This is a genomic window from Spirillospora sp. NPDC047279 (genome assembly GCF_040643285.1).
Lineage (GTDB): Bacteria > Actinomycetota > Actinomycetes > Streptosporangiales > Streptosporangiaceae > Spirillospora.
The window spans coordinates 1-55,759 of the sequence record NZ_JBEYUA010000026.1 but is presented as its reverse complement, the minus strand read 5'-3'; the positions used below and the strand labels follow the sequence as shown (position 1 = coordinate 55,759).

At 69.7% G+C, this 55,759-nt stretch carries 57 protein-coding genes (1 of these 57 cut by a window edge); 28 read left to right on the top strand and 29 right to left on the bottom strand.

The features are described 5' to 3' along the window. A protein-coding gene (locus tag ABZ810_RS43150; protein ID WP_358413165.1) for a TIGR03885 family FMN-dependent LLM class oxidoreductase crosses the window boundary here: on the top strand, positions 1-867 show its 3' portion. It extends 102 nt beyond the left edge of the window; 867 of the gene's 969 nt are visible here — the last part of the coding sequence; the start codon falls outside the window, past its left edge; its stop codon occupies positions 865-867. Continuing rightward, positions 864-2,510, top strand: a complete 1,647-nt coding sequence (locus ABZ810_RS43145) for an alpha-amylase family protein (RefSeq protein ID WP_358413163.1) — start codon at positions 864-866, stop codon at positions 2,508-2,510. Before ABZ810_RS43150 ends, ABZ810_RS43145 begins: the two co-directional genes overlap by 4 nt. Before the next feature lie 25 nt (positions 2,511-2,535). On the opposite strand, the gene ABZ810_RS43140 is transcribed toward ABZ810_RS43145, so the two are convergent. Next, positions 2,536-2,976, bottom strand: coding sequence for a roadblock/LC7 domain-containing protein (locus tag ABZ810_RS43140; RefSeq protein WP_358413161.1), 441 nt, complete (start codon positions 2,974-2,976; stop codon positions 2,536-2,538). 74 nt (positions 2,977-3,050) lie between these two features. Beyond that, positions 3,051-3,416: a hypothetical protein gene (locus ABZ810_RS43135; protein WP_358413159.1), complete on the bottom strand. Its 366-nt coding sequence runs from the start codon at positions 3,414-3,416 to the stop codon at positions 3,051-3,053. 238 nt (positions 3,417-3,654) lie between these two features. Between ABZ810_RS43135 and ABZ810_RS43130 the strand changes: the two genes are divergently transcribed. Both ABZ810_RS43130 and pafA read left to right on the top strand, forming a co-directional pair. After that, positions 3,655-4,380 (top strand): hypothetical protein, encoded by a 726-nt coding sequence (locus ABZ810_RS43130; RefSeq protein ID WP_358413157.1) that lies wholly within the window; start codon positions 3,655-3,657, stop codon positions 4,378-4,380. A 128-nt stretch (positions 4,381-4,508) separates the two neighbouring features. Then, positions 4,509-5,867, top strand: coding sequence for a Pup--protein ligase (pafA, locus tag ABZ810_RS43125; protein WP_358413155.1), 1,359 nt, complete (start codon positions 4,509-4,511; stop codon positions 5,865-5,867). Positions 5,868-6,167: 300 nt separating this feature from the next. Here the strand turns inward: pafA and ABZ810_RS43120 are convergent, their stop codons facing one another. The 7 genes from ABZ810_RS43120 to ABZ810_RS43090 form a co-directional block, all read right to left on the bottom strand. Next, positions 6,168-7,802 (bottom strand): GMC oxidoreductase, encoded by a 1,635-nt coding sequence (locus ABZ810_RS43120; protein WP_358413153.1) that lies wholly within the window; start codon positions 7,800-7,802, stop codon positions 6,168-6,170. A gap of 318 nt (positions 7,803-8,120) precedes the next feature. After that, a complete protein-coding gene (locus ABZ810_RS43115; protein ID WP_358413151.1) occupies positions 8,121-9,182 on the bottom strand; it encodes an LLM class flavin-dependent oxidoreductase in 1,062 nt (353 codons plus the stop codon). Between the two features lie 26 nt (positions 9,183-9,208). Continuing rightward, positions 9,209-10,624 carry an aminobutyraldehyde dehydrogenase gene (locus ABZ810_RS43110; protein WP_358413149.1) on the bottom strand — a complete coding sequence of 472 codons (1,416 nt, stop codon included), beginning with the start codon at positions 10,622-10,624 and terminating at the stop codon, positions 9,209-9,211. After that, on the bottom strand, positions 10,621-12,144 hold the full coding sequence (locus tag ABZ810_RS43105) for an amino acid permease (RefSeq protein WP_358413147.1): 1,524 nt from the start codon (positions 12,142-12,144) through the stop codon (positions 10,621-10,623). The genes ABZ810_RS43110 and ABZ810_RS43105 overlap by 4 nt, the downstream gene beginning before the upstream one ends. Further along, the gene (locus tag ABZ810_RS43100; RefSeq protein ID WP_358413145.1) at positions 12,141-12,410 is read right to left on the bottom strand and encodes a hypothetical protein; all 270 of its coding nucleotides are present in this window, start codon (positions 12,408-12,410) and stop codon (positions 12,141-12,143) included. Before ABZ810_RS43100 ends, ABZ810_RS43105 begins: the two co-directional genes overlap by 4 nt. Next, on the bottom strand, positions 12,407-13,918 hold the full coding sequence (locus ABZ810_RS43095) for an FAD-binding oxidoreductase (RefSeq protein ID WP_358413143.1): 1,512 nt from the start codon (positions 13,916-13,918) through the stop codon (positions 12,407-12,409). The genes ABZ810_RS43100 and ABZ810_RS43095 overlap by 4 nt, the downstream gene beginning before the upstream one ends. Then, a complete protein-coding gene (locus ABZ810_RS43090; protein WP_358413141.1) occupies positions 13,915-15,153 on the bottom strand; it encodes a (Fe-S)-binding protein in 1,239 nt (412 codons plus the stop codon). Before ABZ810_RS43090 ends, ABZ810_RS43095 begins: the two co-directional genes overlap by 4 nt. A 123-nt stretch (positions 15,154-15,276) precedes the next feature. On the opposite strand from ABZ810_RS43090, the gene ABZ810_RS43085 reads away from it, so the two are divergent. The 6 genes from ABZ810_RS43085 to ABZ810_RS43060 all read left to right on the top strand — a co-directional run bounded on the left by ABZ810_RS43085 (position 15,277) and on the right by ABZ810_RS43060 (position 18,751). After that, entirely contained in the window at positions 15,277-16,011 is a 735-nt protein-coding gene (locus ABZ810_RS43085) for an FCD domain-containing protein (RefSeq protein WP_358413139.1), read from the top strand. A 31-nt stretch (positions 16,012-16,042) separates the two neighbouring features. Further along, the gene (locus tag ABZ810_RS43080) at positions 16,043-16,762 is read left to right on the top strand and encodes a cache domain-containing protein (RefSeq protein WP_358413137.1); all 720 of its coding nucleotides are present in this window, start codon (positions 16,043-16,045) and stop codon (positions 16,760-16,762) included. Between the two features lie 53 nt (positions 16,763-16,815). Beyond that, positions 16,816-17,043, top strand: a complete 228-nt coding sequence (locus ABZ810_RS43075; RefSeq protein ID WP_358413135.1) for a hypothetical protein — start codon at positions 16,816-16,818, stop codon at positions 17,041-17,043. Then, complete coding sequence (locus ABZ810_RS43070; protein ID WP_358413133.1) at positions 17,024-17,392, top strand: DUF427 domain-containing protein; 369 nt, start codon at positions 17,024-17,026, stop codon at positions 17,390-17,392. Before ABZ810_RS43075 ends, ABZ810_RS43070 begins: the two co-directional genes overlap by 20 nt. 205 nt (positions 17,393-17,597) lie before the next feature. Beyond that, a complete protein-coding gene (locus ABZ810_RS43065) occupies positions 17,598-18,377 on the top strand; it encodes a hypothetical protein (protein ID WP_358413131.1) in 780 nt (259 codons plus the stop codon). After that, positions 18,374-18,751 carry a GntR family transcriptional regulator gene (locus tag ABZ810_RS43060; protein WP_358413129.1) on the top strand — a complete coding sequence of 126 codons (378 nt, stop codon included), beginning with the start codon at positions 18,374-18,376 and terminating at the stop codon, positions 18,749-18,751. The genes ABZ810_RS43065 and ABZ810_RS43060 overlap by 4 nt, the downstream gene beginning before the upstream one ends. A 9-nt stretch (positions 18,752-18,760) precedes the next feature. On the opposite strand, the gene ABZ810_RS43055 is transcribed toward ABZ810_RS43060, so the two are convergent. From ABZ810_RS43055 to ABZ810_RS43040, 4 genes are read right to left on the bottom strand one after another with little or no spacing between them, the layout of a single operon-like run. Continuing rightward, positions 18,761-18,952, bottom strand: a complete 192-nt coding sequence (locus ABZ810_RS43055; protein WP_358413127.1) for a hypothetical protein — start codon at positions 18,950-18,952, stop codon at positions 18,761-18,763. A 5-nt stretch (positions 18,953-18,957) separates the two neighbouring features. Further along, a complete protein-coding gene (locus ABZ810_RS43050) occupies positions 18,958-20,586 on the bottom strand; it encodes a hypothetical protein (protein WP_358413125.1) in 1,629 nt (542 codons plus the stop codon). Positions 20,587-20,596: 10 nt separating this feature from the next. Continuing rightward, entirely contained in the window at positions 20,597-21,826 is a 1,230-nt protein-coding gene (locus tag ABZ810_RS43045; protein WP_358413123.1) for a cytochrome P450, read from the bottom strand. After that, positions 21,823-23,196, bottom strand: coding sequence for a cytochrome P450 (locus ABZ810_RS43040; protein ID WP_358413121.1), 1,374 nt, complete (start codon positions 23,194-23,196; stop codon positions 21,823-21,825). The genes ABZ810_RS43045 and ABZ810_RS43040 overlap by 4 nt, the downstream gene beginning before the upstream one ends. A gap of 575 nt (positions 23,197-23,771) precedes the next feature. Here ABZ810_RS43040 and ABZ810_RS43035 point away from each other — a divergent pair. Genes ABZ810_RS43035 through ABZ810_RS42995 form a run of 9 tightly spaced genes read left to right on the top strand, consistent with a single transcriptional unit; the run spans position 23,772 to position 32,280 of the window. Then, entirely contained in the window at positions 23,772-24,221 is a 450-nt protein-coding gene (locus tag ABZ810_RS43035) for a PaaI family thioesterase (protein ID WP_358413119.1), read from the top strand. 53 nt (positions 24,222-24,274) lie between these two features. Beyond that, entirely contained in the window at positions 24,275-25,210 is a 936-nt protein-coding gene (locus ABZ810_RS43030; RefSeq protein ID WP_358413117.1) for a crotonase/enoyl-CoA hydratase family protein, read from the top strand. Positions 25,211-25,213: 3 nt separating this feature from the next. Further along, on the top strand, positions 25,214-25,477 hold the full coding sequence (locus ABZ810_RS43025) for an acyl carrier protein (protein ID WP_358413116.1): 264 nt from the start codon (positions 25,214-25,216) through the stop codon (positions 25,475-25,477). Between the two features lie 7 nt (positions 25,478-25,484). After that, positions 25,485-26,471 (top strand): fatty acid desaturase, encoded by a 987-nt coding sequence (locus tag ABZ810_RS43020; protein WP_358413114.1) that lies wholly within the window; start codon positions 25,485-25,487, stop codon positions 26,469-26,471. Between the two features lie 26 nt (positions 26,472-26,497). After that, positions 26,498-28,123: an AMP-binding protein gene (locus tag ABZ810_RS43015; RefSeq protein ID WP_358413112.1), complete on the top strand. Its 1,626-nt coding sequence runs from the start codon at positions 26,498-26,500 to the stop codon at positions 28,121-28,123. Next, positions 28,120-29,127, top strand: a complete 1,008-nt coding sequence (locus tag ABZ810_RS43010) for an SDR family oxidoreductase (RefSeq protein WP_358413110.1) — start codon at positions 28,120-28,122, stop codon at positions 29,125-29,127. Before ABZ810_RS43015 ends, ABZ810_RS43010 begins: the two co-directional genes overlap by 4 nt. Positions 29,128-29,159: 32 nt before the next feature. Then, positions 29,160-30,110, top strand: a complete 951-nt coding sequence (locus tag ABZ810_RS43005) for an SDR family NAD(P)-dependent oxidoreductase (RefSeq protein WP_358413108.1) — start codon at positions 29,160-29,162, stop codon at positions 30,108-30,110. Further along, entirely contained in the window at positions 30,107-30,973 is an 867-nt protein-coding gene (locus ABZ810_RS43000) for a cyclopropane-fatty-acyl-phospholipid synthase family protein (RefSeq protein ID WP_358413106.1), read from the top strand. Before ABZ810_RS43005 ends, ABZ810_RS43000 begins: the two co-directional genes overlap by 4 nt. After that, positions 30,973-32,280 (top strand): FAD-binding oxidoreductase, encoded by a 1,308-nt coding sequence (locus tag ABZ810_RS42995; RefSeq protein ID WP_358413104.1) that lies wholly within the window; start codon positions 30,973-30,975, stop codon positions 32,278-32,280. Before ABZ810_RS43000 ends, ABZ810_RS42995 begins: the two co-directional genes overlap by 1 nt. Positions 32,281-32,363: 83 nt before the next feature. Here ABZ810_RS42995 and ABZ810_RS42990 read toward each other — a convergent pair whose 3' ends face one another. Next, on the bottom strand, positions 32,364-33,236 hold the full coding sequence (locus ABZ810_RS42990; protein ID WP_358413102.1) for an AAA family ATPase: 873 nt from the start codon (positions 33,234-33,236) through the stop codon (positions 32,364-32,366). 507 nt (positions 33,237-33,743) lie between these two features. Between ABZ810_RS42990 and ABZ810_RS42985 the strand changes: the two genes are divergently transcribed. After that, positions 33,744-34,898, top strand: a complete 1,155-nt coding sequence (locus ABZ810_RS42985; protein ID WP_358413100.1) for a helix-turn-helix domain-containing protein — start codon at positions 33,744-33,746, stop codon at positions 34,896-34,898. A 167-nt stretch (positions 34,899-35,065) separates the two neighbouring features. After that, positions 35,066-35,533 (top strand): hypothetical protein, encoded by a 468-nt coding sequence (locus ABZ810_RS42980; protein WP_358413098.1) that lies wholly within the window; start codon positions 35,066-35,068, stop codon positions 35,531-35,533. Positions 35,534-35,632: 99 nt separating this feature from the next. Here ABZ810_RS42980 and ABZ810_RS42975 read toward each other — a convergent pair whose 3' ends face one another. Next, the gene (locus ABZ810_RS42975; protein WP_358413096.1) at positions 35,633-36,280 is read right to left on the bottom strand and encodes a methyltransferase domain-containing protein; all 648 of its coding nucleotides are present in this window, start codon (positions 36,278-36,280) and stop codon (positions 35,633-35,635) included. A gap of 261 nt (positions 36,281-36,541) precedes the next feature. Here ABZ810_RS42975 and ABZ810_RS42970 point away from each other — a divergent pair, with 261 nt between their 5' ends. From ABZ810_RS42970 to ABZ810_RS42955, 4 genes are all read left to right on the top strand, one after another. Further along, positions 36,542-38,716 carry an NB-ARC domain-containing protein gene (locus ABZ810_RS42970; RefSeq protein ID WP_358413094.1) on the top strand — a complete coding sequence of 725 codons (2,175 nt, stop codon included), beginning with the start codon at positions 36,542-36,544 and terminating at the stop codon, positions 38,714-38,716. Between the two features lie 640 nt (positions 38,717-39,356). After that, complete coding sequence (locus ABZ810_RS42965) at positions 39,357-39,890, top strand: PadR family transcriptional regulator (RefSeq protein ID WP_358413092.1); 534 nt, start codon at positions 39,357-39,359, stop codon at positions 39,888-39,890. After that, positions 39,887-40,627, top strand: coding sequence for an ABC transporter ATP-binding protein (locus tag ABZ810_RS42960; RefSeq protein WP_358413090.1), 741 nt, complete (start codon positions 39,887-39,889; stop codon positions 40,625-40,627). Before ABZ810_RS42965 ends, ABZ810_RS42960 begins: the two co-directional genes overlap by 4 nt. A gap of 5 nt (positions 40,628-40,632) precedes the next feature. Beyond that, the gene (locus ABZ810_RS42955; protein ID WP_358413088.1) at positions 40,633-42,420 is read left to right on the top strand and encodes an FtsX-like permease family protein; all 1,788 of its coding nucleotides are present in this window, start codon (positions 40,633-40,635) and stop codon (positions 42,418-42,420) included. Positions 42,421-42,444: 24 nt separating this feature from the next. Here ABZ810_RS42955 and ABZ810_RS42950 read toward each other — a convergent pair whose 3' ends face one another. From ABZ810_RS42950 to ABZ810_RS42935, 4 genes are all read right to left on the bottom strand, one after another. Further along, positions 42,445-42,918 (bottom strand): hemerythrin domain-containing protein, encoded by a 474-nt coding sequence (locus ABZ810_RS42950; protein ID WP_358413086.1) that lies wholly within the window; start codon positions 42,916-42,918, stop codon positions 42,445-42,447. A gap of 171 nt (positions 42,919-43,089) precedes the next feature. Then, positions 43,090-43,755, bottom strand: coding sequence for a DUF3618 domain-containing protein (locus ABZ810_RS42945; RefSeq protein ID WP_358413084.1), 666 nt, complete (start codon positions 43,753-43,755; stop codon positions 43,090-43,092). Further along, positions 43,731-44,171 carry a phage holin family protein gene (locus ABZ810_RS42940; protein ID WP_358413082.1) on the bottom strand — a complete coding sequence of 147 codons (441 nt, stop codon included), beginning with the start codon at positions 44,169-44,171 and terminating at the stop codon, positions 43,731-43,733. The genes ABZ810_RS42945 and ABZ810_RS42940 overlap by 25 nt, the downstream gene beginning before the upstream one ends. A gap of 1 nt (position 44,172) precedes the next feature. Next, positions 44,173-44,901 (bottom strand): hypothetical protein, encoded by a 729-nt coding sequence (locus ABZ810_RS42935; RefSeq protein WP_358413080.1) that lies wholly within the window; start codon positions 44,899-44,901, stop codon positions 44,173-44,175. Positions 44,902-45,292: 391 nt separating this feature from the next. Here ABZ810_RS42935 and ABZ810_RS42930 point away from each other — a divergent pair, with 391 nt between their 5' ends. Together ABZ810_RS42930 and ABZ810_RS42925 are read left to right on the top strand one after the other, a co-directional pair. Further along, entirely contained in the window at positions 45,293-45,979 is a 687-nt protein-coding gene (locus ABZ810_RS42930) for a TVP38/TMEM64 family protein (RefSeq protein WP_358413078.1), read from the top strand. 26 nt (positions 45,980-46,005) lie between these two features. Further along, positions 46,006-46,179, top strand: a complete 174-nt coding sequence (locus tag ABZ810_RS42925; RefSeq protein WP_358413076.1) for a hypothetical protein — start codon at positions 46,006-46,008, stop codon at positions 46,177-46,179. On the opposite strand, the gene ABZ810_RS42920 is transcribed toward ABZ810_RS42925, so the two are convergent. The 9 genes from ABZ810_RS42920 to ABZ810_RS42880 form a co-directional block, all read right to left on the bottom strand. After that, a complete protein-coding gene (locus ABZ810_RS42920; RefSeq protein WP_358413074.1) occupies positions 46,176-46,457 on the bottom strand; it encodes a DUF1905 domain-containing protein in 282 nt (93 codons plus the stop codon). The two genes, ABZ810_RS42925 and ABZ810_RS42920, sit on opposite strands and share 4 nt — an antisense overlap. A 436-nt stretch (positions 46,458-46,893) precedes the next feature. After that, on the bottom strand, positions 46,894-47,484 hold the full coding sequence (locus tag ABZ810_RS42915) for a dihydrofolate reductase family protein (RefSeq protein ID WP_358413072.1): 591 nt from the start codon (positions 47,482-47,484) through the stop codon (positions 46,894-46,896). A 151-nt stretch (positions 47,485-47,635) separates the two neighbouring features. Further along, positions 47,636-48,883, bottom strand: a complete 1,248-nt coding sequence (locus tag ABZ810_RS42910; protein ID WP_358413070.1) for an RNA polymerase sigma factor — start codon at positions 48,881-48,883, stop codon at positions 47,636-47,638. Next, positions 48,880-49,233, bottom strand: coding sequence for a YciI family protein (locus tag ABZ810_RS42905; protein WP_358413068.1), 354 nt, complete (start codon positions 49,231-49,233; stop codon positions 48,880-48,882). Before ABZ810_RS42905 ends, ABZ810_RS42910 begins: the two co-directional genes overlap by 4 nt. Before the next feature lie 20 nt (positions 49,234-49,253). Beyond that, the gene (locus ABZ810_RS42900; protein WP_358413066.1) at positions 49,254-49,676 is read right to left on the bottom strand and encodes a DUF6069 family protein; all 423 of its coding nucleotides are present in this window, start codon (positions 49,674-49,676) and stop codon (positions 49,254-49,256) included. Positions 49,677-49,892: 216 nt separating this feature from the next. After that, positions 49,893-50,717 (bottom strand): DUF899 family protein, encoded by an 825-nt coding sequence (locus ABZ810_RS42895; RefSeq protein WP_358413064.1) that lies wholly within the window; start codon positions 50,715-50,717, stop codon positions 49,893-49,895. Positions 50,718-51,078: 361 nt separating this feature from the next. After that, complete coding sequence (locus ABZ810_RS42890) at positions 51,079-52,140, bottom strand: hypothetical protein (protein WP_358413062.1); 1,062 nt, start codon at positions 52,138-52,140, stop codon at positions 51,079-51,081. A gap of 197 nt (positions 52,141-52,337) precedes the next feature. Further along, complete coding sequence (locus ABZ810_RS42885) at positions 52,338-53,114, bottom strand: hypothetical protein (RefSeq protein ID WP_358413060.1); 777 nt, start codon at positions 53,112-53,114, stop codon at positions 52,338-52,340. Positions 53,115-53,267: 153 nt separating this feature from the next. Further along, complete coding sequence (locus ABZ810_RS42880) at positions 53,268-53,633, bottom strand: VOC family protein (RefSeq protein ID WP_358413059.1); 366 nt, start codon at positions 53,631-53,633, stop codon at positions 53,268-53,270. A gap of 538 nt (positions 53,634-54,171) precedes the next feature. Here ABZ810_RS42880 and ABZ810_RS42875 point away from each other — a divergent pair. After that, the gene (locus ABZ810_RS42875) at positions 54,172-55,353 is read left to right on the top strand and encodes a zinc-dependent alcohol dehydrogenase (protein WP_358413058.1); all 1,182 of its coding nucleotides are present in this window, start codon (positions 54,172-54,174) and stop codon (positions 55,351-55,353) included. A 111-nt stretch (positions 55,354-55,464) separates the two neighbouring features. Here the strand turns inward: ABZ810_RS42875 and ABZ810_RS42870 are convergent. Then, on the bottom strand, positions 55,465-55,759 hold a 295-nt coding region (locus ABZ810_RS42870), incomplete at its 5' end, for a sigma-70 family RNA polymerase sigma factor (RefSeq protein ID WP_358413056.1).

The following is a 55,759-nucleotide window of genomic DNA, read 5'->3' as shown; positions in this document are numbered from 1 at the left end:
TCGTCGGACCACTTCTCGCCGTGGAGCGCCCGGCAGGGGCAGTCGGCCTTCGCCTGGTCGTGGCTCGGCGCCGCGCTGCAAGCCACCGGACTGCCGTTCGGCGTGGTGAACGCGCCGGGGCAGCGCTATCACCCGGCGATCATCGCGCAGGCGATCGGCACGCTCGGGGCGATGTATCCGGGCCGGTTCTGGGCGGCGCTCGGGAGCGGCGAGGCCAGCAACGAGCACATCACCGGCGGCGGCTGGCCGCGCAAGGACGTGCGCATGGCGCGGCTCCTGGAGTGCGTCGAGATCATCCGGGCCCTGCTGGCGGGGGAGGAGGTCAGCCACGACGGCCTCGTGACCGTCGACCGGGCCAGGTTGTGGACGCTGCCGGAGACCGTGCCCAAGCTCGTCGGCGCGGCGGTGAGCGTGGACACCGCCCGCTGGTGCGCCGGCTGGGCGGACGGCCTCATCACGGTGAACGCCCCGCCCGAGACCCTCGCCCGCATCGTGGACGCCTACCGTGGCGACGGCGGCCGGGGCCCCGTCAACCTTCAGGTTCACCTGAGCTGGGCGCCGGACGAGGACGAGGCGTTCCACCTCGCGCACGACCAGTGGCGCAGCAACGTGTTCGCGCCGCCGGTGCCCTGGGACCTGGAGACGGCCGAGCAGTTCGACGAGGTGTCCAGGCACGTGACGCCGCAGCAGGTCGCCCGGGCGGTCAACGTCTCGGCGGACCTCGGCCGGCACGTCGCCTGGCTGCACGAGTACGCCGAGCTCGGCTTCGACGGCGTCTACCTCCACCATGTCGGCCAGGAACTCGACCGCTTCATCGACGCCTTCGGTGCGAAGGTGCTGCCCCAGCTCACGGAGGGATCACGATGAAGCTGACCCTGACGTCCGACGTCTGGTGGAAGAACGCGTTCGTCTACTGCGTGGACGCGGAGACGTTCAAGGACGGCGACGGTGACGGCTGCGGCGACTTCCGCGGGCTCACCCAGCAGATCGACCACCTCGACCGGCTCGGCGTCACGTGCGTCTGGCTGATGCCGTTCTATCCGACGCGGGAACGCGACGACGGCTACGACATCGTCGACTTCTACAGCGTGGATCCGAGGCTCGGCACGCTCGGCGACTTCGTGGAGTTCATGCGGACGGCCCGCGACCGCGGCATCCGGGTGATCGCCGATCTGGTGGTCAACCACACCTCGGTGGAGCACCCCTGGTTCGTCAGCGCGCGGGAGAGCCGCGACTCCCCGTACCGCGACTGGTACGTCTGGGCCGACGAGCCGGACGAGGACGGGCCGCAGGGGGTCACGTTCCCCGACGAGGAGAAGAGCCTCTGGCAGTACGACGAGCGGACGGGCCAGTACTACTTCCACCGCTTCTACAAGCAGCAACCCGACCTCAACATCACCAACCCGGCCGTGCGGGACGAGATCGCGCGGATCGTGGGGTTCTGGATGGAGCTCGGGCTGTCGGGGTTCCGGGTGGACGCGGTGCCGTTCATGCTGGAGACCAAGGGCCAGCCCGACGCGGAGCGCCTGCCCGACCCGCACGACTACCTCGCCGACCTGCGCTCGTTCATGACCCGCCGCAACGGCGAGTCCGTGCTGCTGGGCGAGGTCAACCTCACCTACCCCGAGACGATGCCCTTCTACGGCGAGGGCCGCGACGAGCTGACGATGTGCTTCGACTTCATCGGCATGGAGCGGTTCTACCTCTCCCTGGCCCGGGGCGACACCGGGCCTCTGGAGGGGGCGCTGCGCGAGCGTCCCGCCGCGCCGCGGGACGCGCACTGGGCGACGTTCATCCGCAACCACGACGAGCTGACGCTGGACAAGCTCACCGACGACGAACGCCGGGAGGTCTTCGACGCCTTCGGGCCCGACGAGCAGATGCAGCTGTACGGGCGGGGGCTGCGGCGGCGGCTGCCCACCATGCTCGGCGGCGACATGCGGCGCATCAGGATGGTCTACAGCCTGCTGTTCTCCCTGCCGGGCACACCGGTGCTCTTCTACGGGGAGGAGATCGGTATGGGGGAGGACCTGGACGGAAAGGGCAGGTTCGCCGTCCGCACCCCCATGCAGTGGCGGCCCGGCTCGACGGCGGGATTCTCCACCGCCGACCCGTCCCGCTTCCCGGGCCCGGTCGTCAGCGGCGACTACGGCCCGGACCAGGTCAACGTGGCCGGGCAGCGCGGAGATCCCGGCTCGCTGCTCTCGTGGATCAGCATGCTGGCCGAGCGGTACCGCGAGACCCCGGAGTTCGCCTGGGGCGAGTACTCCGTGCTGGACACCGGGGAGCCCGCCGTGCTCGCCATCGAGTTCCGTACCGACGACGCCCTGCTGGTGACCGTGCACAACTTCGCAGACGGCCCCGCCGAGGTCGACCTCGACGTTCCGGGCCTGGCCGACTCGTCCACGCTGGCCGACCTTCTCGGCGACTGGACGACCGAGCCCGCCTCGAAGGAACGCGTCAAGGTGAGCCTGGACGCCTACGGCTGCCGCTGGCTACGCCGTTCGTGACCGCACGAGGGTGGCGGGGACCCCGTCAGTCGCCGAGCACCTCGCGCAGGCGCACCACGGCGGGGCGTGACTCCAGGTGGAGGCGCGTGATGTCGAGACCCTCGTCCCCGAGGATGACCAGCAACTCGGAACCGGCGATCGCGTAGACCACGATGTGGCCGCTCTGGCAGCGGGTGACCACCTCCCGGAGTTCGCCCATGCCGACCTCCTTGCTGGTGCTCTTGCCCAGGCCCAGCGCCGCGGCGGCGAGAGCGGCGAGGACGTCGGGCCGTACCTCGTCGGTGTCCGATGCGATCAGCATGCCGTCGACGGAGGCGACGGCGCTGTCGGTCAAGCCGGTGACCTTGTCGCGCAGCGAATGGAGTTCCGCGAGCACGGTCTGGACGAGCGTCCCTGAAATGGACACGGGCGACTGCCCCCCGGTGTTGGTGAAGCGCGTGAAGACCACCTCCAGCCGCCGCGGCATGCGGTGACCGGAGGGAACGAACGGAGTGTGCTGTGGCGCGGGCGGCCCGTATCCGGCGCCCGCGAGGCCCCTGCCTAGAGGCTCAGCGAGTGGTCGATGCTGCGGAGGTTGTGGCGCGCGAGGGCGAGGTTGGCCCGGGAGCGGTCCAGCGCGAGGTACAGGAAGAGCCGGCTGCCACCGCGCTCGAGCACGCGGATCAGGTGGTACTGGTTGTCGAGCGTGATCAGGATGTCCTCGATGGAATCCTTGATCCTGAGCGCCTCGAGCGTACGGACCTTGGCCCTGATGACCTCGGTGTTGCCGGCCGAGGCGATTTCAAGGTCGAACTCGTGGCCTCCTCCGATCGATCCGAGCGACATGCCGCTCTCATAGTCGACGAGCGCGGCGCCGATGGCGCCTTCGGTGGCCATGGCCTCCTTGAGCGCGGCTTCGATGTTCACCCATGTCCCCTTCGTCTGAGCTCCACCGGCGGGTCCGGTCGTCTCCTGCCGGTGACGGATGCGTCGGTGTCCACCCCCGGCCACCGTCAGCTCTCCTTGGCCCTGGCAATATACCGGCACAAGATGTGGCAAGTGGGCCAAATCGCCCGTTGTTTCGGGCGTTCCAAGGATCGGGTTCACGCCTGGCAAAATGCGCAAGACGTGATGTGACACCAGTGACACCAGGGGGATCGGCACCGTGACCGCGGCATCAACAGCAGACGGCTCGTTCGAGCAGGCCCCTCCCGAACCGGCCGGGATCCTCGCCTCGGCGCTCGTCCGGCGGGCACTGGAACGTTTCTCCGGGACGCTGCGCGTCGAGGGCGGGCAGGACGGAACGGTCACGATGCGGGACGGCCTCATCATCGCCGCGTCCACTCCCGCCTCACCCGGTCCCGAGTCGCTCCTGCTGCGTTCCGGCCGGATCTCGGACGACCAGTGGACCGAGGCGTTCGCCACCGCCGCGCCCGCCGGCCGGCTGCCCGCCGAACTGGTCGACCGCGAACTCCTGGGCTCCGCGGGATTGCAGGTCATCACCCAGGTGGCGGTCATGGACGCGGTCTTCGCCATGGCGCTCTGCGGAGTGCAGACCTGCACGGCACGACCCGCGGGCGAGGACGACCTGGCGCCGCTCCTGCCCTCCGAGCCGGGCATCGACGTCGACAGGCTCCTGCGGGAGACCAGGCGCCGGCTCGCCACCGCCGCGGAGTGGCGGTCGCTCGGCCTGACCTTCCACACCCGGCCCCAGCCGGTGCACGACGTCGAGGACCCGCCCGTCAACGAGGCCCGCGCCGAAGTGCTGGCCAGGGTCAACGGACGGCGCACCGTCCGCGACATCGCCTTCGTCCTCGGCCGCGGCATCTTCTCGGTGATGAACGACCTGGCCGTCCTCGCCCAAGGCGGCCTCGTGGACCTCCATCGATGACCCCGCGGCTCAGGGCGCCCGCACGTGTTCGGACGCGTCGGAAGCCGCTCGTTCACCGCCGGTGCGCGGCGGTTGGACGGAGGCTTCAGGGACTGCCATGTGGGCTCACGGCCGCATAGGCTCACGGTGTGGACAGGCGCATTTTCGGGCTTGAGAACGAGTACGGCGTCACCTGTACCTTCCGGGGGCAGCGGCGGTTGTCACCCGAGGAGGTGGCTCGTTACCTGTTCCGCCGGGTGGTGTCGTGGGGCCGTAGCAGCAATGTGTTCTTGGCCAACGGCGCGCGGCTGTACCTGGACGTGGGAAGCCACCCCGAGTACGCCACGCCCGAGTGTGACAGCGTCATCGATCTGGTGACGCACGACAAGGCGGGGGAGCGGATTCTGGAGGGTCTTCTCGTGGACGCCGAGCGGCGGCTGCGCGAGGAGGGCATCGCAGGTGACATCTACCTGTTCAAGAACAACACCGACTCGGCCGGCAACTCCTACGGCTGTCACGAGAACTACTGCGTCGGCCGGCAGGGGGAGTTCGGCCGGCTGGCGGACGCGCTGATCCCGTACCTGGTGACCCGTCAGATCATCTGCGGGGCGGGGAAGGTGCTGCAGACGCCGCGCGGCGCGGTCTACTGCGTCTCGCAGCGCGCCGAGCACATCTGGGAGGGCGTGTCGTCCGCGACGACGCGGTCCCGGCCGATCATCAACACCCGCGACGAGCCGCACGGCGACGCCGAGCAGTTCCGGCGGCTGCATGTGATCGTGGGCGACTCGAACATGAGCGAGACCACGACGCTCCTGAAGGTCGGCGCCACCGACCTGGTGCTGCGGATGATCGAGGCGGGCGTGGTGATGCGCGACCTGACGCTGGAGAACCCGATCCGGGCGATCCGCGAGGTCAGCCATGACATGACGGGCCGCCGGAAGGTGCGGCTGGCCAACGGCCGCGAGGTCAGCTCGCTGGAGATCCAGAAGGAGTACTTCGGCAAGGCCAAGGACCTGGTGGACCAGCGCGGCGGCGACGCGACCGCGAAGCGGGTGCTGGACCTGTGGGAGCGGACGCTGCGCGCGGTGGAGACCGGCGACCTGGACTCGGTGGCCCGGGAGATCGACTGGGTGACCAAGTACCAGCTGATCGAGCGGTACCGGCGCAAGTACGACCTGCCGCTGTCCTCGCCGCGGGTGGCCCAGCTCGACCTGGCCTACCACGACGTGCGCCGTGACCGCGGGCTGTACTACCTGCTGGAGAAGAAGGGCTCGGTGGAGCGGGTCGCCAAGGACCTGGAGATCTTCGAGGCCAAGTCGGTGCCGCCGCAGACGACGCGGGCGCGGCTGCGCGGCGAGTTCATCCGCAAGGCGCAGGAGAAGCGCCGCGACTTCACCGTCGACTGGGTGCACCTCAAGCTCAATGATCAGGCGCAGCGCACGGTGCTGTGCAAGGACCCGTTCCGCTCGGTCGACGAGCGCGTCGACAGGCTCATCGCCGGCATGTGATCCCGCGCGGCGTCCCGCATCGCGGGCGAACCACCAGATCTCCCCGTCGGTCTCGGGGCGGAGGTACGTGGCCTCCTGCCGCCCGGCCAGGCTCCGGGCGGACAGGCGGTCAGAGGCGGTGCGTCCGGGATGGTGTCTGTCGCGGGCTCCGGGCGGAGGATGCGCGGCCTGCGGCTTCGTACGCCGGTTCGCGCCGTGGTTGGGCCGGGGGCTCCGCCGAGCGGCCCGCTCGCGGTCAGAAGACGCGGTCAGAAGACGCGGTCAGAAGACGCGGTCAGAAGACGCGGTCAGAAGACGCGGTCAGAAGACGCGGGCGAGGTCCTGGCGGAGAATGGTGGCCATGCTGTGCTCGGCGAGCGCGGCGATGGTCATGGAGGGGTTGCAGGCGCCGGTGGAGCCGGGGATGCGGGCGCCGTCCAGGACGTAGAGGCCTCGGTGGCCCAGGACGCGGCCGTGGCGGTCGACCGCGTCGCCCATGGGGACGCCGCCGAGGCCGTGCCAGGTGGAGGGGGCGGCGGCGTTTGTGTCGATCATGGTGCCGCCGCCGGCTCGGGTGAAGGCGTCCATGCGTTGCCGGATCAGGTTCTGCAGGTCGGCTTCGCCGGTGGCGGACCAGGTCAGGCGGGCGTCGTCGGTGCCGGGGTCGTAGGCCCAGGTGCCGGTGGGCTTGACGATGCCGAACCCGACGACGGTCATCATCTTGACGCCCTCGGGCAGCGCCACGGGGGACCCGGCGTGGATGACGGTGAGGGGGATGGGGCTGTCGGCGGGCCGGGCGCCGACGCAGGCCGGGCCGCCCTGGCGGCTGCCGGGGTCGCCGTTCATCTGCACCCATGAGTAGATGCGGTCGCCGTTGTTGCCCCACCGGGTCCCGACGGCGTCGGGCAGGTCGGGGACGAGGTTCTTGGCGCGGGCCTTGACCAGCAGGCGGGTGGTGCCGGCGGATCCGGCGTTGAGGAAGACCGCGTCGGCGGTGATGATCTTGTGTTCCTGGACGGCGCCGTCGGTGTCGATGCGGTCGACCTGGAGCACCCAGCGCTTCTGGGCGTCCATGGTGAGGTCGCGGACCACGTGCAGCGGCGCCACCCGGACGCGGCCGGTGGCCTCGGCGGCGGCGAGGTAGGTGACGTCGATGGAGTGCTTGCCGCCGTTGTTGACCCCGAAGGACAGGTCGCTGGTGGTGTAGGTCGGGGTGTAGCGGCCCTGGAGTTCGCCGCGGACGTAGTTCCAGCCGACGGGCAGCGGAACGCGGAAGGTGTCCATGCCGGTCTGGGGCGCCACGTCCAGGAACAGCCGCGAGGACCGGTAGGGGTCGGTGGCCAGGATGTCGTCGGGGATGGTCGAGATGCCCAGCATCCTGGCGACCAGCGGGTAGTAGAGCCGGTCGAGGGCGTCGTAGTCCGCGGCGGCCGCGGGCATGGAGGCGGCGAAGTACTCCTCGTCCGGCTTGAGGGTCATGCCGTGGTACATGATCGATCCGCCGCCGACCGCGGCGCCGCAGTGTGCCGTCATGCCGTTGCCCTGGACGGATTCGATGACCCCGGTGTAGGGCTTCCAGGTGCCCGGTACGCCGGGGATGCCGCTGCGGTCCGACAGCCAGGTGGAGCGGCGGTCGACGTTGGCCATCCGGCAGAACGTGTCGGCGTTGGGCCCGGTCCGCCAGCGCAGCCCGCGTTCCAGGACCAGGGTCGCGACGCCGGCTCCGGCCAGGCGCAGCGCGGTGACGCCGCCGCCGAATCCGGAGCCGACGACGACGGCCCGTTCGCGCTGCTCGGTGACCGGTACCCGGACCGGAGCCGGCGAGGCGTGGGCCTTTCCGGCACCGGCCACCAGGCCGGCTCCGGCGGCGGCGGCGGCGGTGGTGGTGAGTACCTGGCGGCGGCTGATCTGCGGGACGGAGGCGGGAGAGGCCTCGGAGGGAGCGTTGCCCGACATGGTGACTCCAAGGTCGTCGGAGACGGGACCTCGGAAATTACATTCTCATTAATAGAGAATCAACGATGTCATGATCTGTGAACGTCATTATCTCGAGTGCGAGGGCAAGTCGGTGAGCGCGCACAACCACGGGGCCGCACGGGTGTGATGGCATCCCAGCCACCAAGAGAGGCATCGGTCTTGCAACCCACGCTTCGAAGTCACCACCCGTCAGGACGGTCTTCGCCGCGGGGGCGCCCACGTCACGCACGCCTGGAGGTGAGGCGCCCTGAGTTTGTGACGTCCGTGGTCTACATGGCGCCGGTTGGCGCCGGTCTGTTACGTGGGCTGGTCCGCGAAGGCGGGCATCACCTGGTCGTGGACCAGTCGCAGCTGGTCGCGCATGGTGGCGACGCCGGGAAGCTCCATACCGGAGAAGGCCTTGACCAACGCCGCGTCCGTGATGGCCAGGACCAGATGGTTCACGCCGGTCGACGTGATCTCGGTCTTGATCTTCTTGACGCACTCCTCCGGGGTGCCCGCCACCGAGAGTTTGTCGGCCAGTTCCGGCGACGTCAGCTCGAACGCGCGGTCCACCTTTCCTTCGCCGACGGCGGCGATGATGTCGGTCAGGTCGGCCGGGTCCACATCGTTGCGGGCCAGCTGTTCGGCGGGCATCGACGACGCGTACAGGCCGACCATCGCGCGGGCGGCGTCCTTGGCGGCGCGGGAGTCGGGGCCCGTCGAGAAGACGATCCAGGCGCCCAGGTCCAGTGAATCGGCGTCACGGCCCGCGCGTTCGGCCCCGATGCGAACGTTCTCCACCATGTACTCGTAGGCCTGTCTGGTGTAGCTCAGCGCGTGGTGAACACCGTCGGTCAGCTCTCCGGCCGCCTGGAACGACTTCGGGCCGCGCATCGCACCCAGCTTCACGGGGACGCGCTCCTGCACCGGCCGCGCGAAGGTGAACAGGCCGTTGTAGGAGAAGAACTCGCCGTCGTAGGTGATCGCGCCTTCGTCCAGCAGCGTGCGCACGACGTGGTGCGCCTCCTTCAGGCGGGACAGCGGCTTCGTCTTCGCCCAGTCGATGCCGTACTGCGCCAGCAGGCCGAAGTTGCCCGAGCCGAGCACGCACTCGGCGCGGCCGCCGGTCAGCTCGTCGAGCGTCGCCGTCGCCTGGGCGATCAGGGTCGGCTCGCGCAGGGTGATCGCCGACAGGCTCGGGCCGAAGCGGATGTTCGTCGTCTTGTCCGCCGCCGCGGCGAACAGCAGCCACAGGTCCTTGTGCCACGTCTCGTCGGCCGCGTAGCAGCCGTAGAAGCCGAGCTCGTCGGCGAGCTTGATGGACTCGATCGTGTCGTCGAGTGGATAGTCGGGCAACATCACGAAGCTGAAGCGCATGGTGCGCACCTTTCGAAGCGAAGCGACTAAACGTCCACGTTGGACATGACGTGCTTGATCCTCGTGTAGTCCTCGAGGCCGTACAGGGACAGGTCCTTGCCGTAGCCGGAGTGCTTGAAGCCGCCGTGCGGCATCTCCGCCACCAGCGGGATGTGCGTGTTGATCCACACACAGCCGAAGTCGAGCTCGCGCGACATCCGCATGGCCCGGCCGTGGTCGCGCGTCCACACCGACGACGCGAGCCCGTACTCCACCCCGTTCGCCCACCGCAGCGCCTCGGCCTCGTCGGTGAACCGCTGCACGCTGATCACCGGGCCGAACACCTCCTGCCGCACCATCTCGTCGTCCTGCCGCAGGCCGGACACCACCGTCGGGGCGTAGAAGAAACCCTGCGAGCCGACGCGCCCGCCGCCCGCGGCCACCGACGCGTGGTCGGGCAGCCGGTCGACGAAGCCGCTGACCTTCGCCAGCTGGTCGGCGTTGTTGAGCGGGCCGTAGTCGCCGTCGACACCGGTCGACGTGCCGGCGGCCTGCTCGGCGAGCGCGGCGACGAGGTCGTCGTGAACGCCCGGCGCGGCCAGCACCCGGCTCGCGGCCGTGCAGTCCTGCCCGGCGTTGAAGTACCCCGCCCCGGCGATGGCCTCCGCGGTGGCGGCGATGTCGGCGTCGTCGAACACGATCACCGGCGCCTTGCCGCCCAGCTCGAGGTGCACCCGCTTCAGGTCGGCGGCCGCGGCGGCGGCCACCTCGCGCCCGGCCCGCACCGAGCCGGTGATCGACGCCATCGCCGGGATCTCGTGCGACACCAGCGCGGCTCCGGTGTCCCGGTCACCGCAGATCACATTGAACGCTCCCGGCGGGAGGAACTCGGCGGCCAGCTCAGCCAGGAACACCGTCGACACCGGCGTCGTGTCGGACGGCTTGAGCACCACCGTGTTCCCGGCCGCGAGCGCGGGCCCGAACTTCCACAGCGCCATCAGCGCCGGGTAGTTCCACGGTGTCACCTGCGCGCACACGCCGACCGGCTCACGCCGGACCCACGAGGTGTGCCCGCGCATGTACTCGCCTGCCGACCTGCCCTCCAGCACCCGCGCGGCGCCCGCGAAGAACCGCAGCTGGTCGAGCAGCATCGGCAGCTCCTCCTGCCGGGTCAGCTCGAGCGGCTTGCCGGTGTTCTCGCACTCCAGGGCCAGCAGCTCGTCCGCGCGCTCCTCGATCCGGGCGGCGAACCGCAGCAGCGCCAGCTGCCGCTCGGCGGGCGTCGAGTCCCGCCACGAGGTGAACGCGTCCCGCGCGACGGTCAGCGCCCGGTCGACGTCCGCCGCAGCGGACACCGGCGCGGACGCGAACACCGTGCCCGTGGCCGGATCGACCAGCTCGGCCGTGCGACCGTCGGCCGCGTCCACATGGGACCCGCCGACGAAGTTCTGTACCTTCTTCATTCGCCCTCCCGGGAGATCGCGTCGCCCGCGGTCGCCGTGCTGTGCCGGTACGGCCTCAGCGTCATCATGAGGAGCAGTCCCGCTCCGGCGACGACGACGCCGGACAGGAGCACGAGGTAGTCGTCGTACCACGGCGCGTCCGGGGTGCGCGGCCACACCATGTTCACGATCGCCGCGACCCCGTACACCAGGGCGCCGACGTTCACCGCGAGCCCCCAGCGCCCCAGCGTGAACGGCCCGGCGGGCCGCCAGCCCTTGAGCCGCGCGCGCAGCGCGGCGAGCACGACCATCTGGAAGCCGAGGTAGATGCCGAGCACCGCGAACGAGACGATCTTCGTGACCGCGTCCTCGGAGAACCCGGAGACCAGCACCACCACCGCGGGCACGACGGCCGCGACCACGAGCGTGTACGGCGGCACTCCCCGCTGGTGGGAGAACCGGGCGAGCAGGCCGCTGCCGGGCAGCATCCGGTCGCGGGCGTAGGAGTAGATCAGCCGCGACGCCGCCGCCTGCAGGCTCATCGCGCACGACAGGAACGACACCAGCACGACGACCAGCACCACCTTGGCACCGAACGAACCGAACGCCGTGGTGAGCACACCGCCGACCGGGTCGGCGTCCGCACCGGAGATCACCGCGCCGAAGTCCGGCACCGCGAGCACCAGCGCGAGGCACACGAACGTCGCCGCCGCCCCGCCGACGTAGATCGTCATCCGCATCGCCTTCGGGATGCGCCGGCTGGCCTCCGGCACTTCCTCGGCGACGTCCCCGCACGCCTCGAAGCCGTAGTACTGGAAGATCCCGATCAGGCCCGCCGCGAGGAACGCGGCCAGGTAGGAGCCCTCCGGCGCTGCCCCGAAGCTGACGAACAGCACTCCGAAGTCGTGCTTCCGCTCGGCGATCAGCAACCACCCGCCGACCACGAGCGCGCCGAGGATCTCCGTGCCGAACCCGATCATCGCCGCGATGCCGAGCACCCGGGTGCCGCCCAGGTTGATCACCGTGGCCAGCACGACCATGACCATCGCGCAGACGACCGTCGTGTTCGTCGACGCCGTGAGGTCCAGCAGGGAGGCCAGGTAGGGCCCGGCACCGTAGACCACCGACGCGATCGTGACCAGCAGCGCGATCGCGTACACCCACCCGGTCATCCAGGCCCACTTCTGGCCCCACAACCGCCGCGCCCACGGGTAGATCCCGCCCGCGATCGGGTACTGCGACACGACCTCACCGAACACCAGCGCGACGAGAAGCTGGCCGAGGCCGACGATGACGAGGCTCCAGATCATCGGCGGGCCCGCCGCGGCCAGCGAGACGGCGAACAGCGTGTAGATGCCGACGACCGGCGACAGGTAGGTGAAGCCGAGCGAGAAGTTCGCCCACAGGCTCATGTCCCGCCGGAACTCCGAGGTGTAGCCGAGGTCGGCGAGTTGCCTGGCATCGGTGTCCGGCGGGGTGTCCGGCGGGGTGTCCGGCGAGGTGTCCGGGGAGCGGCCCGCACCGGCCGCGGTGTCGGTCACCGGCCGTCCTCCGACTCGATCTCGTCGAGCAACTCCTGTCCGGAAAGGACGGTGCCGGCCCAGTGCCGGTGCATCCACTCGAGATGGTCGCCCCGGCTCGCCGCGATGCGCAGCGTGTCCCAGTTGGGGAAGAGCTGCTGTGCGACGTGGACGGTCATGAGCCTCGGGTCCACCTCGAAGATGTGCTCGAAGCGCTCCACCGCGACATCGCTGACCTGCCTGGCCGGCGGCGGCGTGTGCTGCTCGTCGTAGCGGTACCCGTTCATGGCGTTTCCTCGTAGGCGCGCTGCAGCCCGTACTTGCCGGGGTTCATGATGTTGTTGGGGTCCAGCACCTTCTTCACCTGGAGCATCACGTCGTAGCCGCCGCCCAGCTCCATCGGCACGAGGTCGACCTCGCCCTCACGGCAGGAGCCGTGGCAGGCGCTGATCGAGCCGCCGTAACGCAGCGAGATCTCCGCGATGTCCCGCTTGGCCTCCACCCACGCGGCCCACGCCGCGTCGTCGAGCTCCTGCTCCCAGATGCCGACGTCGATCTCCGTGAGGTAGTCGACGCCGGTGTCCGCGCTGGTGTAGAAGAACATCCCCCAGTCGTCGAAGACCGGGTGCCGCTCGCGCAGCCGGGTGATGATGTCGTGCCAGTGCACCCGGACGGCGGGCAGATCGGTGTAGGCGATCGCGGCGTCCTCGCAGTGCCACGACATCGGCGCGACCTGCCCGGCCGCGGTCCGCCCGTGCAGCGGCGTCGCGTACCGGTCGTGCCTGGCGGCCCAGTCGCCCTGGGAGATCTCGTCTCCGAGGTAGCGCGCGCCCGCGTCGCGCGCGACGCGCATCAACCGCTTGCCGCCCGCGCGCACCTCGTCCTCATTGCCGTACGCGGCGGCGCAGACGAGCGCCCGCACGTCGGCGGGCTGCGGGATGTAGGCCTCGTCGTCGCGGCGGAGGTAGTCGACCTTCCACTCGTCGAACAGGACGGCGCCCGCGAACGTCGCCACCCCGGCGCGAGCGAGCCGCCCGAGGCAGGCATAGGCGGAGTCGAAGTCGGCGAACGCCCAGAACGGCGAGAACTCCGCCTCCGGCTTGGGATACAGCTTCAAGGTCGCCTCGGTCGCGATGCCCAGCGTGCCCTGGTGGCCCATGAACAGGTGCTTGAGCTGGTAGCCGCTGGAGCTCTTGGACACCTTGCGCCCGCCGCCGTCGCCGACCCGGATCACCCTCCCGGTCGGGAGCACCATCTCGAAGCTCAGCACCAGGTCCCTGGTGTGCCCGTACCGTGAGCCGACGAGCGACCAGCCGCTGGTGCCGATCCGCCCGCCGACGAGCGAGCACGGATAGGAGGCCGGGTCGTCGGGATAGATCAGGCCGTGCCGGGCCAGGACCTCGTTGAGCTTGAGCATGTTGATGCCGGGCCCGACCGTGCAGGTCCGGTTGTCGAGGTCGATCTCCTTGATCTCGTTCATCCGCTTGACGTCCACGACGATGCCGCGCCGCTCCGGCACCGCCCCGTCGGTCAGCCCGGTGCCGCCGTCCCTCGGCACGATGGGGATCCGGTGCGCGTTCGCGATCCGCACCACCTCGGCGACCTCCTCGGTGGTGGCCGGCATGACGACCAGGTCCGGGATCCGCTCACGCCACCGGTGCACGGGGAACGGGGCGGGCACGCGGGCCCGGTTCATCCGCGCGGTCTTGGAGGTCAGCACGTACTCGCCGCCCAGGGCGTCGACCAGCTCGCCGAGCACCCGGTCGGTCAGCCGCGCGGTCTGTGGCGCGCTCATCGGCCCGTGCTCCCGCCCACGTCGATGCCACAGGACTCGGCGAGCAGCTCGTGGAGGTCGACGACGTCGATGGCGCGTGCCTCGCCGGCCTCGGCGAGCGGCCGCTCGGACCACGGGCAGGCCGAGACGAGCGTGTCGACCTCGAGCTCGGCGGCCTTGTCCAGGCGGGCGGCGCTGATCTTCGCGGTGAGCTCCGGCTTCTCGACCGGGAGCCCGCCCCCGCCGCCGGAGCAGTAGGACCACTGGGTGACGCGGTCGACGTCGTGGAAGGTCAGCCCGGGGATCGCGCGCAGGATCTGCCGCGGCTCCTGCCAGACGCCCTTGCGCTTGTTGAGCCGGCACGGGTCGTGGTAGGTGATCGTGCGCTCGATCGGCACGGTCGGGGTCAGCCTGCCCTCGGCGAGGAACCCCGCGAGCAGCTCGACGACGAGGACGATCTCGATGTCGAAGTCGGCGCCGAAGTAGCCCGGGTAGTCCTCGGTGAACGTGATGTAGTCGTGCGGGTCGAGCACCAGCACCCGCCGGACGCCGCTCGCGCGCCAGTCGGCGAGGTTGTGCTCGGCGAAGCGCCGCGACTGGTCGCGGTAGCCCATCTCGGCCGCGGGTCCGCCGCAGCACCACTGCTCGCGCATGAGGCCGAAGTCGTAGCCCGCGCGCTGGAGCAGCTGGGCGACCGCGCGGGGCACCGAGGTCCGGTAGAAGGCGGCCTCGCAGTCGACGAAGAGGATCGTCTCGCCGCCGATCGGCAGGTCGAGGCCCTGTGCCCAGTCGCGGACGCGGTCCTGGCTGACCGGGACCTCGCCGAGCACGGGTTCGTGGGTGCGCTCGTCGGTGCGCTCGTTCCAGTGCCGGTAACCGGGCTGGTGGATGTCGTTGTCCACGGCCAGCGTGCGCATCTGCTTGACGAGGTCGACGGTGCGGGTGCGGAAGCGGTAGAAGTCGCCGGTGAACAGGGTGTTGGGGCAGCGCAGCTCGCAGGCGCCGCACTGGGTGCAGTTGACGTAGTCCTCGGCCACGTCCTCGACGGTCAGCTCACCCTGCTCCATCGCGACGACGTTGGCGTGGAAGGCGGTCGGGGTCCACGACTCGTTGCGGGTCACCTGCATGACCGGGCAGACCTCACGGCAGAACTTGTGGCCGGAGGAGAAGCAGTTGTAGGCCGCGTTGCGCCAGTCGGAAAGGAACTGCATGGTCACCGGCGCGTGATCCGAGGTGGGGGGCTCGGTTTCCGTCATGTGTTTCCTCCACATGTGACCGTGGTCACGGATAAACTTGAACGTATGACTTCATATTTCAAATGACAAGACCCGGTGGCCCGCGAGCTAGGCTCCACGTGGGCCCCTGAGGAGGAGACGCAGGTGACGGACGTCGGTGCTCGGCATGTCGTCTTCGCGCCGCTGCAGGACGGCGGCCGGGTGGAGGTCGTCGCCCGACGGATCAGCGAGGCCATCGGCCTGGGCCTGATCGCCGACGGCGAGCAGCTACCGAGCGAGCTGGAGCTGGCCGCCGCACTGAACGTCTCGACCGTGACCCTCCGCGAAGCGCTGATGCAGCTCCGCCAGCGCGGTCTGGTCGAGACGCGGCGCGGTCGCGGCGGCGGCTCGTTCGTCCGCGCGCCCGTCGACGCATCGGTGTCCCGCCTTCGCACCACGCTGCGGGAGACCGGCGTTCACGAGCTGCGCGAGATCGGTGACCACCTGCTGGCGGTGTCCGCCACCGCCGCCCAGCTGGCCGCGTCGCGCGCGTCCGCCGACCAGATCGCCATCCTCACCGGGCTGGCGGACCAACTGGCCACGGCGAAGACGGCAGGCGAACGACGCCGCGCCGATGGCCGCTTCCACATCGAGCTCGCCGCGGCCGCCCAGTCCACTCGCCTGACCCGCCAGTCGATCGACCTGCAGGGCGAGATGGGCGAGCTGCTGTGGATCCCGCTGGGCGAGGCCGTCGAGCGCGACGAGCGGGTGGCCCAGCATCGTGCCGTGGTCGCCGCGATCGAGGCGAGGGACGGCCGGCGCGCGCGCCTGCTGGTCGAGGAGCACGTGGAACTGGCCATCTCCAGGCTGATCGAGTTCCACCTGCAGCTGGTGCACTAGAGTGAAGCCCGACGTCGACCGTGGAGCAGCCATGGAAGCGATCACGTACACCGGTGACACCGCCTCGGTGGAGGCCCTGGTCCGGGACACGTTCGACGGCATAGACGCGCTCCGGTCACTGACCCTCGACGTCCACCGCCGAGCCGCGAACGAGGGCCGTGCCCCGACCACGTCGGACATGGCGTCCATCCGCCCCACAGTGCTCGAGTACCTGTCGAGCCGGCACCTGTGCGCGGGCACCGGCGTGATCGCGGCGCCCGGGGCGCTGGCCGACCAGGCGAGGTGGCTCGAGTGGTGGCGCAGGCCCGCCGCGGCCGGCGACCTGTTCCCCCTTGCGGTCGACCTGGACCCGGACAACATCGGCAGCTACGAGTACCCGCTGGCGCCCTGGTTCGACGTCCCGTACCGGACCGGCCGCCGGGTGGTGGTCGGCCCGTACGTGGACTACGCGGGTACCGACGAGTACATCCTCACCTTCTCCGCCCCGATCACGAGCGACGAGGGCTTCTTCGGCGTTGCGGCGGCCGACATCCGCGCGACGGACTTCGAACGCGTGATGCTCCCCATCCTCAACACGGAGGGTCCCGCCACCCTCCTGATCAACTCGACGGGCCGCGTCCTGGCCTCGAACACTCCGGCGGCCATCGTGGGCTCCATCATCCGCCTCGACGACCTTCCCCGCCGCCAACTCCCGCATGGCCCCGACTGGGTCGACTACGTGGGACTCCCTTGGTTCCTCGTCCGTAACTGAGCAGGCCGACCACATCGACAGCGGCTGATCGAGATCGTGCCGCCGAGCTGGCGGTGACCGAGCAGACCCGTGAGTTCTTCGACTTCCTCATGACGCCGCCGCTTCAAGACCATGGACCGTTGGACGTCGCGGCCCAGCGCATCCTGGACGCCGCGCTCGCCGAGGCGGCCGTCTCAGGCGGCGATGGACGCCATAACCGCCCGCTCACTGCCGCGCGGTGTCCCGCTGGCGGCCATGGCGGTCGTTTGATGAGATCGGTCCATGAAGACACGAGGACATGACATCGCGGTCACGCCTGTATCCGATCAGGTCGTCGTACGGCTCAAGGACGTGGTCGTCGCGACCTCGTCCCGGTCGGTGGTGCTCACCGAGACGGGCTGCCCACCTCGGTACTACCTGCCCACGGCGGACGTGAAGATGGATCTGCTCAGATCGTCGACGACGACGTCGCACTGCCCGTTCAAGGGCGACGCCGTCTACTGGTCGGTCCACACCGATGACGGTGTGGCCGAGGACGTGGTCTGGTCCTACCTGGAGCCGTTCCCCAAGGTCGCCGATATCGGCGGACTGCTCGCCTTCTGGGCCGAGAAGCCGGGCGTCACCCTCGGGGTGAACGGGCAGGCCGTGTAAGCGTCGCAGCTCGCGAGGCAGCCACGCGCAACCGACTGCCCGTCCTGAAGGCGCTGGACGAGCGTTTCCGGCCAAGCGTGGCGTGCCGCGCGCCTGCCGGGTTTGGTCTTGGCCTCGGACGCCGGCGCCCGATCCGGGATTGACATTGTCGCAACCTATGACCCATCTTATTAAGACAATGCTTGCGACATTCGGAGATGGTGGCATGCGCCAGACGGATCATGCGGAGGCCGGACGGTGGCTGGCCCGGCACGGCTTGGCCGACGCCGAGCCGTCCCCGCTGCTCGCGGTGCGGCTGGCGGTGCGGCGACGCGCCAAGGTCGTCGACAGCGTCCTGCTGGCCGCGTTCCTGATCGGCGCGGCCGCCACGCACGCGTTGACGCTGCCCGCCGAGGTCACGTCCTCCTGGTCGCCGCTGCTGGTGCTGGCGGCGCTGGTGGCCGGGCTGCTGGCGGCGCAGTGGCTGCTGGGCTGGTGGGTGCGGCGCGTCGACCGGGGCGTCGGCGCGCGGCTGTCCCGGCGGGTGGCCCATCCGGTCGAGCTCGGCTGGCCGGCGGTGCTGGGCCGGCCGTACGCCCTGTTCATGGTCGCCACCTTCACCGGCGCCCTGCTGCTGGCGGTGAGCGTGCTGCCGATCTCGGACTCGGGGTTGCGCTCCGGGGCGATCGTCGTGCTGATCGGCCTCGCCGGCGCCGGTGCCGGCGTCATCATGCAGCTGCGCCAGGTGCTCGCGAGCCCGGCCGTGGCGGACGACGAGGCGTCGCTCACGGCCGATGTCGTCATGCGGGTCGAGGACGCCCGCGCCCTCGTCACACCCAGTCTGGTGTGGTCGCTGCCGGCCATCTTCCTGTACGGAGAATCGCTCGGCTGGTGGAACGGGGTCTCGCTGGCGCTCGTGGTGGTGGGCGCCATCGCGCTCTGGCTGATCCAGATCCGGAGCACCGGCGTCGCGACGGCGGCACGGCGAGCCATGGCCACCCGATGATCGTCATCGACGCGGCCTCGCCGACGCCGCCGTTCGAGCAACTCCGGGCCCAGCTCGCAAGGCAGATCCAGGACCGCTCGCTCGCCGTCGGCACGAGACTGCCGCCGATCCGCCGGCTCGCAGCCGACCTCGGCCTCGCCGTGAACACCGTCGGCCGGGCCTACCGGGAGCTGGAGGAGGCCGGGCTGATCGAGACCCGCGGACGGGCCGGCTCGTTCGTCTCGGCCGCCGGAGAGCAGACCCGCGAGCAGGCCCACCGTGCTGCCCGCGAATACGCGGCGGTCATCGCCAGCGTGGGCATCGACCCCACCGAGGCGATCCAGATCGTCAAGGCGGCACTGGGCCATGCTCAAGCCCATAAGACCATCGGCTGACCGCCGCCATCATGTCCTCGCCCGGAAATGGTCAACGACCGACAACAAAGAACGCACCCTTCTGCCGCATTGTGCTGTCCGTGAGGTGATCCGCTCCAGCGTCTGACGGTCGAGGCCGGTGCCGAGCAGGAGCCGTCCGTGCAGGGCAGCGGGAGCGCCGACCTGATCCATCACCCGCCGCACGGTGCCGGTGCTCTCCATCGGTGTCACGTGATGAGCCGCCCGGCGACAAGCGCGGCGATGACGACGACGCCTTCACCGATGATCAGGCCGGAGGCCGCCTGATCGACCTGGATCTTCCACTCGGGGCGGCGGCGTAGCAGCAACATGCGGGCCAGTCCACCGAGCGCGATGGTCAGACCGAAGGCGGGCGGGAGCAGGACGCCCAGTCCGAGCATGGTCGGCAGCGCCGGCGTGAACGTCAGCAGGGCACCAAGGATGGTGCCCCCGGCGAGCGCGATGCCCACCCAGCTCGCGTACGACGCGGAGTGGCGGGCCGAGGACTCCACCAGGCTCACCGCTTGCGCGACCGGAACCGGGAACCGTGACCCGTCCACCGCGCCGCCGTGCACGAGGGACAGGACGAAGGCCACCCCCACGATGCTGCCCGCGATGCCTCCGACCGCCTGTGTCCACATGATCCTGCGGTTCGGCATCGCCGCACTGCCGCCGTGCACGGACACGACGACCTTGACCGTGAACGTGTAGTAGACCGAGCCTATGGCCGCGCAGCAGATCGAAGACGCGATGAAGAGCGCCACCTGGGTGGGGAACTGCAGGACGGCGAACACGGCGACGCTCAGGTACATGACAGGAGCCACCGGAGCGAACCCGGCTTCCCCTCCGACGCGGTTCATCAGGTGGGTGTAAAGCAGGATCATGCCGGCGATCAACATGATCGTCCCAACCACCCCGGCCTGCCAGGCGAGCATGGCGACCAGCACCCCGCCGGCGCTCGCCGCGATCCGGTGGTGCCGCCTGGCAGAGGCCGCCGCAGCCCCGGCCAGCGGGCGGGAGATCCGGGAGATCAGAACCAGCGACTGGCCGAGGGCCAGACCCACGCCGATGGACAGGATCGCGGGCAGGGCCAGGTGGGCGCCGAAGGGGACCGACTCACCCTGCGCCTGCCAGACGAGTCCGGAGTACAGGGATCCGGCCGCGATCGAGATGCTCGCCCGGGAACCGATCAGGGCCCCCAACCCGAGCAGGAGGGGAGACAGTGCCACACCGAGCCACGGCGGCTTCAGCGGCGCCAGTGGGAGCAGTTCGGTCCCGGTGAGGATGCCTGCCGACGCGACCGCCCCGCCGACCAGGGCGGCGCAGGACAGGACGCGACCGCCACCGTGGGCTCGGCGCACTGCGGTATCGATCAGGATGACGGCAGGCTGGAGTGTGGGGTAGGGCAGTGGCTGCCGGACCGCGAAGGAGCCGGCCACGATCCGGCCGATCACGATGCCGGCGAGGTTGGCGGCCACCGCGATGCCGACCAGTAGCGGCCAGTCGGGCACCGTCCCGGTCCGCAGCCAGATCGCCACGATGCCGGTATCCAGGGCCGCCGTGGCGAAATACCCCGAGGAGGCCACCGAGAAAGCCACGAGCAGCCGGTGTTGGTTGAGGCGGCTCCGCAGTCGCAGCAGAACGGCGGCGAGGAGCACGACCAGCGCCGCACCCCCGAACGGTGTGCCGGAACGGAAGAGCACCAGGACGTTGAGCACGCACAACAGCGCGCCGATGACAGCTCCGATGACCACCGCCTCGACGGTGGACGGCACCGACGGTTCGTCATGTGCTGGGGACGGCGCTTCCCTGGCCGCGTCCTTCGAACGGTCCGGCACGGCGCTCCCTTCAGCCGACACCGTCCGCGCGCGAGAGCCGAACCGGCAACTCCCGCAACCCTCGAATCAACATCCCGGCTCGCCAGCGCAGGTCGGCCGGATCGGCGTCGAGTTCGATCGACGAATAGCGTCGCAGCAGTTCGCCGATCGCGATCTGCCCTTCCATCCGGCCCAGCGTCGCGCCCAGGCAGAAGTGAATGCCATGTCCGAACGCCAGGTGGCCGGCTGTATCACGACTGACGTCGAAGCCGTCCGGATCGTGGAAATGCCGGCCGTCCCGGTTCGCGGCGCTCAGACCGACGACGACGAGCTCCCCGGCCGGAATGGTCACCCCGCCGTAGGTGACCGGCTCGGTCGCCTGCCGAAGGGTGGCGAAGGCCAGCGGGCTCTCGAAGCGCAGCATCTCCTCGACCGCAGGTTCGATCAGTTCCGGCCGTGCCCGCAGCGCGGCCAGCTGGTCCGGATGACGCAGCAGGGAGTAGACGCCGTTGCCGATCAGGTTGACCGTTGTCTCGTAGCCGGCCAGCAGCAGCAGGAACGCCATCGAGACCAGCTCGGTTTCGGTCAGTGACCCCTCGTCGGCGTCGGTGCTCCCGGCAAGGGCACTCAGCAGGTCATCGGCGGGTCGGTGGCGCTTCTCGGCGACCAGCGCGCGCAGGTACCGTTCGAAACGGACGGCCTGCTCGCGGATCTGTTCCGCGGTGGTATCCGGTGGCGAGGAGACCAGGTCGATGGCCATCCGCTGGAATTCCGAGCGCTGATCCGGAGATATTCCGAGCAGCTCGGAGATGACCGCGAGCGGCAGGGGAAACGCGAACGACTCGATCAGGTCCACGGTGTGACGATCGCTGATCGCGTCGAGCAGTTCCCCGGCTATCTGGTGGATCCTGGGACGGAGTCCTTCGACCCGGGCCGGGACGAAGGCCCTGGCCACCAGCTTGCGGAGCCGGGTGTGCTTCGGCGGATCGGCATGGAGCAGATGCTCGTGCATCGGCACGTCGCCGAACGGAAACTTGTTCTGGTGTCCTATCCGCACGTTGCCCTTGCCGAGTCTGGGATCGGCGAGCGCCGCTCGGGCGTCCTCGTAGCGGCTGATGAACCACGCTGGCAGCCCGCTGGGCAGCTTGATCCGGAATACCGGACTCTCGTCCCGCAGGCATGTGTAGGTGGGATACGGGTCGGCCATGAACGCCGGCTCCGCGAACTCGGTCTCCGATGGTTGCCGCACTGATCCGCTCATGACGACGCGGAGGGTGATTTTCCGCTGCCGTCACGGGGCTCGATCACCATCGGAAGTTCACTCGGATGCACGGTGGCCAGCGCCACCTCCCGGACCTTCCGGCCCGCGACCGGTCGCAGGCGCCACCTTCTGACGATCTCCGCCGTTCCGATCGTGACCTCGGCCCATCCGAACGCCTCGCCGATGCATTGCCGCCGGCCGAGCCCGAACGGAATGAAGGTACCGGGAGGAGCGTCCTCGTAGCCGCCGTTCAGCCATCTATCGGGGTCGAACCGGTGCGGGTCGGGGTAGAGGACAGGGTCGCGGTGCAGGGCGTACGGGCTGAACATCACCTCGGTGCCGGGCGGCAGCTGCACGCCCGCCAGCTCCACCGTCGAGTGGGCCCGCCGCATCAGCATCCACAGCGGGTGGTGCAGCCGGAGAATCTCCGTGATGACGCGGTGGGTGTACTCGAGCGCGGCCACGTGCTCGAATCCCACGGTCTGGTCGCCGAGAACGGAGTCGATCTCCGCGTAAACCCGCTTCTCGACGTCGGGATGCCTGCTCATCTCGTGGAACAACCACGACAGGCTGAGGGTCGCGGTCTCCGTGCCCGAGACGGTGATCCCGATGATCTCGTCGTGCAGCTGGTCATCGGTCATCCCCTCCCCGGTCGTGTCGTCGTGCGAGAGGAGCAACATCGACAGCAGGTCGTTGCGGTCCCCGGGGTTGGCGCGGTACTCCCTGATGACCTCGCCGATGACCCGCCGCAGCCGCTCCTTGGCCTCGTCGATCCGCCGGCTCTTGCCGACCGGGAGCCGGTTCAGCAGCTCGGCCGGCGACAGCGTCCTGCTGACGATCCCGCCGAGGAGGATCGGAATCGACCGTTTGAGCTCGCGCACCGCTTCGCGGCCCAGCTCCGAGGAGAACAGCGTCTTGGCGACGGTGTCGATCACCAGCTCCCGCATCTCGCTGTGCAGGTCCACGACCTGACCCGCTGTCCAGGACTCGGCCTTCGCCGTCGCCTCCGCACGCATGATCTCGGCGTACTGTTCGACGCGCTGACGGTGGAACGCCGGCTGCATGATCCGACGCTGCCGAACGTAGAAGGAGCCGTCTGAGAAGGGGATGCCGTTGCCGAAGACCTGGCGTGCCTTGTCGAAGATGCGCCCGTTGTTCAGGTGTCGTTGCTCGGCGACGAAGATGCGATGGATCGCCTCGGGCGAGTTGGCGACGTACACGGGCGTACGGCCGAGGTAAATACGTACCAGGTCACCGTGAGACCGGAGCGACTGGACGAATTCCAGAGGGCGGCGTTTGAAGGGGGTCATATGCCCGAGCATGGGGAGCCGGCCCGGCACGGTCGGAATCGCTGACATCGCTTTCGGCATGGCTAAGACTTCCTCTTGTCTCGTTGACCTGTGTTCGCTCCGCCGGAGCGTGCTCGCCCCGGTGGGGGTGCACCGAGTCACCTGTCACAGTGCGCAGACCCTGTGAGGCTCTGCGTGCACCAACCCCTTCACCGACCTGCTTTCCGCGCTTCGACGTGCACGGTTTACTGCGATCTTCCGGCAGCGGTGACGTGCACGTTTCCTCGTTTCGGCCCCTGGTGAATGGCGGTCCTCGTCTCGAGGCGGTGTCACGACCGTATGTTCGTGCACGCGCGCCGTCGTGTCGGCATTTCACGTGACAACACCTCGCCCGACCTGCCGTCACGCCAGTTGCCGACATGCGGAGGAACGCCGCAGCCGCTTAACGTCGAGTGCATGTCAGATGTGCGGCGATTCTCGGACCCTCAGTCGGTTCTCGATTGTCTTGCGATCCTGTGTCTCGATGCGATCGTGTGTCTTCACCGCGGAGTGGCCGCCGACCCTCGCCGAATTGGTCTGACCCTTCCATTCGATATGCAGGAAGAGCTGTGCGGCCGGAGAACGGGTGAGCCGAAGAGATTGGAGCGCCAGCCGTGGTGAGCACTACCGTCAGCCGTCGCTGGGAGCCGAAGAACCCGGAGTACGAACAGGTCGTCCGAGCCGCGTTCGCGCGCCAGTCGGCGATGGCGCTGATCGGCGCCACTCTCGACCTGGTCGAACCGGGGCGGGTGGACATCGGACTGCCCTGCCACGAGCAGATCATGTCCCATATCCCGCCGGTGGTGCATGGCGGGACCATCGGCATGATCGCGGACAGCGCCATGGGCTTCGCGGCACTTACCCTCAGCCCTGCGGAGCGTGGCGGCGTCACCGCCGAATACAAGATCAACATGCTGTCACCCGCGATCGGCGACAAATTGGTGGCACGCGGGACCGTACTCAGGGCGGGCAGCAAACTGACCATCGCACAGGCCGAGATCTTCGTCTTCGGCAATGACGGGGAAAAGCGCGTCGCCATGGCCTTGGGCACCTTGATCCCGCTCTAGCGGCCGTTCCGCGGACACGGGCATTCCACCACCATCCCTAAGGCAGGCGTGGCATGAGTGAAACGCACGTCAGTACGTTGCTGTACGCGAAGGACGACCGTGTCGCCCGGATCACCCTGAACCGGCCGAAGCGCGGTAACGGAATAACGCTCGACATGACGCGGGAACTCGCCCAGTGCGTGGAGCGGGCCAACCTCGACCCCGACGTTCATGTCATCGCGCTGACGGGTGAGGGTCCCGGATTCTGCGGCGGATACGACCTTGCGGCGAGTGCGGAGTCGCTGAGCGGCTACGACGTCGACGGCCCCGCGGGAAACGGTCCAGCGCCGGCCGGGAGCCCGCTGGACCCGATGGTGATCGCCGGCAACCACGACCCTCGGCAGGTGTGGGATCCGGTCACCGACTATCAGATGATGCTCCGCAACGTTCGGGGCTTCATGTGCCTGCTGCACTCCGAGAAGCCGGTGCTGTGCAAGGTCCAGGGCTTCTGCGTGGCCGGCGGGACCGACCTGGCCCTGTGCGCCGACCTGCTCGTCGTGGAGGACGCAGCCAAGATCGGCTATCCGCCGGCCCGCGTCTGGGGATCACCGACGACCGCCCTGTGGTCGGCGCGGCTCGGGGTGGCCCGGGCCAAGCGGCTGCTCTTCACCGGGGACTGCCTGTCCGGCCGCGAGGCCGTCGAGTGGGGTCTGGCGTGTGACAGCGCGCCGCGCGAGGAACTGGATGAACGTTTCGAGACGCTGGTGCAGCGCGTGGCGCGGATGCCGATCAATCAGCTCGTCATGCAGAAGGTCCTGGCGAATCAGGCCCTGTTCGCGCAGGGACTGCACGCGGCTCAGGTCCTCGGCACCTTCTTCGACGGCATCGCCCGTCACACACCGGAGGGCTACGCCTTCCAGGAACGCGCCGCCACATCAGGCTGGCGCGAGGCCGTCCGCATGCGGGACGAGCCGTTTGGCGATATCGGCAATCCAACCTTCAAGGGGTGAACAGTGATCGCTCTTGGCGAAGTCACGGAACTGATCCAACGGAAACTGCGCAACAGGCTGCCGGACGGCCTGGAGTTGAACGGGGACACCCGGCTGGACCAGCTGGGGCTGTCCAGCCTCCAGATCTCCGACATCGTCTTCACCATCGAAGACCGTCATGGTTTCGAGTTCGACCCCGCGAGGGCCGCCGGCATCCAGACGGTCGGCGACATCCTGGCGCTGGCGAACGAAATGCTGGCGGACGCGGCCAAGACCACGTTGGGATGAGCTGCGCGTGAACGGTAACGAACATCGGTTGTTCATTCTCGTCGCGTCATTGGCTCCGCTCGCCGGGGTCGCCATCGCCATGGCGGCGCTGTGGAACAACGGGGTCGGCCTGAGCGACGTGATCGTGCTGGTCGTCATGTACACGATCGGCGCACTGGGCGTCAGCGTGGGCTTCCACCGGTTGCTCGCGCACCGTTCCTTCAAGACCTACCAGGGCGTCAGTGACGCGCTGGCGGTGGCGGGCACGATCGCCGCGCAGGGCCCCCCGATCATCTGGGCCTCGCACCATCGCCGGCACCACCGTGTGGCGGACAAGGACGGTGACCCGCACAGCCCGTACTTCAACGGCGAGGTGGGGAAGCTGGGGATTCTGAAGGGCCTGTGGCACTCCCATCTGGGCTGGCTGCTCGACAAGAACCTCACCTCCGATCCGATGCGCTACTGCCCCGACCTTCTTCGTGACAAGCACCTGCGCTGGATCAGCCGGCATTTCATCGCGGTCGTGGTGGCGGGCCTGCTTCTGCCGGCCGCTCTGGGATTCGCGCTGACCGGAGAACCGGCCGCCGCTCTCACGGGCTTCCTGTGGGGCGGTCTGGTTCGCGTGTTCCTGCTCAATCACGTCACCTACGCGGTCAATTCCATCGGCCACGTCTACGGGCGCCGGAGGTTCAGCACACCGGACGAGTCGCGGAACGTGGCCTGGCTGGCGATCCCGTCGTTCGGTGAGGCCTGGCACAACAATCACCATGCCTTTCCGAAGTCGGCCACCCACGGCATGCGGTGGTACGAGCCGGACCTCAGCGCGCTTTTCATCGAGACGCTCCGGAGGTCCCGGCTCGCGTGGGACGTGATCCGTATCCCCTCGGAACGGCAAGCCGCGCGAGAGGCGGGACTGGCCAGGGCCGGCGGCGGCAGATTCGCCCCCTCCGCACCTGTCCCTCCCCTGGCCGAGCGCAAGGGGCCCGACTCGGCCGGCGTCGCAGACGTCGAGTGACCACCGCGGCGGCAGGAGGAAGTCGGATGGAATCGCTCTGGGATGCGCTGCTCGCCGCCGAACGCGGCCGGCTGCACTGCTGGACCGGTGCCGGGTTCACCACCGTCACCTGGCCCGACGTTGTGGCGGGCGCACGCCGGATGGTCGCCGGTCTGCGCCGCGCGGGAGTCGGCCCCGGCACGACCGTTCCCGTGGTGCTCACGAACACCATGGAGACCGTGCAGGGCACCCTCGCCGTCTGGCTGGCCGGCGGGGCGGTGGCGTCCTTGCCCGTTCCCGCGCGCGGTATGGAGATCGACGCGTACGTCCGCCAGATCGACCAGCTCTGCCGGCAACTCGGCGGACCGCTGCTGCTCGCCGACGGAGCGATGTTGCCCGCCCTGCCCGAGCCGACGCGAGCGGCGTTGCGGGCTACGGCGTGGCAGAGCCTGGTGGACAGCGGGACGGCGGAGGAGACACCGCCCGGTGATGACGAGCTGGCCTTCGTCCAGTATTCGTCGGGCAGCGTGGGCCGTCCCAAGGGATGCATGCTGACACCACGGGCGATCTCCGCCCAGCTCGATGTGATCATGAAGATGACGGCGGCCCAGGGGGAGGAGATCGTCTCCTCGTGGCTTCCGCTCTCCCATGACATGGGCATGTTCGGCTGCCTGCTCTTCTCCTGGGCGTACGACTCCTCTCTGGTGCTGTCCACCCCGGAGAGGTTCACTCTCTCGGCCGGCACGTGGTTCGGGGACATGGCCGACTTCGGCGCCACGATGACCGCCGGGACCAATACGGGCCTGCACCTGGCGACCCTGGCCCGCAGGCGCCGTCTCCGCGCGCCGCTCGCCCTGCGCTGCGCGGTCATCGGCGCCGAGCGGATCGAACGCCGAACGCTGCAGGCCGCGTGCGCCGCGTTCGCCGAGGACGGGCTCCGCCCGGATGCCCTCATGCCCGCCTACGGGCTCGCCGAGGCCACCCTGGCGGTGACGGCGGCGCCCGCCGGCACCGCGCCCCGGTTCATCACGGTGGACCCGATCCGGCTCGCCGGCAACAAGGTGAGCATGGTTCCGCCCGGCGACCCGGTCGCCACCACGCTGGTGAGCTGCGGCCGGCCGGCTCCCGGCATCGTCCTGGGCGCGTTGCCCGCCGACGCACTGGGCGAGGTCGTCGTACGGTCTCCGAGCCTGGCCTCGGGCTATCACGGTGATCCTGAACTGACCCGGCAGCGGTTCGCCGCCGACGGCCTGCATACCGGGGACCTCGCCTTCGTCGGCGACGGCGAGCTCTATCTCGTCGGCAGGCTCGACGACCTCGTCTCCGTCGGCGGCCGCAACGTCTACACGCGCGAGATCGAACTCGCGGTGGACACCCTGGCGCCGGTCCGGCGCGGCTGCTCGACGATCATCGATCTCGGCGGTCCGGACACGCCGGGCCGGCTGGTCCTGGTCACCGAACTCCGCAACGGCACGATCGACTATCAGTCCGTCGCGGACGACGTGGCGGCCATCGCCATGGCCAAGGCCGGCGTCGAGGTCGGGGAGTGCGTCTTCGTACGCCGCGGCGCGGTGCCGAAGACGCCCAGCGGCAAGATCCAGCGGTACCGCTGCCGACAGCTGCTGATGGCGGACGCGCTGCCGACGGTGGCGACCGTGGGATCGCCGTCATGAGGACGGCAACGCCCCGGCTCACCATCCTCCTCGTCGGAGCGTCCGGAGTCGTCGGGCAGGCGCTCATCCCGAAACTGGCACCACACCGGGTGATCGGGCTCACCCACCGCCAGGTGAACCTCACCGGCTGCGAAACGTTGCCCGGCGACCTGACGCGACCGTGGCTCGGCCTGGCCGGCGAGGATCACCGCCGCCTCGCCGCCGACGTCGACGTCGTCATTCACAGCGGCGCGCTGACCGAGTGGGGCCTGAAGTACGAGCGTTACCAGTCGGTCAACGTGGACGGCGCGCGGCACGTCCTCGAACTGGCCGAGCAGGCCCGCGCCCCCGTGCACTTCATGAGCACGTGTTTCGTCCATGCGCTCGCCCCGGCCGCGCCCGTCACCATGAGCGAGAGCAACGTCGTCCTGCCGTACATCACGTCAAAGCTTCAGGCGGAGCGCCTCCTACGGGAAAGCGGTCATCCGGTGACCATCTACCGTCCGACCAACCTGGTCGGGGATTCCCGCACCGGCGCCAGCAGTGAGCCCCAGATCGTGCAGGCCGTCTCGGACTGGATCTGCCACGGGCGGGCACCGTACTTCCCCGCCCACCCCGGCAACCTGATCGACGTCGCGCCCCAGGACATGCTCGCCGACGCCGTACGGTGCGCCGTCGAGGCCGGCGATGTCGGCGCCGACTACTGGATCACCTACGGCGACGCGGCCATGGCGGTCGAAGAGACGCTGGAGATATGCCTGGAGCACGCGCACCGGCGGGGCCGGCCGGTCCCGGCGCCACCGATCGTCGACCCGAGCCGGCCGCTGCCGATCCCTCTCGACGATGTCGACCCCTGGTCACGGTCGTTCGTCAGCGTGCTGCTCGATGTCAGTGAGACCGTCGCGGCCTGCGGCGGTGTGCTCCCCAGTTCGCTGGCCGACCTGCGCGCCGCCCACGGTCTCGAGCCGCCGTGCGACAGGGAGTCCTATCGGCGGAGCCTGCGGTACTGGGCCGAGGCCGCATGACCGCCCGAGCCCCCGATCCTGAGGACAGGAAAATGGCCGAACAGAAGTGGGCTGCCCCAGACCTGCGGGGCAAGATCGCACTTGTCACCGGTGCCAGTCGTGGCGTGGGCCGCGGGGTCGCCGTCGCCCTCGGCGGCTGTGGCGCGACCGTGTACGTGACGGGCCGCAGCTCGCGCGGACACGCGGTGACCGAGGATCTGCCGGGCAGTGTCGACGAGACGGCCGAGCACATCGATTCCCGTGGCGGTACGGGCATACCGATCCGCTGCGACCACGGTCAGGATCTCCAGGTCGAGGAGCTCTTCAGCACGATCGAGCGGGGTCACCGACGCCTTGACCTGCTGGTGAACAACGCCTGGTCGGGCTACGAGCGTTCCGGCGAGGTCCCCTTCGACGAGGTCTTCTGGCGGCAGCCGATGTGGCGCTACGACCTGTTCGCCGCGTCTCTTCGCGGCTACTACCTGACGGCACGGCTCGGTGTCCCGCTCATGCTGCGGACCGGTACGGGCTTGATCGTGAACATCGGGTTCACCGACCGCGACACCTATCTCGGGCAGGTCGCCTACGACATGGTGAAGAACGCCACGGACCGCATGACCTTCGGCATGGCGCGGGAGCTCTCCGCACACTCGATCACCGCGATGGCTCTGCATCCCGGCTTCGTCGCGACGGAGCGGGTCCAGGCCGTCTGGGAGGCGCTGGGGGAGGGGCCGGCACGCATCCTGCACTCGCCCGAGTACGTGGGGCGCGCCGTCGCCGGTCTCCTTGCCGATCCCGACCTGCGATCGTTTTCCGGCTCGGCGCTGGCGGTCGGGGATCTGGCCGAACGGTACGACTTCACCGATGTGAACGGTCTCCAGCCACCGGCGTTCCGGCTCGAAGGCATGCTGAGCCTGGCCACCAGGATGGAGCGGCTGAACCGAGCGGTCGCGCGATCGGCCGAAGGATCGGATTCGACGCCGTCCCGGGGAGGACCTCGATGACCGGCTCCTATCACGGCGCGTCTCCCGGCGCGATCCAACATCACTATGACCTGAGCGACACCTTCTACGCGCTCTGGCTGGACCCGGGCCTCACGTACTCGTGTGCGCTCTGGGAGGGCGTCGCCGACGATCTGGCCGCGGCGCAGCAGCGCAAACTCGCCCACCTCGCGGCGCAGGCGCGGGTCACACGTGCGCGGAGGGTGCTGGAGGTCGGCTGCGGATGGGGCAGCATGCTGCGCCACCTCCTGGACGAGGAAGGCGTGGACCACGTCGTGGGGCTCACTCTGAGTCCCGCTCAGGCCGCCTCCATCTCGTCCTGGGCCGATCCGCGATGCGAGGTGCGGCTGGAGAACTGGACCGATCACGACGGCGGACCCTATGACGGGGTGATCTCCATCGGCGCCTTGGAGCATTTTGCCCGGTACGACGCTACCCGGGCCGAGCGTCTGGAGTCCTACCGGGCGTTCTTCGATCGATGCCATGAATGGCTGCCACCACGTCACAGACTCGTCCTTCAAACGAATGTCAATGGGAGCAACAGTCACCTGGACCGGGCTACGGTGCAGGAGCTCATGTTCATCATCGAGAAAATATTCCCGGAGTCCGGAATACCGTGGCTCAGTGAGATAATGGAGGCGAGCCAGAAGAGGTTCGACGTTGTGCGGATGCGCAATGATCCCGATCATTATGCCCGCACCTGCCAGGCATGGCACGACCGGCTGAGGGCACGCCGGGATGAGGCGGCCGCGCTGGTGGGCGAGCAGGCGGTGGCGGACTACCTGCATTACCTGTCGTCGACCGTCCGACATTTTGAGCGCCGCCATCTCGGCTTGGCCAGAATAGTCTTCGAGAGGTACGAGTGATGAAGTCCTCCATCTACTGGCGCGACACCGAGCCGGTGCTACCCGGGCCTCAGCTCAGGCACGACGTGCATTGCGATGTCTGCATCATCGGTGGCGGCTACACGGGACTCTGGGCCGCGTACTTCCTGAAGCAGGCGCAGCCTGACATCGACATCCACGTTCTCGAGGCCGACTACGCGGGGGCGGGCGCGTCCGGTCACAACGACGGGTTCATCACTCCGACGATCGGGCACAGCCTGCACAATGTGGTACGCCGTTTCGGCCCGGAACGGGCGGGCGAGGCCTACGCCGCGGTCGGCCAGTCAATCATGGACCTGAGCAGGTTCTGCCGAACCCACAAGGTGGACGCCGAGCTGGAGCGCAGCGGGTTTTACCTGGTCAGCAGGGAAAGCCAGAGCGCTCGGCTGCGCAAGAACCTCGACCTCGCCGAGCGGGTCGGCAGCCGGGCGCTGCCGCGGATCCTCCTCGGCGCGGACGCCCGGGACGTCATCGGCTCGGAGATGATCGATGCGGCGCTGCCGAGCGGGGGCGGGCTGGTCAACCCGCACAAGCTGGCGCGCGGCCTGGCGCGGGTGGTGTGCGAACAGGGCGTGGTCATCCATGAGCGGACTTCCGCCTCGGCCATGGAGCGCTCGGCGGCCGTCTACCGGGTCAAGACCGAGCGGGCCACGGTGCACGCGCGAAAGGTACTGCTCGCCACCAACGCGTACCAGCACATGTTCCGGCCCTTTCGGTCCGGGCTCTTGCCTGTCTGGAGCTATGCGTTCGTCACCGAGCCGCTCTCGGACCGTCAGCTGGAACGCGTTCACTGGCCAGGCCGGGAGGGCTTCGTAGAAGACCAGAACTTCATTCTCTTCGGTCGCTTGACGGCGGATAACCGGATTCTCTTCGGCGGCGGCCGGGCCTGTTACTACTACGGCCGCAGTATGAATGGCAGGCACCTGGCGAACCGGCGGGTCCAGGCGGAGCTGGTTCATGAGTTCCGCCAGTTCTTTCCGATGTGGGACGACGTCAACATCGAGTACGGCTACGGCGGTTGCATCGCCGTCACGCGAGATTTCGTCCCGCATGTCGGGGTGCTGCCCAACGGCGTCTGCTACGCCTATGGCTATTGCGGAAACGGGATAGCCGCCGCGCACACGGTTGGGAAGGCGCTGCGGGATCTTATTTTGGACCGGACGAGCGAGTTCACCCGCTTGCCTTTCGTGAACAGAAAAGAGAAAGGCTTCCCCGGGGAGCCTCTCGCCTGGGCAGGGGCACGGGCCTACAGTCTGATGCTCCGCGCCCAGGACCGGTACCAGAAATAGATGGGGGCGGCGCCGGAGAGGACGAGGCGCTCGGCCTTCGACGCCTGCACGCCGACGCTGACTGAGATCATCTCCGCGGCCGGTCAGCGCTTGCCGATCTCGTTGGGGTAGTCCTCTGACAGCCGCATGGCCAGCTGGAGCTTGGTTTGCGCGGGTCGGCCAAGCTGCTGATACTTCATTTTGACCCGTTCCAGATAAGTGCGCGCGGTCGCCGGACTGACGCCCACTCGCCGGGCCGCGCTCTGGAGCGTCAATCCCGAGGCGTAGGCGACGAACACCGAATGCTCGCGCGGCGACAGCCGAGGGCGCGCCGCTGCCGGTCTTCTGTTCCCGGCCACCGCGCCCGGGCGGACGGACCTGTCTGTGGCGGCCGCGCGGTGCAGCACCTGGAGGCCGCACCCCTCCGGCTGTCCGGCCGGCGAGTGGTCCGGCGACAGGCCGCCGCCATCGTCCGGCAAGGGCGCCAGCTCGATTCGCCGTGCGGGGCCGTCCTTCCACAGGGCGGTGACCGCGTCGGGGCACCGGGCACCGTTGCGGACGGTGATCAGGAGGAAGGCCAGCCGCTGGTTCGCCAGATGGGAGAGTACGGCAGCCGAGCCGGCGTCCAGCAGGTGGGCGTCATCGACGCCGATGAGCATCGGCCTGAATCCACCGCGCTCCCGGACCTGCTTGGCGATCAGCGACAGCACGGACAGCCGGTCGCCATCGGGACGCCAGTCCGGGGGCAGCAGGTGGGCCACCGCGCCGAACGGAATCGAGCGCAGGGCATGTGTGGCCGCCACCCACGCGACCTCGCGGTCATCGGCGGAGAACAGGTCGAGCGCTTCGCGCGCGAGCCGCGTCCTGCCGGTGCCGGCATCGCCGACGATCACGACACCGGTCACGTCAGAGTCGGTCAGACATGATTGGATGCCGTCCAATTCCTTTTGCCGTCCGGCAAACGGCCGCTGTCGCATGCTACCTCCGCATCAACCGATCGGGCACGAGTCCTCTCCGGCGCAGCCCGCCGGAGAGGACTCGTGCCCCGCCGCGGCCGCGTCGATGAATACGGCCGGGCTCTGTCTCATTTCCGTTTCCGTCGGGAGCGCGAGGTGGGGTCGGAGTCTCCATTAACGCCGCATCAATCCGCCCAAGCAAGATCATTTGGATGATTTGCGTACCGTGACAAACCTGCTTCGGCGCGGCCAATGCAAATTCACCGACACTGATAACCCCGTTACCTCCTTCCCGTTCCCGATCACCGTCCCGGGTTCGGGGAAGCGTCACGACGCCGCCCTCATCCGCCTGACCGCCGCCGCTGTGACGTGCTGTTCGCCATGCTCCGACGGCACTCCCCACCACCGCCCACGCTGCTTGACAGAACACATGGAGGCACCCCCGCATGGCCGAACCCGGACATCGGGGTCATCCAGGAGTGCCGCCCGCGCGAATGGACGGGACAGCAAGTCTCACCGGAGGTGCACGTGAGTGACTTCTTCGGCACGCTGACGAGACGCGCGGACGCCAATGCCCGCAGGGCGGTCGAGGTCTACGCACGGGAGCTGCCTGAATGGAGCACGATAGCCGCCAGTGATCGCGAGCAGCCGGCACCGCTGGACTTCGCGGTGCTGCTGCGGCGCCGCAGCGTGGAGCTGGCCTCGCACGACCAGCCCTTCACCGACGACGACCTGGCCGTCATCGCCTCCGTCGGGCACGCACGCGGCCGCGCCGGCGTCTCGCTCGACTCCGCCCGGCGCGTACTGGGCCTGCACACCACCCTCATGATGCAGGAGATGCACGAGGCGGCCGGGGACGCGGAACTGGACGAGCTGCTGAGGATGCTCACCTGGCTTGGCCAGCAGGGCACCTCGGCTCAAGACTCCTACATCCGCGGTTTCCTGGACGGTCAGCGCCACTTTCTGCCGGACACCGAACAAGTTCAGCAACTCGCCGCGGCCCTGCTCGGTGGCGATCCCGCCGCCGAGCTCGCGCTCCAGCTGAACATGCCGGCAGCCTCCCACTACACGGTGACGGTCGTACGGATCGCCGACCCTGACTTCCGGCCTGCCCCGGCCACTCGTGCCGAGATCCTCCGCATCCTGATCGACACGGACCGGGTGCCCATGAGCTGGAACGACCGGCAGGAGTTCGTGGTGCTGCTGCCCGCCGTGGACCAGGATCAGCGACGGGCCCTCCGGTTGGTCGCCGCATTCGCCGAGTCCGTGGGACGGCCCTGCGCCGTCGGCGCCACCACCGCGAGCGTGTCCGCCCTGCCCGGCGCCTTGTCCCTGGCACGGAACATCAGCCAGGCCGCTCCCGTCGAGCGCGTTCCACGTCGGGTCACCACCATCGCTGACGTGTTCGTCGAGCTCGGCGCCACCCGGCTACCCGAGGTCGACCACTGGCTGCACCAAGTGGCCCACGGGCTCTCCCAAGGGCCGGACCTGGTAGCCACCCTCGACGCCTACTACCGCCATGACATGAACCGCAAAGCCGCCGCGGACCACCTATACGTCCATCCCCGCACTCTGGACTACCGCCTGCGCCGCACACGAGAGCTAACCGGTATCGACCCCGCCACCACCCACGGCGTGCGCACGCTGTCCGCCACCGTCACCCGCATCCTCTCCAACGGCTGACATCACCAGGACCATCGGGAAGGACCCGCCTGAGGTGCCCCAGGTCCGATGACGTCAGGATGATTATGAGCCCAGACACATCCGCACATGCCGCTGAGGGATCGCACCGATGGCAGGACATCCGGGGTGGGGGCGTTCCCTGGCTGGGCACCGGGCGGGGTGTGCCGATGGTGGCGCGCGAGGTGGTTCGGCGGCAGTGCTTCGTGGTAACGATGGCGAGCATGAGCGAGATGCCCGTCCCTTACGCCGGCAACCACAACGGCCCCACGCGGGTTCTGGTGCTCCGCACGCGCCGTGGGGTGGTCGCCAAGGCCGGTGTGACCGTCGGTATCGACGGTGCCCACTACCACCAGCGTTGGGGGAGGGCGGTCTTCGAGATCCCGGCGGACAAGCCGGTGCACGTCGCCGTGTCGCAGGGAGGCGGTCAGATCGGTGTCGCCGCCACGGTTCTCACCCCTGAGCAGCCGGCTGAGCTGGATTACCGTGGCCCCGCGGCCCTGTACCTCGCGGGCGCCATCGGAGCTCCCGGCACTGTCAAGCAGCGTGGCTGCCTGCTCCAGCTCGCGATCGTTGCTCTTGTGCCCTTCATGACGCTGGCGCTCGTGATCGTGATCGGCGCCCTTCTGGCCCGATGACCGCCGACGCGGCTCTGCTACCGCACCCGCCGCAGATCAGGCTGCGCGCTCATGCGGCCGGTCGGACGCGCTGACCGGCTGGTCCGGTTGGCGGAGGGGTTACCGGGACGGTGTTGCGGGTCGGCGGGCGAACAGGATTGCGCCGGGCTTGGCTTCGTCGGGGTTCAGCAGGTGCTGGGCTTCGATGGTGAAGCCCGCCTCGCGGAGCCAGTCGGCCACGCGGGACGGTTGGCGGTGGTACACGTACGCCTGCGTCGGCTGGTCTCCGTCACCGGTCGTCTCGAGTATCGACCTGTCACCCACGTGGAATCCCACGGCCAGTACCCCGCCCGGTCGCAGCACCCGGTGGAACTGGCCGAGCACGTCCGGTACCGCCTCGTCGGGGATGTAGATCAGCGACCACCACGCGAGCACACCGGCGAGAGCGTCGTCGTCGAGCTCCAGGTCGGTCATCGAGCCGACCTGGAACCGCGCGCCGGGGTGTTCGCGGCGGGCGATCTCGATCATCGCGGGTGACAGGTCGATGCCGAACGCGTCCACGCCCAGTTCCCGCAGCAGGGCGGTGGTGTGCCCGGGCCCGCAGCCCACGTCGGCGACGGGCCCGCCGTCGATCGCGCGGACCAGGTCGGCGAACAGCACGACCCCCGCGCGAACGTGGAGCAACCTGTCGAGCAGATCACGGGTCTCGTCGGCGTAACCGGCCGCGATGGCGTCGTAGGCGTTCCGGGTCTCGGTCAACCAGCTCATCCAAGGACCGTAGCCCTTCAACTATCTGAGGCGTAGGACCCTTGTCCTCGCGTCCCCGCAACCCCGCCACCGAGTTGGAGCGACCTGCCCTTCTGGATACGGGCCTGCCTTTGAAGACCGCTGTGGCGACATCGGCGGCGCACGATCAGCCGGGTCCTGCATGCTGGTGTCTTCGCGCATGGCCGATGTCTTCGCGCATGGCCGGTCCGGTGGATGAGGTGGGTCACGGTGGGCGAGGGGTGGGGGGCGGGGGGTCTGCCTGTGGAGACGTCGAGGCTGGTGGGGCGTGGCGAGGAGCTGGCGGATCTGGAGCGGTTGTTGTGTGGGCGGTCGCGGTTGGTGACGGTGACCGGGGTGGCGGGGGTGGGCAAGACGCGGCTGGCGTTGCGGGCCGCGGTCGAGTCGGCGCCGCGGTTCGCTGATGGGGCGTGGTGGGTGGCGTTGTCGCCGCTGACCAAGGCGGCTTCGCTGCCGTATGCGATCTTCGAGGTGCTGCCGCTGGCCGATCAGACGACGCGGTCGGTGATCGATGTGGTGGCGGATTATTTGGCAGATCGTGATGTCCTGCTGGTTCTGGACACCTGCGAGCATCTGGCCGAGGCCTGCGCGGTGACCGTTCAAGCTCTGCTGGCGGCCGCGCCGAGGCTGCGGATCCTGGCCACCAGCCGCCGCGCCCTGAACGTCGCCGGTGAGCGGATGCTGCCCCTTGCGCCGCTTCCCGTCTCCGACACCGTTCCCACGTCCGAGGCCGTCATCGCCGTGCCTCCGGCGGTGACCCGTGCCAGGGCACCGGGGGAGGTTGGGGCACCGGGGAACGGTGATGACGCGGTGGCGTTGCTGGCCGAGCGGGCGGCCGTGGTGGTGCCGGGTTTCACGGTCACCGGCGACAACCGGGCCGACCTGGTGCGGTTGTGTCAGAGGCTGGATGGTCTTCCGCTGGCGATCGAGCTGGCGGCGGCTCGGCTGGCGACCATGTCGCCGGCCGGGTTGATCGCTCGCTTGGAGGAGCGGTTCGAGGTGGGTGACATCGAGCACGAGGGGACCGAGGCCGATCCGCCCTGGCATCGGGCGTTGCGTACCGCGATCGGCTGGAGCCACCAGCTGTGCACCCCGGCCGAGCGGCTGTTGTGGGCTCGCGTGTCGGTGTTCGCCGGGTCGTTCGGTGCCGGTACCGCCGGTCAGGTGTGCGCCGACGGCCTGCTGCCCGCCGACCAGATCCTGGATCTGCTGGACGCCCTGGCCGGCAAGTCCATCCTGACCGTGGTGGCGATGCCGGGCGGCGCGCGGCGGTTCAGGATGCTGGACACCGTCCGCGCCTACGGCGCGTTCTGGCTGCGCAACCTGGGCGAACAAGACCGGTTCCGGCGGCGGCATCTGGACTTCTACCTGACGATGGCCCGCCGCATCGGAGCCGCCTGGCTCGGACCCGACCAGTACGCCTGGTACGACTGGGCGACCGCCGAGCACGCCAACCTGCGTACCGCGCTGGAGTTCACCCTCACCGAGACCAGGCCCGAGACCGGGGACCACGCCGCGCTGGAGCTGGCCGGAGCGCTGTGGTTCTACTGGTACGCCTGCGGATTCCAAAAGGAAGGACACCACTACCTGGAACGGGCCCTGGCGCACGACCCCGAACCCGGCCCAGCCCGTACCAAGACCCTCTGGGCCTCCAGCATCGTCTTCATGATCCAGGGCAACCCCGCCGCCACCGCGGCCAGGGCCGCCGAGTGCGGCGCAGAGGCCGAGCGGATCGGTGACCCCGACGCGGTGGAGATGGCGCAGGCCGCCGCCGCGGGCGCCGCGACGATCAGCGGAGGAGAACAGGCACGAACGGTGGCGGCTCCGGCCGCCGAAGAGCTGCTCGCCGGCAGACGTGCCGACGAGCTCACCCTGGCCACCCTCCTGGCCTGGGCCATCCGCGGCGTCACGTACGTCCTCGCGGGCAGCTTCCAGGATGCCGTCACCGTCCTGGAGCAGATGCGCGTCGAATGCGACCGGCACGGCGAGCGCTGGTACCGCGCCTACGGCGACAGCATTCGCGCCCAGGCCGAGTTGGCGTGCGGACGCCCCGAGGCCGCGCGGTTCTACGCCCAGGCCTCCTTGGAGGTCAAACACCGGCTGAACGACGTCACGGGCATGGGCATGGCGATCGACCAGCTCGCCCAGATCGCCGCCGCCACCGGCCAGAACGAACGTGCCGCCCGCCTGCTCGGCCTGGCCCAGCAGCTCTGGTCCCGATCCGGCCGACCGCAGGCCGGCCTCCCCGAATGGGTCGCCGCACGCCAAGCCTGCGAGAAACAGGCCCGCGAAGCGCTAGGCGACCACGCCTACCAGACCGCCTACCAGAACGGCCACGACACCGACCCCGACACCACCATCGCCGACATCCTCAGCGCTCTGGCCGCGCCCGCATCCGCCGCTAACGACAACACCTGACGGCGACGAGGCGGATAGGCCCCGCGGCATAGCTCCAGAACCGACCAGGGGTGAGGCGAAGTTCGCGGGACGCCGTCGCAGGTCATGGGGCTGCTGTCCAGCACGGAAGTACCTGCCGACGCGACGGCGCCTCCCCGGCGGAGATCTGCCAGGGCGCTCTAGGAGGTCAGGCCCCCGACGCCTTCTGGGAGTACGTCCGGGACACCCTGCTCGCCGGACGGCTGCGCCTGCTGTTCGTCGCCGACCAGACCCGACCCGCGCTCAGCAGCCCGCCACCGCTTCGCATCCGACGGTGGCAAAGATCTCTGCGAGGCGGTTTGATCGCGCCTCCCATGGCTCGAGTACCCGCAGGTCCTCATCGGTCTGAGTCGTCCCCTGGACCCGTTCGGCGCACGACGGGCACGACTGCCCGTCGAGGCAGGTGACGGAAACTGCCGGCGCGGCGGTCGCGGGAACGGTCAGGGCGAGGGCTTCGGCTGAGCCGTCCACGCCCGGCCGCGGGCCGGCCTCCGGCCTCGTCTTCTCTCCGCCGCGTCGGGTCCGGTGCCGTGCCGGCCGCCGGACCTTACGGTCGGCGGCTTCTGCTTGACGTCCTTGATCGCTAACCGCTATTCATTTGGCTAGCCGTTAGGGGTGGTGCATGCAGGACGCGGTGCTGGCGATGCTCGCGAAGGAACCGTCGCACGGGTACCTCCTGCGCGAGCGGCTCCGCAAGGCCCTCGGGCCGCTCGGGGAGTCGATGAACGCGGGGCAGGTCTACGTGACCCTGACCCGGCTGGAGAAGGCGGGTCTGGTCGCGTCCGAACGCGCCGAGGGGCTGCCGGACCGGCCGGACCGCAAGGTGTACGCGCTGACGCCGGCAGGGCAGCGGCGGGTGGCCGCCTGGCTGAGCGAGGTGAGCTGGCCGAAGCCGAACCTGGCGGAGTTCCACCTCAAGCTCGCCGCCGCGGCCGCGGGCCGGCTCGCCGATCCGGTGGAGTTGGTGGACGCGCAGCGCCGCGAGCTGATGCGGCGGCTCGGCGAGGCGCAGCGCGCGCTGCTGGCGGAGCCGGACGGCTCGACCGCCGGCCTGCTGCTGGAGGGCATCGCGCTGCGGCTGCAGGCCGACCTGCGCTGGTTGGAGGCGTGCGAGCGGGTCTGGTCGAAGGTCGAGAACGAATCCGAGGACACATGAACGAGTTCGGCGCGGTGCTGCAGGTTCGCGGCCTGTGCAAGGAGCACGGCCAGGGGCAGGGGCTGGTCCGGGCGGTCGACGAGATCGACCTGGACGTACCGGCGGGACAGATGCTGGCGGTGACGGGGCCCAGCGGATGCGGGAAGTCCACGCTCCTGCATCTGCTGGGCGGGCTGGAGCGGCCCAGCCGTGGGGAGGTGTGGCTGGCCGGCCGGCGGATCGACACCCTGAACGAGCGGGCGCTGGCCCGTCTCCGGCGACGGTCGGTCGGTTTCGTCTTTCAGGCCTTCCACCTCGTGGAGGAGCTGTCGGCGAGGGAGAACGTGGAGCTGCCCGTGCTGCTGGCCGGCCGTTCGCCGCGCGCGGCCAGGCGCCGCGCGGCCACGCTGCTGGAGCGAGTCGGGCTCGCCGACCGTGCCCGGCACCTGCCGTGGGAGCTGTCGGGAGGGCAGCGGCAGCGGGTGGCCATCGCCCGTGCCATGGCCAACGACCCGCTGGTGCTGCTGGCCGACGAGCCGACGGGGAACCTGGATACCGCGGCGACGCTCGACGTGCTGAGGGTCTTCGAGGAGCTGCGCGCCGCCGGGCAGACCCTGGTGATCGTCACGCACGACGAGCGGGTCGCGGCGACCGCGGACCGGGTCGTCTCGATGCGCGACGGGACGTGCGTCGACGACACCCGGCTGGCGGCCCAGGCCGCCGGAGGACTCGGGGACATGTTCGGGTTGGGGGAGTGAGCCGCGTGGGCCGCATCCTGCTGGTGTTCCGTCTCGTCGTGGCGGACGTGCGCAGTCATCCCGCCCAGGCCGCGATGATGCTGCTGGCGATCACCACCGCCACCGCCACCCTGTCCCTGGGCATGTCGCTGCGCGGCGCGACCGACGCGCTCTACCTGCAGACCCGCGCGGCCACGGCCGGACCCGACGTGGTGGCGCTCACCCCTGACGGCGACCGGGCCACGACCTCGGCCCTGACATCGCTGGCACAGGCGCCTGAGGTCACCGCCCATAGCGGGCCGTACCGCGAGTACCACACGACCGTGACGGCGCACGGCCTGACGTCGGCCGCGGTGGTGCAGGGCGCCGACGCGGCGCCGGGCCCGATCGATCGCCCGCTGGTCACCTCGGGCACCTGGGTGCGTCCCGGCGGTGTGGTGGTCGAACGCGGCTTCGCCACCGCCCTCGGCGTCCGGGTCGGGGACCGCGTCACCGTCGCCGGCCGCTCGCTTCCCGTCGCCGGGATCGCCGTGACCGCGGGGCACTCCATCTATCCGGGGGCGCAGATGATAGGCCCGGGCGGCGGTCCGAGCGACTACAGCGGCCTGGTCTGGTTGAGCGGGGCCGACGCCCGGGCGCTGGCGGCCGCCGACCTTCCGGTGACCTCCCTGCTTTACCTGAAACTGCGGGACCCCAGCGCCGCTCAGGAGTTCGTCCAGTCCCGCCGTCAATTCAGTGAGGAGCACTCGACGAACTTCGTCACCTGGCAGGACATGGGCGAGCGGGGCGCGCGCATACTCCGGCAGAGCCAGCCGGTCCTGGTCGTCGGCAGTTGGCTGCTCGCCTTGCTCGCCGTCGGCGGGGTGGCCACGCTGGCGGCGGGACGCGCCACCAAGCAGACCCGCCGGGTCGGGCTGCTCAAGGCCGTCGGCGCCACGCCCGGCCTCATCGCCGCCGTCCTGCTCGGCGAGTACCTGACGCTGGCGCTGATCGCCGACGTGCTGGGGCTGACGATCGCCCGGCTGGCCGCGCCCGGCCTGGCCAACCCGACCGCGAGCCTGCTGTCCAACGCCGCGGGCCCGACCGGTGACACCATCGCCGCCACGACGTTCCTCGCCCTGGCCGTGGCGGTCCTCACCACTCTCGGTCCCACCCGGCGCGCCCTGCGCACCGAAACCGTCACCGCGCTCGCCGACGGCGCCCGCCGGCCCGGCCACCGGGCCTGGCTGAACGGCATGTCGGCGCTGCTGCCGACCTCGCTGCTGCTCGCACTCCGCCTGATCGCCCGCCGGCCCGGCCGCGCGGTCTTGCACGCGTTGAGCATCGCGGTCATGGTGATCGGCGCCACGGCGCTGCTGGTGGCCCGCGTCCAGTCCCGCTTCGACTACGGCCTGGGCTCGTCCCACCTGGGCAATGTGCAGAGGGAACAGGGCCACCGCGTGCTGCTGGCCATCACCGTCGCGCTGGCCGTGCTCGCCGCGGTGAACATCGTCACGATCACCTGGACGACCGCGCTGGAGGCCCGGCCCGTCATGGCCATCGCGCGCACGCTCGGCGCGACCCCTGGGCAGATCACGGCCGGACTGTCCGCCGCGCAACTCCTCCCGACCCTGCCCGGCGCCGTCGTCGGCGTCCCCTCGGGGATGTTCCTGGTGCTGCTCTTCTCCCCTCCGAACGTCGCCATTCCTCCCACCTGGACGCTGTTCGTCCCGGCACTCGCCGCTCCCTTGGCGACGGCGGCGCTGACCGCCCTGCCCGCGCGCCTCGCGGCCCGCCGGTCCATCGCGCGGACCCTCAGCGTCGAAGGGGCGTGAGCACCGGCGTCGTCCGGGCCGTGGTCATTGGGTCGCGCTCAGGTTGGCAAGGGGGTCCTTCGGCGCTTCGGACTTTGCGGCGTCCATCTGCTCGCCCAGTTCCTGAAGGGCCTTGCGTCCCATGGCCTTACGCACTTCGGGGAACCAGTCCTTCTCTTCTTCCTTGACGTGATGGCGCACGTTCTCGATGAGCACGGTGACCTTTGCGTCGAATCGTTCGTCCTTGGGGTTCAGATGGATGAGCTCTGAGAGCATCCACACCACGACGTGGTGTTCCTCCAGGCTCTCGAGCACGTGATCCTTGGTATCCGGCGCGGCCTCGCGGGCGGCCGGGTAGAAGAGCTGTTCCTCGATGTACGCGTGGACGGTCAGCTCTTCGATGATCTGATCGACCAGCTTCCGCTTGGTCTTGAGCGCGTTGTCCCCGGCCTCTTCGAACTTCTTGAAGAGCCGTTCCACGGTCTTGTGGTCATCCTTCAGCAAAACGATGGCGTCCATTCGCCCTCCTGGTCATCGATTCCGGCCTGCGGCCGCACATCCCCCGATTGCGCTCGTCATTCCGACACCGGCGTGGTATCCGCAAACCGTGCCGGCGCCCGGCGCCGCCGGCTGAAACCGTTGGCGTCGGGCGCTGCGGCATTGGTGGACCGCCTCTCGTGTCGGTCGCCGTCACATCTCGTCGCGTTGTTCTCTGACTGATCGGGCCGAGTCGCGGGCCTGGGCCTGGACCTGCCGGGCCTGGCCGCGAGCCTCGTCGCCGGTGGCCTGAGCGGCCTGGGCCGCGGTGGTCTTGACCTGTTCGGCCGCGTCCCGGCCGGCTGACCTGGTTTCTTCGCCGACCCGCCGGGCCGACTCCGTCATCGACTGCTTCACCGGCTCCATCGCGTCCGCTGCGTGGTCGGTGAGCTGTCCGGCGACCTCTTGCTCGGTCCGGGACGTCGGGATGAGCGTGGCGGCCAGCAGCCCGGCCCCGAACGCGATCATCCCGGCGGCCAGCGGGTTGCCTTCCGTCTGCCGCGCCACCTGGCTCGGCGTGGACCTGGCGGCCTCCACCGCTTGCCCGGCGCCCTCACGCGTCGCCTGGGCCGCGTGCCCGGCCTTGTCCCGGACGCTGTCGGCGGTCTGCCGGCCGGTCTCCTGGGTGTGCTTCGCGGCCGAGCCGGAGGCACCCATCACCCTGGTACGGGCGTTCTGGAACGCTCCGCGGACCCGCGCGGTACGGCGCCGCGCGATGCGGCGGGGGCTGGTGCGGTCCACCAGCTGGTCGACATCGCCGGCCAGCCCGGCCCGGGTCCGTTCGATCTCGGTCCTTATTTCGTCGGGTGTCGAGCCCATTGCGCGTCCTCCTTCAACGTTTCCACTGTTCGTTCGGGCACCGGCGATACGCTGCGCAGCCGCTTTCGGCCCAGCACGTACAGCACCGCCCCGGCCGCCGCCCACGCTGCGGCGATCACCAGCGCGGCCCAGCCCAGGGGCATGACCGCGTCCAGCCCGAACACCGCCGCCAGCGACGCCAGCACCGCGACCATGAAGCCGGCGAACCCGGCCCCGCCGAGCATCCCGGCCGCCTTGCCGGTTTTGGCCACTTCCTGGCGCAGCTCGGCCTTGGCCAGTTCCAGTTCCTTGCGGAACAGTTGCTGCACATCACTGGTCACCTCGCTGACCAGTTGGCCCAGGGAGGGCTCCTCCTGCGGCGATTCCGGCGGGGGCGCGCCGGGCCGCGATCGCGGCGAGCGAGCGTCCGCGGGCATCTCAGCTCACCCCGCCTGCGGGCGGCTGCGGGGCGGGACCTGCAGGGGGCATCGGCGGATAGGAATCGGCCGCAGGCGCGCCTCCCGGCTGCGGCCGCCCTGCTTCCTGGTATCCGGTCTGCTGGTATCCGGTCTCGCGGTACTCGGGCTCCTGGAGTCCGGTTTCCTCGTATCCGGTCTCCCGGTATTGGACGTCCTGGTCGTGCTGTTGCTCCATTTGCTGGTCGGCGCGGGTCGCCTTGGCCATTCGGCCGGCCACGAAACCCGCCACCACGGCTCCGGCCAGGAACGTGCCCGGCCGCCTGCGTGCGAACTGCTGAACCTCCTCGAGCAGTCCTGACATGCCACGCTGGTCCAGATAGTCGGCCGCGCGCCGGCCGCCGTCGGCGACCTGGCGGGTGGCATCGCGGACCGGGGAGTCGGGCTTGGCCGACTCGGCCATCGAGCCCACTTCCTCGGCCCACTGCCGCAGCGACTGGGATGCGCGCTGGGTCTGAGTCTGGGCCTCCGCGCCGATCCTGTTCCGCACCTGATCGGCCACCTGCCGAGCCTGTGCCTGGGTCTCCCCGGCCACCCTGCGGGCCTGCTGCTGCGCGGTGCCTGCCACCTCACCGGCGCCCTGCCGTCCGCGCTGGGCAGTGGCCGTGGCCTCCTCCTTGACTGCTTGCCCGGTCTCTTGACCGGTGCTCGTCCCGCCCTGGCGGGCCGCTGGATCGTGATCCGGTTCCATTGGTGCTCCTTCACGAGGCTTCTCGCTGGGGAGCCGCCGTTACCCGGGGCGGCCTACTCCATGCCGCGAACATGCCGCCTCTTTCTGCTGGCGGCATTTACGGTCATGCGGAGATGGACGAGCGGGCCGGCGCCCCGCCCCACGTCCAGGTGGCGACCCGGGTTCTGCTCTGGTGCCGACGGCACTCCCCCCTTTGGTCCGGATTTCGGTACAGGCAGTACGGTCACAACAGAAGGGTTCCTGGCGTCGACGGTTGGTCACGCCCCACCGACCGACCCGCCAAGGAGTAGGCATGAGTGGCCGTCCCGGTGAGGCCGCCCCGGTCCCGTCCGCACTGCCGGACGATGGGCCTCTTCAAGCTGGAGGGACGAGGCCGTCGCGCGGGACCCTTGTGAAGTCGCTGGCTTTCGCCGGGGTGCTGCTCGGGCTCGGCGTGACGATGGCGCTGGGCGGCGGCGACCTCTGGGAGGGCATCACCGGCTGGGTCGACTCGCTCGGCTACTGGGGTCCGCTGGTCTTCATGGTGTGTTACGCGCTGGCGGTGTCGGCGCTGATTCCCGGTTCGGTGCTGAACGCGTCCGCCGGGGCCCTTTTCGGTGTCGCCGTGGGTTCGGCGGCGGTGTTCGTCGGGGCGACCGCGGGCGCGGCGCTCTCGTTCGGCCTGGCCCGGCTCCTGGGACGTCCCGCGGTGGCCCGGTACACCGGGTCGGGCCGGCTCGCGCGGCTGGAGGCGACTCTGTCGCGCCGCGGTTTCGAGTCGATCCTGGTGCTGCGCATGGTGTCGCTGTTCCCGTTCGGCGCGGTCAACTACGGAGCCGGGGTGGCCGGGGTGCGGTTCGCTCCCTACATGGCAGGCACCGCGCTCGGGATCGTGCCAGGCACGCTCGTGTACACCGGGCTCGGAAATGCCCTACGAGAGCCTGGCTCTCCCTTGGTGTGGATCGCGCCGGTGGGGCTTGTGGTCCTGAGCGGCGCCGGCTGGTGGGCGTCCCGCCTCGTCCGCTCCCGCACCGCCAGGTCCGCCGCGACCTCGGAGCCGTCCGGCTCCAACGATGCGGACAGACCAGGGGAGGGGTGACCGCTCACTCCGCTGGTGGCGGTCGGGTGCGATCAGTGTGGGTCGGTGCGCAGAGGTCGTTGCACTGCACGCCCCCGCCCGCCGACAGCGACGACGAGATGGCCGGTGCGCTGTGTGCGGTGCTCAACCTGGTCGGCCGCTACCTGGGCCTGACCGAGAGCGCGTCCCCGAGGGGCGTTCCTGCCGCGCTGTGCGGCTAGGCAAGCCGCTCCTCGAGCCGGACGGTCACCGTGTCGCCGGGTCCCTTCCCGAGTAGTCGCCGGACGTCGGCCTTGACCGGCAGCTTGTGGGTGCCGTCACCGAGTGCCATGAACGAGCTGCGGAAAGGATGGCCGTCGATCGTTCCGCGGATCTTGACCAGCCCGCGCGTGCCGAAGTACTCGGCCGAGCCGGGCATCACCACATACGTCCATCCGCCCTTGTTCGGGCTCCGCAGGAGCGTGGCGGTGAACTCCTTGTCGAGTTTGGTGTCGGTCATCGCTCTGCCTTTCCCGTGCTCTTAAATGATCTCTAGGTGGTTGTCGTCCGGGTCACGGAGGGCGAAACATGGGCGGAATCCCGTTCCCAAGGGGGCAGGACGTCGATGTCGACGCCCGCGTCGGCCCGGGGCGCCGGCGGCTGGTGGGATGGGCCTGATGCCCGTCTCGACACCGGCCGGATTTCCCCGCTCGCCCAGATCAGCGCCAGGGAGGCCGGCGCCTCGGGGGCGCCGATCGTCCTCGCTCCAGTGTTCTTGGGTGCTCGCCTATGGGGCCTCCTCATCGTGGTCCTCACCCCATAGGACCCGCCCGGCCAGGAAAACTCATCGCCCTGGGCGGTCGCGCTGAAGGGACCGAACGCCCGCCTTGCGGACTGATCGGACACGATGAACATCGCTGCAGATTCAGCGACACTCAGTGCTGCACGGTCACGGCTCAGGCGTGCAGGGTGGGCCGGTAGGTGAGTTCCTGGGTGTGGCCGTCGAGGGTCCTGTGCTCGATCAGTTCGAGGTCGAAGTCGGCGGCGCCTTGGAAGATCGGGTCCAGCCCGGTCCGGCCGTTGATCACGGGGAAGATGGTCACCTGGACGAGGTCGACCAGGCCGGCGGCCATCAGGGCCCGGTTCAGTGACAGGCTGCCGTGCGAGCGCAACGGCACCTTGGACTCCTGCTTGAGCCGGGCGACGATGTCGACGGCGTCGCCGCTCACGATGGTCGCGTCCGGCCAGTCGAGGGATCCTTGGAGCGTGGACGACACCACCGTTGCCGGCAGGTCCCTCATCCGGGTGACCCATGGGTCACGGGACTCGGACTCCTCCGTGCTGGAGGCAAGTATCTGCGCGTGCGCCCGGATCGTGGTGGCTCCGAAGACCATCCGCTGCTCCTGGTCGTACAGGGCGAGACGGCGGTCGAGGAACTCGGGGCCCTGCTTGCCCCAGTAGCCGCCCGATTCGCCGCCCCAGTCGCCGTTGTGGGCACCGAAGCCGTCGAGGCTGGAGAAGACGTCGAACGTATAGGTAGCGGTCATGATGCACTCCTTGAGTGTGTCGATCGCGGTGGGGATTCGGACCGGTCGACCACGGCGGGGCCTATCGCCCTCGTCCGTCTGGAGTCCGGACGCCTCCGGATCCTCCGGCTGCCGGAAACGGCCGAGCGGCCGCTGGCCCGCATGGTGATCGTCAGTCTTGTGTGGGTGGTTCGCTTTTCGTTGGCTGGTCTTGGACGAGTCGTGCGCGTCGTGTCTCCAGGAAGGCGCGTTCGGTGTCGTTGGTGGCCAGGGTGATCGCCTCGTCGTAGGCGGTGACGGCCTCGGCGGTGCGGCCCAGGCGGGTGAGCAGGTCGGCGCGGGTGGCGGGGAGCAGGTGGTAGCCGGGGAGGTCGAGTTCGTCGACGGCGGCCAGCGCCTGTGCCGGCCCGTGCACCTCGGCGACCGCGACGGCGCGGTTGAGGGCGACGATCGGTGTCGGGGTGTGCTGGAGCAACTGGTCGTAGAGCCCCAGCACCTGCGTCCAGTCGGTTGCCGGGCCGTCGGTGTGCACGGCGTTGATCGCCGCCTGGAGCTGGTAGGGGCCCGGCTGGTTGCGGCGCAGGCAGCGCCGGACCAGCTCATGCCCCTCGGCGATCAGCTCGCGGTTCCACAACGACCGGTCCTGCTCGGGCAACAGCACCAGCTCACCCGAAGGCCCCACCCGTGCGGGTCGCCGGGCCTCGACGAGCAGGAGCAGCGCGAGCAGTCCGACGGCCTCCGGCTCGTCGGGCATCAGCTCGGCCAGCACCCTGGCCAGGCGGACGGCCTCCAGGCACAAATCGGTCCGCAGCAGCTCGCCCGACGTGGAGGTGTATCCCTCGTTGAAGACCAGGTAGAGGACGGTGAGCACCGGCGGCAGCCGGTCGGGGAGCTGGGCGGCGCCGGGGATCCGGTAGGGGATGCCCGCGTCGCGGATCTTCTTCTTGGCGCGGACGATCCGCTGGAAGATGGTCGCCTCCGGCACCACGTAGGCGCGCGCGATCTCCCCCACCTCCAGCCCGCCGATGAGGCGCAGCGTGAGCGCGGTCTGCGCGAGCGGCGACAAGGCCGGGTGGCAGCAGGTGAAGATCATGCGGAGCTGGTCGTCGCGCACCGGTCCCACCTCCTTGGGTTCGTCTGGCTGGTGCAGTAGCAGTGCCTGGGCGTGGCGGGCTTGGCGGGTGGATTCGCGGCGCAGGCGGTCGATCGCCCGGTTGCGGGCGGTGGTGACGATCCACGCGCCGGGATTGGGCGGCAGTGCCTGGTCCCATTTGTGGACGGCGATCGCGAACGCGTCCTGCACGGCTTCCTCGGCGAGGCCGATGTCGCCGAGGATGCGCGTCAGGGTGGCCACGCACCGGCCGTACTCCGCCCGGTAGATCCCGTCCAGGTCCACCCCGCCCGGGCCGTTCGTGCTCACTTCCACTGCGCGTCCTGGAACGGGCGCACCTCGATCGGCTCCCCGCACGCCAGCGCGCACTTCTCCGCCCACGCCAGCGCCTGGTCCAGGTCCTCGCACTCGATCACCCAGAACCCGCCGAGCTGCTCCTTGGTCTCGGCGAACGGCCCGTCGGTCATCGTCGCCGTGCCCTTGCCGGGACGAACGACCGTGGAAGCGTGCGAGGACAACAGGCCCCCGGCGAACACCCACGAACCCGCGGCCTGCATCTCCTCGGTGACCCTGGACGTCCGCGCCATCTGCTCCCGCGTCTCCTCATCAGAGGGCGTCTGGGTCTCGTCCAGCTGAACGGCCAACAGGTACTTCTTCATTGGTGAACTCCTTGGAGGGATCAGGCGGACAGGCGGCGGGCGATCGCCGGGATCACGATCGCGGCGGCGACCAGGTGGGTCAGCATCAGCAACATCTTGGTGGTCACGGCCGCGTCCGCGAGCACATCGGGCACCAGCGACAACGCGGTGAGCACGAGCGTGGTGCGGACGAACGCCGTGCGCGGACGGCGGGCCGTGCGGGCCAGCACCAGGGCCAGCCCCAGGCCCATCACGGAGAAGATGGCGGTCAGCGTGGCGAACCCGGACAGCGGGATCGGCTTGCCGGCGACAGCGAGGCTGATCCCGGCGAGCTCGCCCGCCGCGGCGACGGCCGCGGTCGCCGCAGCCGCGGCAACCGTCGCGATCAGGCCGTTGGCGATCAGCGGCTTCACGGTGGCGGCAGGGGCAGCGGCGGTGGCGGTGGCGGTGGTGGTGACGGACATCGTGAACCTCCGGTGAGCGGCGACCGGCTCGTTACCGGCCTCTCACCCTGGCTACGAACGCGCTCGACGCCATTCGACACACCACCTGAGAAAAACTAGAGGACGTTCCCGCCCAGGTCCCGGCGAGCCGCCCAGCCCTACTCATCCGGACGGGTCTTTCCAGAACTGCCGCCGACCGAGACGGCCCGATGCGGCTGTCCCCGCGACGAGGTGCCATCAATCCGTCGCCCCTGGGGGCGGCCCAGTGTGCAGGGGGCAGGAGCACGCGGTCCATCCGTCCGGCATCGCGCCGAGGTCGTCGTCGCGTCCGGCCCGGATCCGTGGCCACTGGGCCGCGGGGCGGCCGTCCAGTTGGAACTGGCCGCCTTGGGATCCCCAGCGCTGCGGCCAGCCTTCGGGGGAGTCCTCCCAGAGCTCCTGCCGGCCGTAGACGGTTCGATCCAGCAGTCCATACGACGGCGCCATCGCCTCGTTGCCGCGGCCGGTGGTCCAGTAGGTCTCGTAGACCTGATCACCGCGCCGGAGATAGCAGACCAGGATGCCGAAGTACCGGTCCGCGATCAGCCGGTCCACCGAAGCCGGCGGCACCGCGTACCAGGGAACGGGGTAGCCCATGAACTCGCGGTACCGCGCGGCCTCCTCGTAGGGTCCCTCGGCGAGGACCGCGTAGCTGACGTCGCGTGAATGCAGGTAGGCCGGCTCGGTGACGTGGGAGGTGTTGAAGGTGCAGCCCTCGCACTGCTCCGCGGCGGGCCGACCCGTGTGCCACATGTGGAAGTAGGCGATCAGCTGGGATCGGCCATCGAAGATGTCGATCAACGGGACCGGGCCGTCCGCTCCGGACAGCGGAGTCCGCGGGTCGATCTCGACCATCGGGAGGCGGCGGCGGGCGGCGGCGATCGCGTCACCCTCGCGGGTATGGGCCTTCTCCCGTATCCGCAGCCGGTCCAGTTCGGCCTGGAACGCGGCCCGGTCGGCGACCGGCGGCACGGCCGCGTCGCCTATCGCTGAGACGTGGGGTACGCCGGGCTGATCGGTCATGATGAAATCCCTTGCTCGTCGACTCCCATGCAGACGTCCGTTTCCGCGCGGTTCCCACAATGACTCCGGATGATCGGCCGGCGGGCTTGGCGACCGGCTACGACCCAACGGCCGCCGACCCGCCTTACCTGGTCGGCGTGATCGGAGAACAGCCACAGTTTCGTGGACCGCCCAGCAATAGTGTGTCGCTGATGGCGCGAGCCAGCACGGCTGAGTCGGCACTTGGCCAGATCTGCTCACAATTCCCGAGAGCGAGCTCCGCGGCGACGGCTACGGCGCTTGGTTCACCTGCGGTAAAAGGTGCGGTTGCCGGGCCGGTAGACGCCGATCTCGTCGTCCACCGTGGCCGGGTCAGCTGAGGTCAGGGCTCGATCGTGACGGCGGTGGCGTTGTCGTCGCGGGCGCCGACGGCCCACAGAGTGGCGGTGCCGGGAACATGGGACACCGCTCTGAAGACGGTGGCCGAACCGTCTGCCAGCTTCTGCCACGAGCCGGCCGAATAGCGGTAGACGGCGCCGAATTCTGGGCCGGTGCCGCGCCCGGCCGCCACCACCACCGGCGCGCCCGTTCCATCAAGGTGAAGACCTATCGGGCTCCATCCGTTCGGTGGGCGGCCCACCAGCCGCCATTCGCCGCCCTTGTATTGGGCCAGGCCGTTCTCCTCCGCCAGCATCCAGGCTTCGCCGGGTCCTGCCGCAGCGACTTCACTGGGCCGAAACTGTCCTACGGCCTCGGGGAGCGCGATGTCGTGCCAGGAGGTGCCGTCCCATCTGGCCAGCGCGGCCCTGCCCACGGCCGGCGTCTGCGGCGCGCGCAGACCGACCGCGAACGCCTCGTCCGCCTGCGTCGACGACACGCCCGTGACCTTCCACAGGCCGGCGGGGACCGGCATGTGCGCCCAGGCGGTTCCCGACCAGCGGAAGACGGCCTGGCTCCCGGGATCGGTTGGCGCGGTCCACGTTCCCGCCGGACCGGTGTGCACAAAGCCGACCGCGGGCGCGGGGAGCGCTACGTCCTGGAACGCGGTCCCATCGAATCGGGCGATGCGCCGGTAGCTGTGATCGAACCGTCCGGTCGCCCACACCTCGCCTCCGCTGGTGGTGATGGAGATGACGCCGCCGCCCTCGGAGGACCAGTCCGGCTGCGGGTATTCGCGCCACGACGAACCCGTCCACCGCCGGATCACCGGGTTGCCGGACGAGCCAACGCGGCAACCCAGGTCCCAGGGAAGTTTCAGGCAGTAGGCGCCCTGGATGCCGGTGACCCACACATCCGAGGGCGAGTCGGCCTCCACGTCGGTCAGAGCGGAGGTGGGCCACAGGAACGGCAGCGGCACCGTGGTCGTGGTGACCGCCCGGGCGGGAGCAGGGATGAGTGCGACGCCCACGACAGCGGCCGCGCACAGAACGATCGCACGTTTCATGGCACGCACTATCCAGCACCGCCCACAACAATGCCAGTGTCCACTGGCTAGATTTGCGCGACGGCGTGCTACGGCAGGCCACAGCAGCTCAGCAACTATCCAAGGCCGAGCGTGCAGCAGGGGAGACGGGCGCCAAGTGCGCGCCGAAGGTCGCGCGCCTTTGGCCGGAAGGGACGGCGGTCTCTGGCCTGAGTGGGTTAGGCGAGCTTGTCGGCTTGTGCTTGCGCTTGTTGGGCGTGGGCGCGGTGCTGGTCGGCCTGCCGCTGGAGTTCCAGGGCGTGCCCGTTGTCGTGGGTGTCGGCGCGTGCGGCGGCGGCGTCGAGCGCGGCGGCGGATCGGTGATGGGCCTCGGCCAGACGCAAGTAGGCCAGGACCAGATGGCGAGTGGCGTCCTCTGCCTGGTCGCGGGCCTGGACGCTGTGTTGCTCTGTTCGCTGCGCCTGGTCCGAGGCGGACGCGCGGTGCACGCGTTCGGCGAGTTCGCGGCGCCGCTGAGCGATTTGCCGCACCCGGTGATCGGCTTGGTCGGCGCGCATGTTCGCCTCGGCCGCACGCTGGGCGTGAGCAGAGGCCCCGCCCAGCTCGGGCTCGGCGATCGGGTCCACCGGCAGCCGGTGGCGCGCTTGCAGATAGCGCATCCGTTCCTCGGCGTGGCCGGGACCGGGCAACTCCAGCACCGCCGCGATCTGTTCCATCCCCAGGCCTTTGGCCTGGGCCAAGGTGAACAGTTCATACTCCAAACGATCGGCGTCCAGTTGGCAGGCCTGCATCACCACCAACGCGGCCGCCACATCCGGCCCGGACAGATCCTCACCGCGTGCGGCCGCTGCCAGCAGTTGGCTCACCGCGTCGGTGTCGGACATCGGCCGCTTGCTCTCCTCCCACAGCACCCCGTCCAGCCCGCGCGCGAACCGGCGGGTCAGATGTGTACGCGCGGCCTTGACCAACTCGGGTGCGGGGCCCGGCACATCCATCGCAGACCTCCCCTGCCGCCGAGAACCGGCGTCCGGAAGCCAACCCACTCTCGGAGACGGTTGTCCCCAGGCTCGCGATCCCCTACGCACGGGACGGGACGTGCACCGCACAGCCGGGGACGCCGGGCCGACCGTGACCTCTTTCGGCGTTCTTCACGCCGAACCGGACGGGGCGCGGCTCAGATCCACAACGCAGAAGAGGTTGCCGTCCGGATCGGCCAGAACGACGAAGTCCGCTCCCCGTGGATACAGGTCCCAGCCGGGTTCCTTCGCGCCAAGACCGATCAGTCGCTCGACCTCGGCTTCCTGCTCGGCGGTCGTGTCCACCAGCAGGTCGAGATGGAGACGGGGGCGTTCCTCCGCGGGCGACTCACTGCGCATCAGCGCCATCGCACGACCCGTTCCGTCCGGGTGGTTCAGCGTCCTCCAGGTCGGGCTCTCCCACTCCGACGTGGCCACCAGGTCCAGGGCGGACGTCCAGAACGCCACGGCGCGAGGGAGATCGGTCACCCCGATCACCGGGAATCCGAGTCTGATCATGAACTCGAGTCTAGGAAATGACGGAGAAGCTCTTCGCGGCACCAGCGGCGGCATGGGTGCGTCCTGCTGAACGGTGGGTGGCGGCCGGCGTCAACGTTCGCGTGAACGGGTCGGTCAGGCGAGGCCGAGGACGCCGTCCGCCGCTGTCGGCGTCCGCCGGTGTCGCATCAGCCAGAGCTGGTTGCTGCGGGGGTCGGCCTGATCGTCGAACGGTCCGTGTGCGCCGAAGCGTCAAACCTCGTGCCACAACACCAGCTCACGGGGGGCAAAGGCCCCCAAACCTTGTCGCGGGGCGGGGAAAGAATGCGCAAGGACTGTTTGCGGGATGTCGCGGGGGTAAGGGCACGACCTCGCCGACCACCAAAGAGCCGGCTACGACAAGGGGAGTCCGGCGCGAGGAAGGCCGCGGCTGGTCGATCACCACGGGGCGTGCCATGGCGGCCGATCTGGTCGCCGTCGCCCGGGCACTGGCGGAGCACCCCGTTCCGCCGCCACCGTCGTGAGGAGGAAGGATCCGATGAAGGCAGTCACCTGGCACGGCAAGCGGGATGTACGGGTGGACGAGGTCCCCGACCCTGCGATCAAGGAACCGACGGACGCGATCGTGCGCATCACCACGACCGCGATCTGTGGATCGGACCTGCACCTGTACGAGGTGCTGGGACCGTTCATCGGCGAGGGCGACGTGCTCGGGCACGAGCCGATGGGCATCGTCGAGGAGGTCGGTGCCGACGTCTCGCACATCGCGCCCGGCGATCGGGTCGTGATCCCGTTCAACATCTCCTGCGGTCACTGCCACATGTGCGACATGAAGCTGTTCGCCCAGTGCGAGACGACCCAGGTGCGCGAGCAGGGCACCGGTGCCGCGCTGTTCGGCTACACCAAGTTGTACGGCGAGGTCCCCGGCGGGCAGGCGGAGTTCCTGCGGGTGCCCCAGGCCCAGTTCGGGCCGATCAAGGTGCCGGAAGGGCCGCCCGACGATCGTTTCCTCTATCTCTCCGACGTTCTGCCCACCGCGTGGCAGGCGGTGGAGTTCGCCGAGATCCCGGAGGGCGGGAGCGTGACCGTGCTCGGGCTCGGGCCCATCGGCCAGATGGCGGCCCGCATCGCCCAGCACCGCGGCCGGAAGGTCATCGGTGTCGACCTGGTGCCCGAACGGCTGGACATGGCCCGCAGGCACGGCATCGAGGTCGTCGACGCCGCTCGTACCGGCGACGTGCCTGAGGCGATCCGTGACATGACCAACGGCCGGGGGACCGATTCGGTGATCGAGGCGGTCGGCATGGAGGCGCACGGCTCGCCGTTCGGCAAGCTGGCCCACACCCTCACCGGGTTCGTTCCGGACCGGGCGGCGGCCCCGCTGATGTCGCGGCTGGGTGTGGACCGGCTGGCGGCCCTGCACGACGCGATCGAGATCGTGCGGCGCGGCGGGACGATCTCGATCGTCGGTGTGTACGGCGGCATGACCGACCCGCTGCCGATGTTGCAGATGTTCGACAAGGGCATCACGGTGCGGATGGGCCAGGCGCACGTCAAACGATGGATCGACGACCTGCTGCCCCTGGTCACCGAGGACTCCGACCCGCTCGGCGTCGAGGATCTGGCGACCCACCGGCTGCCACTCGACCAGGCGCCCCACGGCTACGAGATCTTCCAGAAGAAGCAGGACGGCGCCATCAAGGTGCTGCTCAACCCCTGAGGCGGAAGCGCTGAGGCGGATGCGCGTCGCGCCGGCCGCGAGAGCGGCCGGCGCGACGTCTCGGGATCACGAGCCCGCCGAGGCAGGTGATCGGCCGGCGGTGTTCGGAGGTCAGATCGGCTCGGTCAGTTGGTTTCGGAGTCGGGTCAGGGTGCGGTTGAGTAGTCGTGACACGTGCATCTGGGAGACGCCGATCTTGTCGGCGATCTGGGCTTGGGTGAGGTTGCCCCAGAATCGTAGGTGCAGGATGCGTAGTTCCCGTTCGGGCAGGTCGGCCATGAGTGGTCGCAGGGCTTCTGTGTCCGTCACGTTTTCGAGGTCGTGGTCGTGTTCGGCGATGGTTTCGCCCAGGGTTTGGGTGTCTCCGTCGTCTCCGGTCGGGACGTCGAGGGAGGAGGGGCGGTAG

Coding starts and splice junctions, on each gene's coding strand:
- ABZ810_RS42945 (WP_358413084.1), bottom strand. CDS start 43,755: ATGGGCTCGACACCCGACGAAATAAGGACCGAGATCGAACGGACCCGG.
- ABZ810_RS43145 (WP_358413163.1), top strand. CDS start 864: ATGAAGCTGACCCTGACGTCCGACGTCTGGTGGAAGAACGCGTTCGTC.
- ABZ810_RS43120 (WP_358413153.1), bottom strand. CDS start 7,802: ATGTCGGGCAACGCTCCCTCCGAGGCCTCTCCCGCCTCCGTCCCGCAG.
- ABZ810_RS42885 (WP_358413060.1), bottom strand. CDS start 53,114: ATGGATGTGCCGGGCCCCGCACCCGAGTTGGTCAAGGCCGCGCGTACA.
- ABZ810_RS43070 (WP_358413133.1), top strand. CDS start 17,024: ATGAAGACACGAGGACATGACATCGCGGTCACGCCTGTATCCGATCAG.
- ABZ810_RS42975 (WP_358413096.1), bottom strand. CDS start 36,280: ATGAGCTGGTTGACCGAGACCCGGAACGCCTACGACGCCATCGCGGCC.
- ABZ810_RS43005 (WP_358413108.1), top strand. CDS start 29,160: ATGGCCGAACAGAAGTGGGCTGCCCCAGACCTGCGGGGCAAGATCGCA.
- ABZ810_RS43100 (WP_358413145.1), bottom strand. CDS start 12,410: ATGAACGGGTACCGCTACGACGAGCAGCACACGCCGCCGCCGGCCAGG.
- ABZ810_RS43090 (WP_358413141.1), bottom strand. CDS start 15,153: ATGACGGAAACCGAGCCCCCCACCTCGGATCACGCGCCGGTGACCATG.
- ABZ810_RS43010 (WP_358413110.1), top strand. CDS start 28,120: ATGAGGACGGCAACGCCCCGGCTCACCATCCTCCTCGTCGGAGCGTCC.
- ABZ810_RS43040 (WP_358413121.1), bottom strand. CDS start 23,196: ATGCCGAAAGCGATGTCAGCGATTCCGACCGTGCCGGGCCGGCTCCCC.
- ABZ810_RS42960 (WP_358413090.1), top strand. CDS start 39,887: ATGAACGAGTTCGGCGCGGTGCTGCAGGTTCGCGGCCTGTGCAAGGAG.
- ABZ810_RS42990 (WP_358413102.1), bottom strand. CDS start 33,236: ATGCGACAGCGGCCGTTTGCCGGACGGCAAAAGGAATTGGACGGCATC.
- ABZ810_RS42935 (WP_358413080.1), bottom strand. CDS start 44,901: ATGGAACCGGATCACGATCCAGCGGCCCGCCAGGGCGGGACGAGCACC.
- ABZ810_RS43095 (WP_358413143.1), bottom strand. CDS start 13,918: ATGAGCGCGCCACAGACCGCGCGGCTGACCGACCGGGTGCTCGGCGAG.
- ABZ810_RS42995 (WP_358413104.1), top strand. CDS start 30,973: ATGAAGTCCTCCATCTACTGGCGCGACACCGAGCCGGTGCTACCCGGG.
- ABZ810_RS43115 (WP_358413151.1), bottom strand. CDS start 9,182: ATGCGCTTCAGCTTCGTGATGTTGCCCGACTATCCACTCGACGACACG.
- ABZ810_RS42940 (WP_358413082.1), bottom strand. CDS start 44,171: ATGCCCGCGGACGCTCGCTCGCCGCGATCGCGGCCCGGCGCGCCCCCG.
- ABZ810_RS43080 (WP_358413137.1), top strand. CDS start 16,043: ATGGAAGCGATCACGTACACCGGTGACACCGCCTCGGTGGAGGCCCTG.
- ABZ810_RS42915 (WP_358413072.1), bottom strand. CDS start 47,484: ATGACCGCTACCTATACGTTCGACGTCTTCTCCAGCCTCGACGGCTTC.
- ABZ810_RS42980 (WP_358413098.1), top strand. CDS start 35,066: ATGGTGGCGCGCGAGGTGGTTCGGCGGCAGTGCTTCGTGGTAACGATG.
- ABZ810_RS42950 (WP_358413086.1), bottom strand. CDS start 42,918: ATGGACGCCATCGTTTTGCTGAAGGATGACCACAAGACCGTGGAACGG.
- ABZ810_RS42895 (WP_358413064.1), bottom strand. CDS start 50,717: ATGACCGATCAGCCCGGCGTACCCCACGTCTCAGCGATAGGCGACGCG.
- ABZ810_RS43060 (WP_358413129.1), top strand. CDS start 18,374: ATGATCGTCATCGACGCGGCCTCGCCGACGCCGCCGTTCGAGCAACTC.
- ABZ810_RS42905 (WP_358413068.1), bottom strand. CDS start 49,233: ATGAAGAAGTACCTGTTGGCCGTTCAGCTGGACGAGACCCAGACGCCC.
- ABZ810_RS42890 (WP_358413062.1), bottom strand. CDS start 52,140: ATGAAACGTGCGATCGTTCTGTGCGCGGCCGCTGTCGTGGGCGTCGCA.
- ABZ810_RS42900 (WP_358413066.1), bottom strand. CDS start 49,676: ATGTCCGTCACCACCACCGCCACCGCCACCGCCGCTGCCCCTGCCGCC.
- ABZ810_RS43030 (WP_358413117.1), top strand. CDS start 24,275: ATGAGTGAAACGCACGTCAGTACGTTGCTGTACGCGAAGGACGACCGT.
- ABZ810_RS43055 (WP_358413127.1), bottom strand. CDS start 18,952: ATGGAGAGCACCGGCACCGTGCGGCGGGTGATGGATCAGGTCGGCGCT.
- ABZ810_RS42875 (WP_358413058.1), top strand. CDS start 54,172: ATGAAGGCAGTCACCTGGCACGGCAAGCGGGATGTACGGGTGGACGAG.
- ABZ810_RS42965 (WP_358413092.1), top strand. CDS start 39,357: ATGCAGGACGCGGTGCTGGCGATGCTCGCGAAGGAACCGTCGCACGGG.
- ABZ810_RS43140 (WP_358413161.1), bottom strand. CDS start 2,976: ATGCCGCGGCGGCTGGAGGTGGTCTTCACGCGCTTCACCAACACCGGG.
- ABZ810_RS43065 (WP_358413131.1), top strand. CDS start 17,598: ATGCGCCAGACGGATCATGCGGAGGCCGGACGGTGGCTGGCCCGGCAC.
- ABZ810_RS43000 (WP_358413106.1), top strand. CDS start 30,107: ATGACCGGCTCCTATCACGGCGCGTCTCCCGGCGCGATCCAACATCAC.
- ABZ810_RS43015 (WP_358413112.1), top strand. CDS start 26,498: ATGGAATCGCTCTGGGATGCGCTGCTCGCCGCCGAACGCGGCCGGCTG.
- ABZ810_RS43110 (WP_358413149.1), bottom strand. CDS start 10,624: ATGAAGAAGGTACAGAACTTCGTCGGCGGGTCCCATGTGGACGCGGCC.
- ABZ810_RS43045 (WP_358413123.1), bottom strand. CDS start 21,826: ATGAGCGGATCAGTGCGGCAACCATCGGAGACCGAGTTCGCGGAGCCG.
- ABZ810_RS42920 (WP_358413074.1), bottom strand. CDS start 46,457: ATGACCGACACCAAACTCGACAAGGAGTTCACCGCCACGCTCCTGCGG.